Source organism: Sphingobium psychrophilum, assembly GCF_012927105.1.
Classification (GTDB): Bacteria; Pseudomonadota; Alphaproteobacteria; order Sphingomonadales; family Sphingomonadaceae; genus Sphingobium; species Sphingobium psychrophilum.
In genome coordinates this window covers 57,040-112,259 of sequence record NZ_JABBFV010000014.1, presented here as the reverse complement: position 1 = coordinate 112,259, position 55,220 = coordinate 57,040, and the positions used below count along the sequence as shown (strand labels likewise).

Here is a 55,220-nt window from a genome sequence, read left to right as displayed (position 1 = left end):
GCGGCTCGATCGGCTGATCTGGCGGCGGCGGTGGCGGCTCCTCGTCCGGTGGTGGCGGTTCCTCCTTCACGTCGATCACGTTCAGCTGTTCTGCCGCCTTTTTGACATATTTCATGCCAAGACCGGTGACGAAGGCATAGCCAAGAACAGCGTGAATCAGGGCGACGATGACGATCGAGACAGTCCGACTCGATCCTTGCGAGTGGTCAGCATAGGCCATTCGGCAACGACACTCCTTAACTCATCTTACCAGTGGTTTATACAAAATCAGCCAAAAACGACCCCAGCCGATCGGGCTGCCCCGGTCGCCTTTGGCCCCTGTCCGTTCATTTGCTACCGCGCAAACTCCTATCGCGACGCATCGTGGCACGCAAACGCTTTATCGATATGTTCATTTGCGGTTACCATTTCATATCGGAATGACTTGCCTGTGACATCCTTGCCACTGGCCCAAAACATAGGACGAAGCTGACGATGAAATCCGCCACCCGCCTGATCCGCCTGGGATTGTCCTGCCTCATTTTCGCCGCACCTTCCGCGGTTTTCCCGGCCTTTGCTCAAAACGGAAAGCTGGTAACGCAACCATCATCCGCTCGCCCCGGCCTGTCTTATGCCGACATTGTGGACCTGGCGGACAAAGCGCCGCTAGTGGCCAATGTGCGTATTCGCAACATCATCGATTTGAAGGCGGAGCAGGCCGGTTCGGTGCCGGCAGGCCATAAAAGGCTGTATGTCGAGGCCGATGTGACGGGGCTGATTCGCGGCGAAGCGGGAATCGCCCCCCTTGTAACTTATCTCTACGACGCCCCCCTCGACGCGCGCGGCAAGATGGCCAAGCTCAAAAAGGCGCAGCTCATTCTCTTTGCGCGTCCGGGCGGGCGGCCTGGCGAAATCCAGTTGATCGCGCCCGACGCGCAAATTCCCGCCACCCCGGCTGAGATTGACCGGGTCAAGGCGGTGCTGTCCGCTCTGGTCGCGCCCAACACGCCGCCGCGGATTCTGGGCCTGGGCGACGCATTCCATGTCGCGGGCACGGTCGCGGGCGAAGGCGAAACGCAGATTTTCCTGCGCACCGAAAATGGCGATCCGGTATCCCTGTCGGTTCTCCGCCGGCCGGGCCAGGCACCCCGTTGGGCGGTCGCGCTTGGCGAGATCATGGACGAGGCCGCGCGCGCGCCGGAGCCGGGCACCCTGCTCTGGTATAGGCTGGCCTGCACATTGCCCGCCACCCTGCCCGCCCGCACTGTGCGCACCCTGTCGGTTCAGGATGCAGAGGCCGCGCGCGCAGACTATGGCGTTGTGATCGCCGCGCTCGGCCCATGCGGACGAACGCGCGCCGTGTCCTGATTCGCAGGAGGCATAAGCGACGCCGCGCTTTTCCTTGGACAGTTTCGCGCGGGCGGCTATCAGCGCCGCGTTCATCAGCTGCACAAGGAAGATACGCCGCCATGACCAATCTGCACCGCCATGCCCCGCTGCGCGTCGCGCTTGTCGGCCTCGGCACGGTGGGCGGCGGGGTGATTCGGCTGCTCAACACCAATGGCGATCTGATTGCGCGCCGCGCCGGCTGCCCGATCCAGATCGTCGCCATCTCCGCGCGCGATCGGAACAAGGATCGTGGCGTCGATCTGTCCCCCTATGAATGGGTGGACGACATGACGACGCTCGCCACGCGCGACGATGTCGATGTCGTGGTCGAACTGATCGGCGGCGCGGATGGCCCCGCCCTCACCCTGGCGCGCCAGTGCCTGACATTGGGCAAGCCCTTTGTCACCGCCAACAAGGCGATGCTGGCGCATCATGGCCTGGACCTCGCCCGGCTCGCAGAAACGGGCGGCACCGCGCTGAAATATGAAGCCGCAGTCGCAGGCGGCATCCCGGTCATAAAGGGGATGCGCGAAGGCGCCGCCGCCAACGAGATCAGCCGTGTCTATGGCATCCTCAACGGCACCTGCAATTACATCCTGACCACGATGGAGAAGGAAGGCCGGGGCTTCGACGAGGTGCTGAAGGAAGCCCAGGATCTGGGCTATGCGGAGGCCGATCCCAGCTTCGACATCGACGGCGTCGACGCCGCGCACAAACTGACCATCCTCGCCAGCCTAGCCTTCGGCACCGAACTGGATTTCGATGCGGTCGCGACCACCGGCATCCGCCACGTCATCGCCGCCGACATCGCCGAAGCCGCCGCACTGGGCTTTCGCATCCGCCTGGTCGGCATGGCGCAAAACGGCGCAGATGGCCTGTTCCAGCGTGTCCACCCGATGCTGGTGCCGCTCGATCATCCGCTGGCCCATGTCGATGGATCGCTGAACGCTGTGGTGGCGGAGGGCAATTTCGTCGGCCGCCTCTTCTTCCAGGGCCGGGGCGCGGGCGACGGCCCGACCGCTTCCGCCGTCGTGGCCGACCTGATCGACGTCGCCCGTGACGAATATGGCGACGCCTTCGCCATGCCAGTCGCCGCCCTGACGCCGCAAAACACCGCCGATGCCGGCGCACGCATCGGCCGCAGCTATCTGCGCTTCAAGGTACAGGATCGCCCCGGCGTGCTGGCCGAAATCGCCGCCGCCACCCGCGACGCGGGCGTATCGATCGAAAGCATGATCCAGCGCGGGGCCAACCAGGCCGACGGCGTGCTGGTCGCCATCGTCACCCATGCCGGCGAAGAACGCTGCGTGCGCGAGACTCTGGAGCGGCTGGCCGGGTCCGACAGCCTGCTCGACACGCCGATCGTCATGCATATTCTCGATTGATGGCCTAATGCTGCCCGGCACCCTGGATGCGTTCGGGCGGCGGTGGCGACAGGTCGGCATCGGGATCGACGATCGCCCGCACGCCCTTCGCCAGCACCCCTATCGCCTGGAACACCGGCAAGCCCCCGGTGCAGCCGGTGCCCTGTCCCCCGACCACGCCACAACTGCCCTGCCGCACGGCGACGGCCGACGCCCGCGGCGCTTCTCCCCGCAACGGGGCGGCCGCTTCATCGCTGGCGCGGGGCAGGGGCAGCCGCTCACGTGCATTACGCTGCGCCTGCGTGCCACACACCACGATCGCGTCGCCGCTGCGGTCGCATGGCCGGACGACCTGCGTCTTGGCGCGGTAGGCGGCCATAAGTGCATCGTCGCCCACCGCCTGCGCGTGGGCGGACGATGCCATCGCCAGCGGGGCGAGAAGAAAGTACCGCGTCATGATGCCAGAAAAGCAGCCAATCATGGCCGCATCATGTCGCGGCTGATCGTTGCGAAATGGGCCATGCCGCCAGCCGTCCTGCCTCGACAAGAACGGGCCAGGCGCCTATCGGATCGATCGATAAAAATAGGCAGGGGAAGATGATGGTGCAGGCAAGTTCGACTCTGGCCAGTTCTACCCTGGATCGCGTCCTGGTGCTCGAAATGGTCCGCGTCACCGAAGCGGCGGCGATCGCCGCATCGAAGCTGATCGGCCGCGGCGACGAGAAAGCGGCCGACGCCGCCGCCGTGGAGGCGATGCGCCTTGCCTTCAACGACCTTTACATGGACGGCACCGTCGTCATCGGCGAAGGCGAGCGGGACGAAGCGCCGATGCTTTATATCGGCGAGAAGGTGGGCAATGCGATCGGCACCGGGCCGCGGATCGACATCGCGCTTGATCCGTTGGAAGGCACCACCATCACCGCCAAGGCTGGCCCCAACGCGCTGGCCGTGCTGGCCATTTCGGAAGAAGGCGGCCTGCTGAACGCGCCCGACGTCTATATGGAAAAGCTGGCGATCGGCCCCGGCTATCCCGACGGCACGATCGACCTGAAGCGTTCCGCACGGGAGAATGTCGAATCGGTCGCCCGCGCCAAGGGCGTCGATCCGCACGAAATCATCGTCTGTGTGCTCGACCGCCCCCGCCACGAAAAACTGATCGGCGAGTTGCGCGCGATCGGTTGCGGCATCATGCTGATCCCCGACGGCGACGTCGCAGGCGTGATCGCCACCACCGACCCGGAAACCACGATCGATATCTATATGGGGTCGGGCGGCGCGCCCGAAGGCGTGCTGGCCTGCGCCGCGCTGCGCTGCGTCGGCGGCCAGTTCAAGGGCAAGCTGCTGTTCCGCAACGAGGATGAGAAGGGGCGCGCCCGCAAATGGGGCATCACCGATCTCGACAAAATCTATGACCTCAATGAACTGGCGAAGGGCGACTGCATCTTCGCCGCGACCGGCGTGACCGACGGATCGCTGTTGGACGGGGTCAAGCGCCTGCCCGGCGGCAAGCTGACCACCGAGAGCGTGGTGATGCGCGCCAGCACCGGCACGGTGCGTTGGGTGAAGGGCGAACATCGGATCGACAATAAAAATCGCTGAACGGACAAGGGAGCCACTCGGCCCCCTAGCGTCGTAAGTTGCAGCCGATTCTAGCGGCCGGCGCGATGGTTGAGGTCATGGCCCAGCGCTAGTATGCCGACGCCGATCAACGTGTAGACGCCTTCCTGCAGGCCATGGTCCATGGTGAGCGCTCCGGCCATCACCCCCAGCCCCAGCGATCCGATCGCCGCGGGCATCATATAGCCATGGACCAGCGCGCCATGGCCCAGCGCCACAGCGCCCAGCAGGATCGCCAGCACCAGCCCGGCTTCATGGAATATGGGGCTGTCGAACATGCCCCCCGCCGATGCCAGCAGGCCCAATATCACCGCCGTCGCAAAGCAATGGGCGACGCACAGTCCCGACAGCGCGATCGCGATACGATCGATCCGGCCGCTCAACAGGGCATGGCGCAAGGTCAACTTCATGGTCGCGATTACATAGGCCAAGCGACCGTAAGTTACAACATAACATCGCGATTTTTCCGCAGCGTCCCGCCGCGCTTCAGGCCGCCAGGCGCAGGCAATTGCGGCCGCTATGCTTGGCGCGGTAAAGCGCCTTGTCCGCCGCCTCCAGCAGCGTCGAACGGTCGGACGCGCCATCGAGCGCGACCAGCCCGGCGCTGAATGTCACGCTGATCGCCAGCGACGCGCCGACGGCGATCGGCTCGTCCAGTATAGCGCGCAGCCGTTCGCACATCATGCTCGACCGGTCGATATCGCTGTCGAGCAACAGGATGGCGAATTCCTCGCCGCCCAACCGGCCGATGCTGTCGCCCGCGCGCAGACCAGGGCGCAACCGTTCGACAAAGGCGCTCAGCACCCGGTCGCCTGCGCCATGGCCATAGCGGTCGTTGACCGACTTGAAATGGTCGATATCGATCAGCAGCAGCGACGATCGGGCACCGATGACGGCACGTTCGATCTCGCGATCCAGCTTGTCCAGAAACGCCCGGCGGCTATCGGCCCCGGTCAGCGAATCGCGCGCGGCGACCTGTTGCAGCGCGCGTTGGCGCGCCTTGTGCCGCGACATGTCGCGGATCATGCTCACCACGCCGCTTGGCAGGCCGCGCTCGTCAATCATGGCGCGGCTCACCATTTCGCACCATTCCAGCCCGTCGGCGGTCACCAGTGGCCGGAATTCGACCTTATGCGCCGTGCCCGGCTGCTCCAGCGCGCGCCGATGGGTCGCGATCACCACGGCCCGATCCTGCGGATCGACCAGATTCGCGGCGGCCTGTCCCAACAGCAATTCGGGCGCGCAGCCGATCTGCTCGGCGGCGGAAAGCGATGCATATTGGATGACGCCATCGATGCTGATGTTGAGCACCACGTCGCCGCTATATTCGGCCATGGCGCGATAGCGGGCCTCGCTCTGCTGCAACATCTGGAACAGCCGCTTGCGCGCCGCCAGCTCCACCGCGACGGGCATGCACAGCAGGAAGCTGAGCGCGAGATAGAATTGGAAAAACTGGATGCGATCGCCGGTCGAACCCTCAACCCAGGTCAGCGGACCGATACCCGCCATGGTGGCGGTGCCGCCGATCGCCGCCAGCAGGATGACCGCCGCCGCCGATCCCATATGGCCGACGCGAAAAGCGATCAGCACCAGCGGCAGGAGCGGCGCGAACAACAAGGGATAGCGCGCCCAGAAGAACACATGGACGGTCGTCAGCGCGAACAGGCCGATCAACAGCACCGCTTCGAGCTTGGCGCGTGTCGATGCCTCATCCATCCACCGCCGGAATTCGCCCTGAAACGCCATGATCAGGATCGGCGCGCAGGTCAGCCCACCCAGGACATGGCCGGTATACCATTGCACGAAAGACGGCCAGAAGAGCACCGGGGTAAGGGTCGATGCCACCAGCGCCGCGGCGAGGCCAGCGACGATATTGGCCACGCCGCACAAGGCGACGACGAACACGATCAGCGGGCGGATGGCGCCGATCAGCAGCCGGTCGATGACGAACCAGCGACACATGACCGCCACGATCAGCGATTCGGCGATATTGATCGCCGCCATGGGCAAGGCGGCCGCAGGGCCCATGCCCACCCATGCGGTCGCGGCCGCGCTGGCGACGCCGCAGGCGATGATCGCGCGGGGCCAACGGGCGGTGGGCGACGTCAGCAGCTGCGCCATCAGGAAAGCGTTGGCGCACCAGATGAACGCCAATCCGCCCTCGAATCGGGACAGCATCAGGGCCAGCGACGACACCACGAAATAGACGCAGCCGGTCACGACCGGTGCGATCCATAAGGAAGGTTGGCGAAGGGCGGTATGCGTCATGTTGGTGGCGATGCTAGGCGTTCATCGTTAATATTTGCTCACGATGGCCGTGCCGCCATGGAGGAAAATAGCCGCTAATCCGTAGCGGCCCCCTGCGCCGCCTGCGCCAGCAGCGCGCGCCACCCCGCAAGCCTTAGCGCCCGTACCGGCGCGGCGAGAGCGGGCGCGAATCGTACCCGCGCCGCCGCCATGCCGACCGCCGCCTCCAGCGAGGGGAACAGGCCGACGCCGACCCCGGCCAGCATGGCCGCGCCGCGCGCCGTCGTCTCCACATCGCACGGCCGTTCGACGGCCAGGTCCAGCATGTCGGCCATGTCCTGCGCGATCCAGTCATTGGCGCTCATCCCGCCATCGATCCGCAGCGACCGCCAAGGCGCGCCATCGGCGGCGAAGGCGGCGGCGAGGTCATGCACCTGATGCGCCATCGATTCGAGCGCGGCCCGGACGATATGCGCCCGGCCGGTGCCATGGGTCAGCCCGACGATCATGCCGGTCGCCTCCGGCCGCCAGTGCGGCGCGCCCAGGCCGGACAGAGCGGGCAGCAGGAAGACGCCGCCATTGTCGGGCACGGAACGGGCGATCGCATCGGTATCGGCGGCGGCCGCGATCAGGCCGATCCGGTCGCGCAGCCACTGGATCAGGCTGCCTGCGACGAAGATCGATCCCTCCAGCGCATAGTGTCGCCGCCCATCCATCTGATACAATATCGTGCCGAGCAGCCGATTGGCGGACGCCGGCACCGCTTCCCCCACCGGGGCCAGCACGAAGGCGCCGGTACCAAGCGTCGCTTTGACAACACCCGGCGCCAGGCATCCCTGCCCGATGGTCGCCGCCTGCTGATCGCCCGCCAGCCCGCAGACCCGGATCGGCGCGCCGAGCCAATCGGGCAATGTCGCGCCGAAATCGCCTGCATTGTCCACGATCTCTGGCAAGGCCGCCTGCGGGACGCCGAACAGGGCGCACAACTCCACGTGCCATCCCGCCCCGTCCAGCGCCATCAACTGCGTCCGGCTGGCATTGCCGGCATCGCTGATGTGCAGCCCGCCGGTCAGCTTCCACACCAGCCAGCTTTCCACCGTGCCGAAAGCCAATGCATCCCCGGCCGCCGCCACGTCGGGGCTATTGTCGATCATCCAACGCATCTTGGTCGCGGAGAAATATGGATCGAGGACGAGGCCGGTGCGCTGCTGGACCAGCGGCTCATGACCGGCTGCGCGCAAGGCCGCGCATTGGTCCGCCGTGCGCCTGTCTTGCCACACGATCGCCCGGCCGATCGGATTGCTCGTCCGCCGGTTCCAGGCGACCACCGTTTCGCGCTGGTTCGCGATGCCGATCGCGGCGATGCGGTCGGCTCCGCCAGCCCGGTCCACCATCTGCCGCGCGCATTGCAGCGTGCGAGTCCAGATTTCCGCCGCGTCATGTTCGACCCAGCCGGGCTGCGGATAATATTGGGTGAGGTCCGCCTGCGCGGTCGCGATCCGCGCGCCGTCAGGGGCATAGAGCATCGCGCGGGTCGATGTCGTGCCCGCGTCCAGCACCAGCAACAGACGCTCGCTCATAGCCTCTCTTCCAGCCAGCGCTCCAGCCGATCGACCTGCCCCTGGTCCAGCCGCAGCCCCAGCTTGCTGCGCCGCCAGAGCATGTCCTGACTGGTCTGCGCCCATTCACGTGTCATCATATGCACCGCCTCCGCTTCGGTCAGGCCATGGCCGAAGTCCAGCCCCAGCGCCGATGCATTGTGGGCCTCCCCCAACCAGACCCGCGCCTGCGTCCCATAGGCGCGTGCGATCCGGTCGACCGCGGTCGGCGCCAGAAAGGGATAGTCACGCCCCAGATCGGCCGTCAGGGCGGCGAGGCCGGTCATCGAAAAGTCGCCACCGGGTAGGGGCGCACCGGCGGTCCAGTCGTCTCCCTGCAAAGCTGGCAGATACGGCTTGAGCAGATCCACCGCCTCGGCCGCCAGATGGCGATAGGTGGTGATCTTGCCGCCAAAGACGCTCAGCAACGCCGGCGCACCATCTTCCCCGTCCAGTTCCAGGCGATAGCCCCGCGTCGCCGCTTCGGGCCTCGCCGATCCGTCGTCGACCAGTGGCCGCACCCCGGCATAGGACCAGACGACATCGGCCGGCGTGATCGATCGCGCGAAATAGCGATTCGCGCCCTCGCACAGATAGGCGATCTCCTCGGCACTCGCGACCACATGGTCCAGCCCGCCGTTATGATCGCGATCCGTCGTACCGATCAGCGTGAAGTCGCGTTCGTAAGGGATGGCGAAGAAGATGCGGCCGTCGGAGAGTTGAAAGAAATAGGCGAAGCCATGGTCGAACAGGCGCGGCACGACGATATGTGATCCACGCACCAGCCGCATATGCCGGTCGGTCGGCCGGTCGGCGCGGTCGAGCAGATCGAGCACGGCCGGCCCGGTGGCGTTCACCACGGCGCGGGCGTAGACAGCCTCTTCGCCGCGCGCCGACTGCGTCATGATCCGCCAATGGCCATCGGCGCGCGTCAGGCGAACGACGGCCGTCCGGGTGCGCACGTCCGCGCCCCGATCGGCGGCATCGCGCGCGTTCAGCACCACCAACCGGGCGTCATCGACCCATGCGTCCGAATAGCAATAGCCCGGCCCGAATCCGGCTTTCAACGCCTCGCCCGCCGGATGGCGACGCAGGTCGATCGCCTGCGTCGCGGGCAACGCGCGACGGCCGCCGATATGATCGTAGAGAAACAGGCCCAGCCGCAGCATCCAGCGCGGTCGCAGCCCTCTGGTCCAAGGCAGGACGAAAAGCATCGGATGAATGATGTGCGGCGCAATGGCCCATAGCCGTTCGCGCTCAGCCAGCGATTCGCGCACCAGGGCGAATTCATAATGCTCCAGATAGCGCAGGCCGCCATGGATCAGCTTGGTGGATGCCGACGACGTGCCGCTGGCAAGGTCGCCCTGTTCCAACAGCAGCACATGCGCGCCGCGCCCAGCGGCGTCGCGGGCGATGCCGCAGCCATTCACCCCGCCGCCAATGACGGCCAGGTCGTATATGTCGGCTCTTGGCGTCGCGCTCACGCCTGCCGGTGTAGGATGGGCAGGCGCGCGAGGGAACCGCGAAAACCATGCCCGGCGACGACGGGCGATGCCGCGCCGCCGCCGGGTCTTCGCCAGTCCCCAGGCGAAGGAGGAGAAGGATGGTTCAGGCCAGGCTGTCGATCAACAGCCCACTGTTCGTGCTGTCGGTGCTGCTCGCCGCGCTGCCGTACAGCGACTGCGACAGGCTGCTGCGCAGATTTTCAAGGAAGGCGATGATCGAATCCCGCTGCTCGGTCGCGCTGGTCGCATCAGTGCTGGTCGTGCTGCTGTCGCTGCTCTCCTCGGTCGATTCCGACGGCGGCGGGCCAGGCGGCGGACCGCGCATCGGGCCGGGGCCGCCGACGCCGCCCATGCCCTCGATGCTCATGCTCTCCTCGCTGCTGGCGTCGGCCGTCGCGGTCGCGCCGCCGGGTCCCTGGGCAAAGAAGCTTTGCAGAGCCGCCGCCTGATCCTCGGTCAGCGTCCCCGCCGACACCTGATCCTCGATCAGCGAGTCGATCCGGTCCTTCATCGCCGACGGATCGAGCCGCGCGCTGCTTTCGGTCGCCGAAGCGGAGAGCGCGGTATCGATCGAATTGAGCGCCGTGTCCAACGCATCGCCATCGACCGCCGACAGCGATCCTGTCTCGATCGCGGCATCGATCTTGCGATCCATCATCGCGCGGGGCGATGGCGGCATAGTCATAGTGTAGCTGTTGATACTGGTCATGATGGAAGTCCCCACTTCGTTTCAGCAGGGACCATCATGCCGGGAAGATCTAAAAAAACCTTGTATTTCAACGACGTAATTTACTGAAATATAAGTGCTACACGGATCAACGACCGGTTAACGCTCGGCCCTGGTCAGGCTTTTTCCAGCGTGCATTGCAACGGATGCTGGTTCTGCCGGGCGAAATCCATCACCTGATTCACCTTCGTCTCGGCGACTTCATAGCTGAAAATGCCGCATACGCCGACGCCGCGCTGGTGGACATGCAGCATCACCCGCGTTGCTTCTTCCATGTCCATGCGGAAGAAGCTTTGCAGCACATGGACGACGAATTCCATCGGGGTATAGTCGTCGTTGAGCATCAGCACCTTGTAGAGCGAAGGCTTTTTGGTGCGGGTGCGCGTCCGGGTGGCGATGCCGACGCTGGGACCGCCCGGACCCTCGCCCTGATCGTCCGGATGCTGGCCGGCCATCGCAACGGGGCCTGCATGGGATGTGGTAAGGCTGTTCATGATGCCCAAGGATATGGCGATTTGCCGCCGCATGGCAAGGGGCCGAAGAGGCCATCCGGCCGGGTGGGACGATATTTCAGCGTTAACGCAAAGGGGCGCCGCTTCCCTGATGGAAGCGACGCCCCTTTGCTATGATAGGAAAAGCGTGGCCGATCAGGCGGCCAGCGACTTCACCTTGTCGGTCACCAGCGTCACGCGAGCGGTCAGCGGCTGGGCGATGTCACCGGCTAGCTTCATCATCGCTTCGCTGCTCTTGGCGGCTTCCTTCGTGAACTCGTCGAAGCTGCTCGAAAACATCTGGCTTTGCAGCTGAAAGAATTCTGTCGGCGTCTTGACGGTCGAGAAGGTCTTGAACGACGCGGTCGCCTTTTCGAAATTCTTGCGGCTGTAATCGACGGCTTCCTGACCCATGGTTTCCATGGCCTTGGCAGCGATCTTGCCGGATTCCACCAGCGCTTCGACATTGCCCTTGGCGATGTCGCTCAGTTCTTCGATCGCCTTGGTCGACTTCTCGACGCCGGCCTTGGCCTTCTCGTTCATGTCGGCATAGGCCGTTTCGAACTTGGCCTTGGTGTCTTCGGCGAACTTCTTACCGGTTTCGATGACGTCGTTCATGGTCTTGGTTCCTTCTGCGGGCAGCGGCTGGGTCGCAATGGTTTCGGCCTTGGTCAGGCTCTCTGTAATTTCGGGTTCGGGCGCGGCGTCCACCGCGGTCGTGGCGGCGGCGACTGCAATCGGATCGACCTTTTCGGTCGGGATCTCGGCAGGCTCGGCCGTTGACGAAGGTGTCGGAGCGGGTGTCGGTGTCGGCGTGGGAGCAGGCGTCGGCACCGGCTCCTTCTGCGGATTGGTATCGATCGGCTTCACCGCCGCCGAAACGGCTTTCCTGGGCGCGGGCTTCTTTGCCGCCGGGCCGCCGATCGCCGCTTCCGCCGCCTTCAGCGCCTCGCTCGCCGACAGGGTCGACGAAGCGGGCTTGGCGCGCGGGCCGCTCTTCGGGGCCTTTGGTGTAACAGCCATGACCATCCTCCGTTTGTTGCAGTGCACAATAAGTGCGTCGGAGACATCTTGCAAGAGTTATTGTGCACTGCAACAAAATTGAAATGGGCGGCTGGACGGCTTTTCGGCACCACTGGCCGAAAAGCCCGGATAAACTCTCTGTTGCGCGCCCTTAGCGCCCCTTTACGTAGCGTCCGGGCGCATCCTCGATCGCCTTAAGGCGGCCCTTGCCCGGTTGCCGGGCGCCCTTTGCGGGCACCATGCGCGAATCGCCCTGCTCGATCCAGGCGCGCCAGTCGGGCCACCAGCTGCCCTTGGTTTCCTTCGCCATCGCCAGGAAATCTGCCAGCGTCGGCTGCGCCTCGTCCGCCACCCAATATTGATATTTGTTCGCGGCGGGCGGATTGATGACCCCAGCGATATGGCCCGACCCGGCCAGCAGGAACCGCACCGGGCCGGACAGATTTTCCGTCAGCTTCCATACGCTTTCCAGCGGGGCGATATGGTCCTCCCGCCCGGCCTGCACATAGGCGGGGGTCTGGATCGCCTTGAGGTCGATCGGCGTCCCGTCCACGCTGATCGCGCCGGGCACGACAAGCAGATTGTCGCGATACAGCCGGGTCAGATAATCCTTGTGCCAGCGCGCCGGCAGGTTGGTCGTGTCGCCATTCCAATAGAGCAGGTCGAAGGGCGGATAATCCTGCCCCAGCAGATAATTGTTGACCACATAGTTCCAGATCAGGTCGCGCCCGCGCAGCAGGTTGAAGGTGACGGCCATATAGCGCCCGTCCATGAAGCCCCCGGCCGACAGCTGGTCCACCAGCTTCATCTGCTCGTCATCGATAAACAGGGTCAGGTCGCCGGCCTGGCTGAAATCCACCTGCGCGGTGAAGAAGGTCGCGCTCGCCACCTTATCCGCCTGCCCCCGCGCCGCGAGCAGCGCCAGCGTCGCGGCCAGCGTCGTGCCCGCAACGCAATAGCCGATGGTGTGGACGCTCTTCACCTTCAGCAGGTCGCGGACCGTATCGATCGCATCGACCTGGCCCTTGAGGATATAATCGTCCCAGACCAGATCCTTCATCGAGGCATCGGCCGACTTCCACGACACGAGGAACACGCTGATCCCCTGGTCCACCGCCCATTTGACGAAGCTCTTTTCCGGCGACAGGTCGAGAATGTAGAAACGGTTGATCCAGGGCGGGAAGATGATGAGCGGGGTTTCCAGCACCTGCGCCGTCGATGGCGCATAATGGATCAATTGATAGAGCGGCGTTTCATGAATGACCTTGCCCGGCGTCGCGGCGATGTTGCGCCCCAGTTCGAACTGCGTGCCGTCGGTGTGGCTCAGCTGCCCCTTCTCCATGTCGGCCAACATGTGCTTGAGGCCCTTGACCAGGTTCTCGCCGCCGCTCTCGATCGTCTTCTGCACGACGGTCGGGTTGGTGAGCGGGAAATTGGCGGGCGAGAGTGCGTCCAGCATCCCGCTGGTGGCGAAACGCAGCTTGGCCTTGGCCTTGGGATCGATGCCATCGACTGCGTCAGCCAAGCGGAGCATATAATCCGAGGTCAACAGATAGCTTTGCCGGATCAGGTCGTAAAAGGGATGCTGCGTCCACGCCGGGTCGGCAAAGCGCCGGTCCTTGCGCGCCGCCGGACTTTCCGCCGGTGCCGGGTCCGGCTGATCGCGCAGCAGTCCGCCCGAATCGAGGAAGCGCTGCCACAGTGCCAGCCCTTCGTCGGCAAAGCCGGTCTGGATGCGCGCCACCATTTCCGGGTCGAACGGCAGCACGCGGCCGGTGGCGCCCGCCGCCTGTTCCAGCATCAACTGCTGGGCGCGGCCGATCACATCGGTCCACTGCTGCATCTGTTGCAATGTCGGCAGGTGTGGCTCCATGACGTCGGCTTTATCCATGGCCACCTTGCTTCTCCTGGTATCGTCGCTTCACGCGGCTTTCGCTGGCGCGTCGCAATCCGGCGAGTTATAGCCAGATTGTGACATGCCAGCGGCACGTCGCGCACTATCCCCTACAGAGAGCTTTCAGGAAAGCCCCAATAATGTCCGAAGAATTCTACCGCATGAAACGCCTGCCGCCCTACGTCATTGCAGAAGTCAATGCGATGCGAGCGGCCGCCCGTGCGGCGGGAGAGGATATTATCGACCTGGGCATGGGCAATCCCGATTTGCCCCCGCCGCCGCACGTCATCGCGAAGCTCATCGAGGTGGCGCAAAAGCCCGACGCCCATGGCTATTCCCAGTCGAAGGGCATTCCCGGCCTTCGCAAGGCGCAGGCCAATTATTATGGCCGCCGCTTCGGCGTCGACGTCGACCCGGAAACCGAAGTCGTTGTGACCATGGGGTCGAAGGAAGGGCTGGCCAGCCTGGCCACCGCGATCACCGCGCCGGGCGATGTCGTGCTGGCCCCCAATCCCAGCTACCCTATCCACATGTTCGGCTTCATCCTGGCGGGCGCCACGATCCGGTCCGTGCCGACGACCGCGGACGAAAATTATTTTCGCGCGCTGGACCGTGCCATGGCCTTCACCGTGCCCCGCCCGTCGATCCTGGTGGTCAACTATCCGTCCAACCCGACGGCCGAAACGGTCGACCTTGCCTTCTACGAACGGCTGGTCGCCTGGGCGAAGGAAAACAAGGTCTGGGTGCTCTCCGATCTCGCCTATTCCGAATTATATTATGACGGCAATCCGACGCCCTCCATCCTGCAAGTGCCAGGTGCCAAGGATATCGCGATCGAATTTACCTCGCTGTCCAAGACCTACAGCATGGCTGGTTGGCGCATGGGCTTTGCGGTCGGCAACAAGAAACTGATCGCGGCGATGACGCGGGTGAAATCCTATCTCGACTACGGCGCGTTCACGCCGATCCAGGCGGCGGCCTGCGCCGCGCTCAACGGGCCGCAGGACATCGTCGAGAAGAACCGCCTGCTCTATCACAAGCGCCGCGACGTGCTGGTCGAAAGCTTTGGCCGCGCCGGCTGGGACATTCCACCGGCGCGCGCGTCGATGTTCTGCTGGGCACCCTTACCCCCCGCGTTGAAGGAGATGGGGTCGCTGGAATTTTCCAAGCAGCTCCTGACCCATGCCAAGGTCGCGGTCGCACCAGGCGTTGGCTATGGCGAGGATGGCGAAGGCTTCGTGCGCATCGCCATGGTCGAGAATGAACAGCGGCTGCGGCAGGCGGCGCGCAACATCAAGCAATATCTCAAGTCGATGGGCGTCAATGCGCCCTCCTCCAAGGGCGTGGCCTGATTGCAGGATGCGGCGTGTTCCCGCGAAGGCGGGAACCCAGTTCAGACGGCAGGACTGGGTTCCCGCCTGCGCGGGAACACACGCTTCGTCTAGACAAGGCACTGATCTTGGCACCATCGCCTTCCGCCATGCTCTTGCCCCGTCTTCTACGATGAAGGATAGCTGCGTCGTGAGAGGTGCCGCCCGATGATCCCCCTGCCCCAGGTCAGCCAGGTCGCGCAGACCATCCAACTGGCGCTCGCGCCGGTCTTCCTGCTGGCGGGCATCGGCGCGTTCCTGAACGTCTGCGTCAGCCGTCTCGCCCGCATCATCGACCGGGCACGCTCGGTGGAGGCGGCGATCCTGTCCTCGCGCGGCAAGGAACATGACCGGATGGTCTCCGAAATCCGCGTGCTCGACCGGCGGATGAGCGTCGTCAACAGCGCCATCTTCCTGTCGGTCGCGTCCGCCTGCGCGGTCTGCCTGGTCGTCATTTTGCTCTTCGCGGGCAATCTGTTCGACGCGCATCTGGGCACGCCGATCGCCGTCCTCTTCAGCCTGGCGATGCTGTTACAAGCCGGCGGGTTCGCCACCTTCATTCAGGAAATCCGGCTGGCGTCGCAGATCATCCACATCCGCAACGAAGTCCTCTATCATAAGGCCGACGCGGAAGAGGCGGATGCGGCGATCGACGCGCTGCCATGACCCGCTTCACCGTCAACGACCGGCCGGTGCAATATCGGATGGACCCGGAAACGCCGCTGCTGTGGGCGCTGCGCGATGCGTCGAACCTGACTGGCACCAAATATGGGTGCGGCACCGGCGATTGCGGCGCGTGCACCGTGGATATCGATGGGGAGGCAGTGCGATCCTGCCAGGTGACGATCGGCAAGACCGAAGGCCGCTTCGTCACGACGATAGAGGCGCTGTCGCCCGATCGCGGCCATCCGCTGCAACAGGCGTTCGCGGCCGACAATGTGTCGCAATGCGGTTACTGCATCCCCGGCATGATCATGGCCGCGTCGGTGCTATTGCGGCGGACCAACGATCCGTCCGACGAGGAGATTGACGGCGCGATCACCAATATCTGCCGCTGCGGCATCTACCCCCGGCTGCGCGGCGCGATCAAGCGGGCCGGCCGGATCATGCGCGGGGAGGATCAGGTGGCGGCCGCGCCCCCGCCGGGCATCACCCCGGAGGATGCGGCGCGCACCGTCCCGGCGCTGGGCCGGCCGACGGCTCAGCCGAAGCGGTAACCCGACACCGACCAGCCCAGGACCGAACTGCGATGGTCACAGGTGGCGGCATCGTCGCCGCCCGCGCCCAGCGCCACCATCAACGGCAAAAGATGCTCCTCGCGCGGATGAGCGAAACGGGCCTGCGGCAAGGCCTCCCAGGCGGCGACGCGGGCCGCGCGGCTCTGCGGATCGGGATCGGTCACCGCGGCGGTCAGGGCATAGTCCCAGGCTGTCGACGGCCCGATCGCCTGCGGCCCGCGCACGCGCAGATTGTGGAAGCTCATGCCCGATCCGACGATCAGCACGCCTTCGTCGCGCAGCGGAGCAAGCGCACGCCCGGCCGCGATATGGGCGGCCGGATCGAGATCATGGCGCAGCGACAGCTGGGCGACGGGAATGTCTGCATCAGGCAGCGCGACCTTCATCGGTACGAAGACGCCATGGTCCCAGCCGCGCGCCGTTTCCTCTGCCGTGGCGAAGCCCGCATCCGCCAGGAGGCTGGCGGCGCGGCGTGCCAGATCGGGCGCACCCGGCGCGTCCCAGCGCAGTGTGTAGGTGTGCGGCGGAAAGCCATAATAGTCGAACAGCAGCGGCGGCCGTTCACCGACATGGACAGTAAAGGCGTCCTCCTCCCAATGGCCCGACACCAGCAGGATCGCGCGCGGCCGTTCGGGCAGCGTGGCAATAACTCCGGCGAGATAATCCTGCATCGGCTGCCACATCGGGTCGCTATGCGCATGGTCGGGATCGGCCGGGTCCATGAAGAAACAGGGACCGCCGCCATGGGGGATGAAAAGGGTGGGCTGTGTAGACATGGCCCATAGATCGGCAAGTGCCGGCCACGCCGCAATCGACGATGCGGAAACTGTCCGTTTCGCTGTCGCCCTTCAACCCGCCGCGTCGACGACCGGCGTCAGCGCCTGCGCCAGCGTCGCGCCGGAATAGGGCTTTTTGAGCAGCGTCACCCCTTTGAACCGCGCCGGCAGTTCCAGCCCGTCGCCATAGCCGGTCGCAAAGATGAAAGGGATGCTACGCTCTGCCAGCATGTCCGCGATAGGCAGGCTGGTTTCATGACCCAGGTTGAAGTCTAGCACCGCCAGATCGACCGGCTGGATCGCGATCGCTTCGCGCGCACGCCCCACGCTGGCGGCGGTCATCACCTCCGCGCCCAGGTCGCGCAGCGCGTCTTCGCCATCCATGGCGATGATCATATTATCCTCGACTAGCAGGACGGTGCGCCCCTTGAGCAGGCCGGGCTCAACCGCCGCGACCAGCTTCGCACGATCACCCCCCACCACATCGGGCAGCACCGACACGACATGGACGGACGGAATGCAGAAATGCGCCTCTATCCCCGCGAGTCGATAGTTGATCTCGGCATGGCCACCCAGATCATAGGGTATCGACCGTTCGATCACCGTCGATCCAAAGCCACGCCGCGTCGGCGCGACCACCGCCGGGCCGCCGCTTTCGGTCCAATCGATCAACAGGCTGCCATCCTCGTCCACCCGCCAATCGATCGTCACCGACCCATTGTCCGACAGCGCGCCATATTTGGCGGCATTGGTCAGCATTTCGTGGATCACCAGCGCCAGCACGGTGAAACAACCGGGCGTCAGCAGCACATTGGGGCCGGACAGCCGGACCCGGTCGCTGCGTTCGCCCAGATAAGCGCCCGATTCGACCTCGATCAGGTCATAGAGGCGCGCCGGGCTCCAGCGATCGGCCGTGATCTGGTCATGCGCGCGGGCGAGGGCATGGACGCGGCTTTCCAACGTGCCGATAAATTCGTCGACCGATCGCGCGCTGCCGCGCGTCTGCGACAACAGGCCCCGGATCAGCGACAATATGTTGCGGACGCGGTGGTTGAGTTCGGCGATCAGCAATTCCTGCTTCTCGTGCGCCCGTTGCCGTTCGGCATCGGCCGAATCGGACAGGCGCAGGATTACCTCCAGCAGCGCGGTGCGCAGCGCTTCGGCAACGCGCAGTTCGGCCGGGGCGAAGGCAACCGCCGTGCCCTTCACCAGTTGCGACCATTGTTCGAAACTCTTGCGCGGCGTCAGGCGCGGTCCGTTGGGGCCATATTCTATGGCCTTTTCAGGATTGCCTGCCCAGCGCACCGATCGCAACTGTTCAGCCCGGAACAACACGACATAGTCGCGCGGACGGCGCGAAAGTGGGATCGCCAGCAGGCCCGACACGCGATCGGCATAGGCGGCGGCCTCCGGCAAGACCGATGACAGATTGTCGGTCGTATAGACCTGGCTGGCGGCAACACGGTTCATCATCGACACGATCGCGACGAAGGCGGATTCATCGGGAGCAAGGCCCGAAAAGGTCATCTGCCCGTCGATATAGACGCCCACGCCATCGGCGGGGATGGTGTCGAACATGATGTCGCCCAGCCAGCGGGCATTTGACAGCAGGTCGTGATCCTGCGCCACCGCCGACATCAGCCGGTCGGCCACCTGCCGCGCCTTGCCTTCATAGGTGGCGGTTTCGCCGCGCTCGCGGCTTTCCAGCATCATCGAAAAGATCTGGCCGAACAATTCGGCCGCGCTGCGCTGCGCAAAGGTCGGCAGGCGCGGCGCATAATGGTGGCAGGCGAACAGCCCCCACAGCCGACCTTCCACGATGATGGAGATGGAAAGCGATGCGCCCACCCCCATATTGCCGAGATATTCGATATGGATCGGCGACACCGCGCGGGTCAGGCATAGCGACATGTCGAGCGCCGCGCCGGTCGGGTCGAGTTGCGGCACGATGGGGACCGGCGGCGCCTTCACGTCGGCAATGACGCGGAAGATATTGCGCATATACAGCGCACGCGCCTGCGCGGGAATATCGGAGGCGGGATAATGCAGGCCAAAAAAACTGTCGATGCCAGGCTTTAATGCCTCGGCGACCACCTCGCCATCACCGCCATCGGCAAAGCGATAGACCATCACCCGGTCGAAACCGGTCAGCGCCCGCACCTGCCGCGCGCCATCGCGCAGGAAGGCGGTCATGCTGTCGGCCTGCGCCAGCCGGGCGACCATCGAACGGACGGTGCTGCTCGCCTCCATCTCGTCATGCGCCGCCGGTTCCGCCTCGACGACCACGAGCGAGCCGGAGAAATGCACCGCCACGTCGAAGGTCGGACCGCCCGCTATCAAGGGAATCGAAAACAGGCGTTCGACCGAATCGGGGCCGCGCAACAAGGTGATGCGATTGCGCAGCGCATGGATCGCTTCGGCATCGAGCAGGGTGTGGATCGGCTTGCCCAACATGTCGTCGGGCGACAGGCCGATAAATTGCGCGCTGTTGGCCGACACACGCGACACCAGCCAGTCAGCGGTCAGCGCGATCAGGAAGCCGAAGGGCTGGACAGTCCCGAGCACATGGATCGGTTCCCGATCGCAATTGTTAAGGTCGACCGCGAAACGGGGTTCGGGGACTTCACGGTCAACCATGGCCAACCGCCTGACCCGTCGGGCAGCCGGCCTGCGCAAACAGGGCGAAGGCGGCCTGCGCGCCCTGCACGGCGTCGTCCAGCCAGCCTTCGCCGCCTTCCATGGCGGCGCTATCAAGCGCCTGCTGGAAGGCCATCCATTCGCCCTTGCCATGCGCGGCCGACAGATAGGCCTTGGGCAGGCCGGGCGCGACCTGGCGCGACAACATAGCGCCGCCCAGCCGCGATCCTTCCAACGCATAGCGCAGCCCCCAATGGAAGCCGTCGCCGGTGCTGGCCGCCAATGGCAAGGGATCGGGTAGGGGCAGGTCGAGCGCGGCAAGATCCTGCGCCAGCAGCGGCAACCGCGGCGCATCGGGCCGCGCCACGGCTTCCAGGCCGCCCAGCGCCTTGGCGTGCGCCGTCAGGAAAGCACGATAATCGAGAGCCGAATCGAGCGAAAAGCCGGCATAGATCGCGTCCACCACATGATGAGCTTCCATTGTCGCGTCGCGCAGGGCCTGGCGGGTTTTGCCAGCGTCGGAGGTTCTCTTCACTCGACAGTCCTATAGGCAGCACCATGACTGCGCACTGATCTGGATCAGCTTTTCAGCGGGTTTCGGGGGTTCGTCGTCTATGCAACACGTATTAACGGACACTGCTCGCCTAAACATCGCCTGTCCATGCTTGATAGCGGATTCTTTCAAATCGCTGTCTGATGGGTTCAGCATCACGACATCGCGCCTGTCCTAGAGAGGATTTATGAGGGAGCGAAGTGCCCCCGGCCAAAGAAAGTCACGACGATGGTGAGGAAGATGATGCTGGCGGGTCTGATGGCCGCAACGCTGCTGAGCGGTGTCGCCCCGGCCTATGCCCAGAGCAACCAGGACCAGCGCGGCAATCGCGGTGGTGAACGCGCCGGTAGCGTCGAAGGCGGCGCTGCCGTGTCGCGCGGTAACCGCATGAACCAGCCGCGAGGCGCCGACCAGGCGCAACGCTCGCAGCAGCGCACGGCCGAACGGCCGGTGCAGCAGATCGCACCGCCGCGACAGGAAGTGCGCCCCGAGCGCCGGGTTGAACAGCGGCCTGAACAGCGCGCCAATCCGCAATGGCGCGGCGACCAGAACCGCCCCGGCATTCCGGCGCAGCGCGAAGCGCGGCAAGATCGTCGCGACGATCGCCAGCAGAATGGGCAGGATCGCCGCAATGACCAGCGCGAAAACCAGCAAAACTGGCGCAATGACCGCCGCGACGCGCGGCAGGATGGACGCAACGATCGTCGGGACGATCGCCAGGACTGGCGCAACGATCGCCGCGATGACAGGCGCGATGATCGCGGGGACGACAGGCGCGACGATCGCCGCTGGACCGACAATCGAGGCCAGAATGGCGCGAACTGGAATAACGGCCGCCGCTATGACGACCGCACCCGTTGGAGCAACCAGCGGCGCTGGGACAATGGCTGGCGTCAGGACCGGCGCTATGACTGGAACAGCTATCGCAACCGTTATGGCGACCGTTACCGCATGGGCCGTTATTACGCCCCGCGCGGTTGGGACTATGGCTATCGCCGCTTTTCCGTCGGCATCGTCCTTAGCAGCTTGCTCTATTCCAACAGCTACTGGTTGGACGATCCCTATAGCTACCGCCTGCCGCCGGCCTACGGCACGCTGCGCTGGGTCCGCTATTATGACGACGCGATGCTGGTCGACATTCGCGACGGCTATGTCGTCGACGTGATCCACAACTTCTTCTGGTGATGCGGCGGCGGCAGCCACGTTGAGATCAGGCGAACTCCCTCCCTGAAGCGGCCTTCAGGACAACTGACCCCGGTGCGGAAACGCGCCGGGGTCTTTTCATCTAGGGCTACCCTGTGGCAGGACGGGGCCATGACCGACGAACATGATGATGGCGGCATCGCGTCGCTGCTACGCGCCGGGATCGGCGAGGATGTGCGCAAGCGGTTGGGTCGCAACCCGATGGTGCATCGCATCGATGCCCCGCATCTCGAAATCTATGGTCGCCAAGATTTCCTGAACGCGGATGAATGTGCGGGCCTGCGCGCGATGATCGACGCCGACGCCAAGCCTTCCACCCTGTTTTCGGGCAGCGCCAACGCCGACTATCGCACCAGCCATAGCTGCAACCTCGATCCCTGGGATCAGCTGGTGCTGGCGGTGAGCGATCGCATCTGCGCGCTGACCGGCCTGCCCGCCCGCCATGGCGAAACGCTCCAGGGGCAACGCTATGCGCCGGGGCAGGAATATAAGGTCCATTGCGACTATTTCCCGGTCACCGCCAGCTATTGGCCGCAGATGCGCACCAGCGGCGGGCAGCGGACATGGACCGCGATGATCTATCTGTCGCCGGTGGAGGCAGGCGGCGAAACCCATTTCCCGCAATGCGAATTCATGGTGCCGCCGGTCGAGGGGATGATCCTGATCTGGAACAATATGGACCGCGACGGGGCACCCAACCGCTTCAGCCTGCACGCCGCCCGGCCGGTGGAACGTGGCACCAAATATGTCGTCACCAAATGGTTTCGCGAACATCCATGGGGCTGACCCCTGTCTTCTTCGGTTACACTTTGCGACATAAATGACTGAAAACTGACAGCTTCATTCTCGCGCCGTTCAGCCGCGCGGCCGCATAACCCTTTCCTAGGCGAGGGAACCCGATCCTGCCGGACAGGTTCAACCGCCACAGCATATGGGAGAATTTCTATGCGTAAACTCATCATCCTGGGCCTGCTGGCCGCCACCGTCGCACCCAGCGTCGCGTCGGCCCAATCTTACGGCGAAGCCCGCCGCAGCGAACGCAACCTGCGCGAGGAAAAGCGCGACCTGCGCCAGGCCCAGCGCTATGGCGACCGCCGCGACGTGCGCGAACAACGTCAGGACGTTCGCCAGGCCCGCCAGGAAACGCGCGAAGACTGGCGCGACTATCGCCGCAACCACCGCGACGTCTATCGCGGCGGCAACTGGCGCGCGCCCTTCCGCTACAGCCAGTGGAATGCCGGCGCGCAACTCCGCCCGGCCTATTACAACTCGCGCTATTATATCGCTGACACCAACCGCTATCGCCTGCCCCGCCCGGGCGTGAACCAGCGCTGGGTCCGCCACTATAACGACGTGCTGCTGGTCAACGTGCGTACCGGCCGCGTCATAACCGCCCATCGCGCCTTCTTCTGGTAAAACAGGCAAGACCTAGAGAAAATGGCCCCGGACGATGAGTCCGGGGCCATTTTACATTCACCGCCCTAATTGGCCGCGCGGCTCGTTTCCGGGCGCACGCGGCCGATGACGCGCGCAAGGCGCATCACCAGTCCGAAAGGGGGGTGGACCGATGCGCAGAACGCCCCATGATACCGCAATGTTCCCGCGCCATTGACAGGATTTGCGATCAGGCGGCGAGCGCCTGCGCGATCAGCTTGCGACTATTCTCGACGCCATATAGCGCGATGAAACTGCCCATCCGCGGCCCCTGGTCGGCGCCCAGCAGCGTCTGGTAGAGCGCCTTGAACCAATCGCGCAGTTCCGCGAAGCCGAACGCCTCATCCTTGCCGATGGCATAGACGATATTCTGGATGTCTTCGGCCGTTGCGCTTGTCGGCAGCGCCGCCAGTTCCGCATCCAGCCGGCGCAGCGCCGCGGCCTCATGGACATCGGGCGCACGGCGCTGGAGCGTTGGCGCGACGAAATCGCGATGATAGGCCAGCGCATGCCCGATCAGGGCGTCCAGTTCCGGATAGGTTTCCGCGCTGGCGCCGGGCACGTAATTTTGCAGATAGGACCACACCTGTTCGCGGCTGGCATCGCCCATCACGCCGACCAAGTTCAGCAGCAGGCCGAAGGTCACCGGCAATTCGCCCTGCGGCAGCTTGCCGTCATGGATATGATGTACCGGGTTGCCCAGCTGCTGTTCGACGGCCTGCTTGGCGTAATTGCCGCGGAACTGCCAATATTCGTCCACCGCACGCGGGATGACGCCCATGTGCAGTTGCTTGGCCTTTTTCGGCTCGCGATAGGCGTAGAAGGCCAGGCTTTCCTGCGGACCATAGGTCAGCCATTGCTCCAGGCTCAGGCCATTGCCCTTGGACTTGGAGATTTTCTCGCCCTTTTCGTCGAGGAACATCTCGTAGTTGAAGCCTTCAGGGGGACGGCCGCCGAGCGCGCGACAAATCTTGGACGACTGGGTCACCGAATCGATCAGATCCTTGCCTGCCATTTCATAATCGACGCCCAGCGCGTACCAGCGCATCGCCCAGTCGACCTTCCACTGCAACTTGGCCGCCCCGCCCAGGATCGATTGTTCGATCGTTTCGCCTTCATCGACGAAACGGACGATCCCGGCTTCGGCGTCGATCACCTCCACCGGCACCTGCAACACGATGCCGCTCTTCATGCTGATCGGGAGGACCGGCGAATAGGTTGCCTGGCGTTCCTTGCGCAGCGTCGGCAGCATGATGTCCATGATCGCCTGATAACGGCGCAGCACCTGCCGCAGCGCGTCGTCGAATGCGCCGGCCTGATATTGCTCGGTCGCGGAGACAAATTCATAGTCGAAGCCGAAACTGTCGAGAAATTCCCGCAACGTCGCATTATTATGATGCGCGAAGCTTTCATATTTCTCGAACGGATCGGGCACCTGCGTCAGCGGCTTGCCCAGATATTCAGCCAACATCGCCTGGTTCGGCACATTGTCGGGCACCTTGCGGAAACCGTCCAGATCGTCGCTGAACGCAACCAGTCGCGTGGGAATATCCGACAGCGAATGGAAGGCATTGCGGACCATGGTGGTGCGCAACACTTCGTTGAAAGTGCCGATATGGGGCAGGCCCGACGGGCCATAGCCGGTTTCGAACAGGATATGCCCCTTGTCCGGCGCGGCGCCCTCTTTCTCATTAAGCTTGTAGCGCTTCAGAAGCTTGCGGGCTTCTTCATAAGGCCAGGCCTTGGATGCGGTCGCGGCGGCACGGATGATGTCGGACATGGTCATGCAATGCCCCCTAAACCCGGACAGGACGAAAGAAAACGGCTATTGGCGGCAAATCCACGTTAAGAATCGTTCTCAATTTAAGATTTCATTAACCTTGCGCGCGGATAATTGCCGTAATTTGGAGGCGATATGCAGATACAGCGCAGCCGCGAACGCATTGCCGTGGACATTCCTATCGTCATCACGACGGTATTGGACAGCCTGGAAGGCGCCATCGTCGATCTGAGCGAAGGCGGCGCGCAGGTGGTGGGCTGCACCCTGCCCGCGCGATCGCAATGTCAGATCGATCTGGACGGCTATATCGTCTTCGGCACGGTCCGCTGGTCCGAAGAGGACCGAATGGGCATCCGTTTCCCCTATGAACTGAGCGACGGCCCGCTGTACGAGCGGCTTGAAATGGCGCGCGCCGCCAGGCGCACGCCGGTCGCTTTCCAGCCGCGTGCCCAGGCCGCATTCGGCACCGCCAGCTTTGGCGGCGGCGGTTTCGGGCGGCGCACGGGCTGAACCGCCCCATATTTCAGGTTTTCCTTTTGTTCCTGCTCGCCTAAGCCTTGGCGGGTGATCGATCCCGCCACCCTGCCCGCGCTCCACGCCAGCCATGGCGGCATCTGGTGGCGCGAAGGCGACCGCACCCAGGCCCTGGCCAAGGGGCAGGCGATCGCGCGCACCGCCGAAACGCCGGTGCTGCTGCTCAATGCCCCGCTCACCGGCCAGCGGCTCGGCTATCCCGAACTCAACGGACTCGACCTACTCGAACTCTGGGCCTTTCTCCATCCATCGCGTTTTCTGGTGCCTACGCCCAAAGGGCTGGCGGAGGCGCTCGGCCTGCCTGCGCCGACCAGCGAATCGGACATACCGGCTTTGTTGCAGCAGGGCGCGGCATTGCTGCTCGGCCGACTCGAATCACCCGACTGGAGCGAGCGGGAGGGCGGCTGGACATCGGCGCAGGCGCTGCACCGGCTGCGCTGGCCCTGGTCGCCGCTCGTCGCGCCGCGCATCGCCCGGCCCAAGGAGGCGGAGCGCTGGCTCTTTTCCAAGCTGCCCGAATGGGAGGAGGCGCAGCCGCGCCCCGCCCCGCGCACCATCAGCCTGAAAGAGGATCAGATATTGGCGCGCCTGGACGCGTTGACCGGCGCGGGCGCTGAACCCCGCCCCGGCCAGCGCGCCTATGCGGCCGCCGCCAGCGCCGCCTTCACACCGCGCAAGCATCGCGACCAGCCCAATATGCTGCTGGCCGAAGCGGGCACCGGAATCGGCAAGACATTGGGCTATCTCGCCCCCGCCTCGCTTTGGGCCAGTGAAGCGCAAGGGACCGTGTGGGTGTCGACCTATACCAAAGCCCTGCAACGCCAGCTCGATCGCGAATCGCTGCGCCTCTTCCCCGATCCGGCGGTCGCGGCGAAGCGGGTGGTGGTGCGCAAGGGGCGGGAAAATTATCTCTGCCTGCTTAATCTGGAAGATGCGTTGCAGGGCGGCTTCACCGGCCGTGCGGCGATCCTTGCGCAGCTGGTCGCGCGCTGGGCCGCCTTCAGCAAGGATGGCGACATGGTCGGTGGCGACCTGCCCGGCTGGCTGCCCACCCTGTTCCGCCGCAACGGCTCCACCGCGCTGACCGATCGGCGCGGCGAGTGCATCTATGCCGGCTGTCCGCACTACCGCAAATGCTTCATCGAGCGGTCGGCGCGGGCGTCAGCGGATGCGGACATCGTCATCGCCAATCATGCGCTGGTGATGATCAATGCAGCGCGCGGGCGCGAAACCGGCCAGCGCCCGCAACGCATCATCTTCGACGAGGGCCATCATCTGTTCGATGCGGCCGATTCCACTTTCTCCGTCGCCCTGTCGGGTCAGGAGGCGATCGAACTGCGCCGCTGGATCATGGGGCCGGAGGGCGGATCGCGCGGTCGGCGGCGCGGGCTGGCCGCGCGCCTGTCCGATCTCGCCAGCTATGACGAGGAAGGCGGCCAGGCGATCCGCGCGGCGGTGGACGCGGCGCAGGCGCTGCCTGCCGACGAATGGCTCAAGCGCGTGGTGGCGGGCGAACCGTTCGGACCGTTGGAAGCGCTGCTCGCCGCCGTGCGCGGCACCGTCTATACCCGCGCGGAAGCGACGGGCGAAGCCGATGCCGGCTATGGGTTGGAAACCGAACTGGCCGAACCCGACGGCGCTTTGGTGGAGGCCGCGCAGGAAGCCGCATTGGCGCTCGACGCCCTCATCAAACCGCTGGTGCGCCTTTCGCGCCGGATGGAGGCGGTGATCGAGGATGCGCCCGACTGGCTGGACGGCGCGGCGCGCGCGCGAGTCGAAGGCGCGATCGCCTCGCTTGGCTGGCGGCGCGACCTGATCGCCGCCTGGCTGGCGCTGCTGGCCCGGATCGGCGGTCCGGCCGACCCCGACTATGTCGACTGGATGACCGTCGATCGGGTCGAGGGACGCGAATATGATATCGGCATCCATCGCCACTGGCTGGACCCGACCCGGCCGCTCGCCGAAACCGTGCTCAAACCCGCGCAGGGCGTGCTGCTGACCTCCGCAACGCTCAAGGGCGGCGGCGACTGGTCCAATGCGGAGGCGCGCAGCGGCGCGATCCACCTGCCCCATGGCGCGGAACGGTTCGAGGCGGCCAGCCCGTTCGACTATCCCGGCCGCGCCGAAGTGCTGATCGTGACCGACATCAAACGCGGCGACATCGCGGCGCTATCGGGGGCTTATGGCCGGTTGATCGAGGCGGCGGGCGGGGGCACTCTGGGGCTGTTCACCGCGATCCGCCGTCTGCGCGCGGTCCATGCCCGCATCGCCGACCGGCTGGCGCGCGCGGGCCTGCCGCTCTACGCCCAGCATGTCGACCCGATGGACACCGGCACGCTGGTCGACATCTTCCGTGACGATCCGCGCGCCTCGCTGCTGGGCACAGATGCGTTGCGGGACGGCGTGGACGTGCCGGGCCATTCGCTGCGGCTGGTGGTGATGGAGGGGGTGCCCTGGTCAAAGCCCACCGTGCTGCACGCAGCGCGGCGGCTGGCTGGCGGGGGCAGCGCCTATGACGACCGGCTGATCCGCGCGCGGCTGGCCCAGGCCTTTGGCCGCCTCATCCGCCGGGCCGAGGACAAGGGCCATTTCGTTATCCTGTCCGCCGCCCTGCCCAGCCGATTGCTTAGCGCCTTCCCGCCCGGAACGCCGATCCGCCGCCTGACGCTGGACGAAGCAATCATCGCCGTCAGCGGCGCGGCGCATCGCGAAACGCTTGGCGAACCCGCCCCATTGGGGCATCAGGGGCGCGAATCCGGCCTGCCCCCGTCAGGGACGCCCGAACAGGAGAGACAATGAAGCGGCTGACCCTGTTGCGCCACGCCAAGTCGGACTGGGACGATCCGGTGGCGCGCGATTTCGACCGCCCCCTCAATCGCCGTGGCGAGAAAGCCGCGATGCTGATGGGCCAGTTCGCCGCCCAGCGGAAGATGCAGTTCGACCTGCTGGTCGCCTCCCCGGCAGCACGGGTCATGCAGACGCTGGAAACCTTTTTCGCGGGCTATGGCCAGACGCTGGACGCGCGCTGGGACCGGCGCATCTACCTCGCCTCCGCGCCGACCCTGTTCGACGTCGTGCGCGACCTGCCCGACAGCGCCGACAGCGCCTTGCTCGCCGGGCATAATCCGGGGCTGGAGGAACTGATTCTCGATCTCGTCCCCGACGACGGCGTCAATCCGCTACGCGAGGATGTGGAGGTCAAATTCCCGACCGCGAGCATTGCCGTGCTCGACCTGCCCATCGAGAGTTGGACCCAGGCGCGCGAGAATATCGCGACCATTGCCAGCTTCACCCGCCCGCGCGACCTCGATCCCGCGCTCGGGCCTGAAACGCGCTGAACATGTTGGTTTTTAGAACCGTTCGTCCTGAGTAGCCATTGAGCGAAGTCGGAGTCGAAGACGACCGAAGGGCAAATGGCGTATCGAAGGATGCAGCGCGGCGTCTGATGCTTCGATACGGGTCTTCGACTTCGCTCAGCCCCTACTCAGCACGAACGGCATGGGTTCAGTCAAAGGTGCTCGCCCTAAACCGCAAACCCATCGGTCGCGCGGATCAGCGCGTCCAATATCCCCGGTTCATTATAGGCGTGCCCCGCGCCCTCGATCATCTCGAAGCGCGCCTGCGGCCAGGCGCGGTGCAGCGCCCAGGCGGTTTCCGCCGGGCAGGCCATGTCGTAGCGGCCCTGCACGATGACGCCGGGAATGTCCGCGAGCTTACCGGCGTCGCGGATCAACTGCCCATCCTCCAGCCAGCCGCCATGAACGAAATAATGATTTTCGATCCGGGCGAAGGCCAGCGCGAAATCGTCCGCATCATGGGTCGCCGATAGCGCCGGATCAGGCAGCAGACGGATAGTCTCCCCCTCCCACACGCTCCACGCCCGCGCCGCCGCGACCTGCGCCGCGCGATCCGTGCCGGTCAGCAGGCGACGATAGGCCGCCACCAGATCGCCGCGCTCAGCCTGTGGGATCGGCGCGACGAACCGCCCCCATTTATCGGGATAGATGCGGCTTGCCCCTTCCTGATAATACCAGTCGATCTCGCTCTGCCGGATCGTGAATATGCCGCGCAGCACCAGTTCGGTGACCCGCTCGACATGCGCCTGCGCATAGGCCAGCGCCAGCGTCGATCCCCAGCTACCGCCGAACACCAGCCATCGCTCCACGCCCATCATCGCGCGCAGCCGCTCGATATCGGCGACCAGATCCCAGGTCGTGTTGGCATTGAGGTCCGCATGGGGCGTAGACTGGCCGCAACCGCGCTGGTCGAACAGCAGCACATCGTATCGCGCCGGGTCGAACAGGCGGCGATGATCGGGCGATATGCCGCCGCCCGGCCCGCCATGCAGGAACACCGCCGGCTTCGCGCCCGGCGTACCTGCCCGTTCCCAATAGACGTGATGGCCCTCGCCGACGTCGAGATGGCCGGAGGCGTAGGGGGCGATCGGGGGATAAAGGGTGCGCATGCCGCCATCCTAGAAAGCGGCGGCGGCGAAGGAAAGCTTTGAACGCAAGGCGCGGGATGACCCCTGAAGGCGATCCGTCCATTCTGCACCCATGGACCTCACCGATCTCGACCGCCATGGCGCAGCGCGCCTGCCCGCCTTGCTTTCCCTCGACCAATGCGCCGCGATCGTCGCGCTGTGGGACGATCCCAGCGCTTTTCGCAAGGAAGTGGTGATGGCGCGCCATGGCTATGGTCGCGGGCGCTATCGCTATTGCGCCTATCCGCTGCCCGATCCGATCGCCGTGCTGCGGGAAAGCCTCTATCCCGCACTGGCGGCTCAGGCCAATCGCTGGGCGACAATGCTGGGGACGGGCGACATCTATCCGGCGCGCCATGCCGATTTCCTGGCCCGCTGCGCGCTGGCCGGGCAGGACAAGCCGACCCCGCTGCTACTGCGCTATGAGGCAGGCGACTGGAACGCGCTGCACCAGGATGTCTATGGTCCGCACATCTTCCCGTTGCAGGTCGCGATCCTGCTGTCGCAACCTGAGCGCGACTTTACCGGCGGCGCCTTTATCTTGACCGAGCAGCGACCGCGGATGCAGTCGCGGCCTGAAGTCGTGCCGCTGGGCCAAGGCGACGCGGTCATCTTCCCGGTGCGCGACCGGCCGGTGACGGGCGCACGCGGCGGCCCGCATCGGGTGCAGATGCGGCACGGCGTCAGCCGCTTGCTGTCGGGGGTGCGCTATACGCTGGGCATCATCTTCCACGACGCTGCCTGAATTTCAGCCTCAGCGCCCGTTCAGGCGACCGGATTACATCTTGCGACAAATATCGCTGGTTGTTGCCAATATCTTGCGACAAGCGGCTGCTAGGCCAGTGATCAGGGCCAGTGATCAGGTTCCGGTTTGTCTGTGGGGGTTTTCGTGCGTTTTTCCGCTTGCCTATTCTGTGTCGCGCTCATGACCGGCGTCGCGCCCGGCGCCCTGATGGCGCAGGAGGAGAAGAAGGCCGCACCCCCCGTCGAAATGGACGAAGGCGAAGAAATCGTCGTCACCGGCCAGCCGCAGCGCGGATCGGTGATCGGCGACGTCCAGCCCGAACAGCAATTGTCCGCCGCCGACGTGCGCGCGCTGGGCGTCACCTCCATATCCGAACTGATCAGCGAATTGTCACCACAGACCAACGGGTCGCCGGTCATCCTGCTGAACGGCAAGCGCATATCCAGCTTTTCCGAAATTCAGGATATTCCGTCCGAAGCGGTGCAGCGGGTCGACATATTGCCCGAACAGGTCGCCCTCTCCTACGGCTATGCGCCGACGCAAAAGGTGGTGAACATCGTCCTGCGCCAGCGCTTCCGCGCCGAAACGGCCGAGGGGCGCGTCGCCACCACGACCCAGGGCGGGCGGGAAAATGGCAAGGTGGAAGCCGGGCTGCTGCGCATCCAGGGCGACAATCGCTTCACCCTGAACCTGCAATATAGCCGCGCCGCCGCCCTGCTGGAAAGCGAGCGAGGCATCACCGCCACCGCACCGGGTCGCCCCTATGCGCTGGCGGGCAATATCGTCGGCACGGGGACCAATGGCGAGATCGATCCGGCGCTGTCCGCGCTGGCGGGGCAGAGCGTCACCGTCGCGAGCGTGCCGGGTAGCGCGGCGGCGGGCGCGCCGACGCTCGGCGATTTTGTCGCAGGCGCGAACGCCACCAGCGTCAGCGACCTGACCCGCTATCGCACACTCAGCCCGGAGACGGAGAATTTTTCCGCCAACGCCACCCTCGCCCGCGCGCTGGGCGGCGTGTCCGCGACGCTCAACGGACGGCTGGAACTGTCCGACAGTGATTCGCTCCAGGGCCTGTCGCAGGGCGCGTTCGATCTGGCGGCAGGCAGCCCCTTTTCGCCCTTCGGTAACGACGTCACCCTCTATCGCTATCTGGCGCAGGGCGGCGCATTGCAGCAGCAGACCAAGGGCACAACCGGCCATGTCGGGCTGACCTTGAGCGGGCGGCTGGGCGGCAGTTGGCAATGGTCGTTCACCGGCAATGGCGACCTGTCGATCACCCGCACCCGTACCGATCGCGGCGTAGATACCGGCGCGATCCAGACGGCGCTGGATGCCGGCGACGCGACCGTCAATCCCTATGGCAGCTTCGCGCCCGACCTGCTGTCCACCCGACTGACCGACCGGGCGCGTGCCGAAAGCCGCGCCGTACAGGGCGACCTTCTGGTCAGCGGCACGCTGTTCGACCTGCCCGCGGGTGACGTGATGACATCAATCCGCCTTGGCGCATCGACCAATGATTTTTCCAGCCGGTCGGTGCGATCGGGCGTCGAAAGCCGCTCGGATTATGACCGGCAGATCGGCAGCGGCCAGATCAGCGTCGACCTGCCGCTGACCAGCCGGTCGCGGGACGTGTTGGGCGCGGTGGGCGACATCGGCGTCAATTTCAACGCCGCGGCGCAACGCTATTCCGACTTCGGCACGCTCTCGACGCTGGGCTATGGCCTGCGCTGGGAGCCGGTCAAGGCGGTGCAGCTGTTGCTCTCCGCCAATCAGGATCGCGCCGCGCCCGCCGGCACGCAGATCACCGATCCGCAGATCGTGACGCCCAACGTGTCGGTGTTCGACTATGCGACCGGGCAGACCGTGTTCGTGTCGCAACTGTCGGGCGGCAACGCGACTCTGCGCGAAAGCGTGCGCGACCAGTTCCGCCTGAGCGCCCGGATCAAGCCGTTCGAAAAGCGCAACCTGACGCTGACCGCGACCTATCTCAACAGCCGCACCAGCAACCCGATCGCCGCCTTCCCCACGCCCACTCCCGCGCTGGAGGCCGCCTATCCGCAGCGCTTCATCCGCGACAGCGACGGCAACCTGCTCCAGATCGACGCGCGGCCGATCAACTTCCTGGCGTCGCAGAGCGAGCAGCTGCGCTGGGGCTTCGACCTGTCGATCCCGATCAAGTCGCATGTGCAAAAGCTGGTGGAGGCGTGGCGCGCATCGGGCGGCAAGCCAGAGGACCGGCCGCCCGAATTGCAGGCGCTGTTCGGCAATCGCGGCCCACGCGCCCCCGGACAGGAAGGCGGAGGCGATCGTCCGCGTGGTGAGGGCAATAATGCCGGTCCCGGCGGCGGCGGCGGCCGGCCGGGCGGTGGCGGCCCCGGCGGCGGTTTTGGCGGGGGTCGTGGCGGCGGTCAGGGCGGCGGGCGTATGACGTTCAGCCTCTATCACACCTGGCATCTGACCGAGAGCATCGCCATCGCGCCGGGCGTGCCGCAACTAGACCTGCTGAACGGCGACGCCACCGGATCGTCGGGCGGCCAGCCCCGGCACGAGATCGAGGCGCGGGTCGGCTATATGAACAATGGCATCGGCGCGCGGCTGGGCGTCGACTGGGAAAGCGGCACCCATGTCGACGGCGCGTTAACCGGAACAGCGGGCGGCAGTTCGCGGCTGAATTTCGGCAGCCTCGCCACCGCGAACCTGCGCCTCTTCGCCAATCTGGGGCAGGTGCAGGGGCTGGAGCGCAAGATCCCCTTCCTGCGTGGCGCGCGGGTTTCGTTCAACATCGACAATATCTTCAACCAGCGCCGGGAGGTCACCGACGCGACCGGGGCGACGCCGCTGCGCTACCAGCCGGGCTATATCGACCCGCTGGGCCGGACCGTGTCGATCAGCTTCCGCAAACTTTTCTTCCCCAATTTCGCGGCGGGCAATCGGCCGCGTAGTTAAATCAGCATTAGGGACATTAAAGTCTTTCGTTCCCCGGCCGTTATGATGGCGTGTAACGGTTCGGGGAGACGATAGTGACAAAGCCCGTCAGGATAGTGGTGGTCGACGATTCGCTCACCATCCGCGCAATGATCGAAACGCTGCTGGAGCGCGACCGGAGGATCGAGGTGGTCGGCATCGCCCGCAATGGCGAGGAGGCGATCGACATGATCCGGCTGGAAAAGCCCGATGTCGTGACGCTGGACATCGCCATGCCGGGCAAGGATGGCCTGGCGATATTGGACGAGATCATGGACATGGAGCCATGCCCGGTCATCATGCTGTCCAGCCTGATGCGCGACGGCGCGCCGATCGTCGCCGAAGCGATGGACCGGGGCGCGGCCGCCTGTTTCAACAAGGCGATGATTGTGCGCGAAGCAACCCGCTTCATCGGCCTGATCCGTAGCCTGGGCCGCGGGATGATCGTGGCGGAGCCGGGCATGGAACCGGTGGCGATCGCCGCCTGATCGCGCACTTCGAGATTGTGAAAACCACAAAGGGGAGGCGCAACATCTGCGCCTACCCTTTGTGGTTTCATCATGCCGGACAGGCCGGCCTGCCAAGGGTGGATTAGCGCGTCGCAGGCTTGGAACTTGCCAATGCCATGGCATTGGCGGACCCGCTCGCCGGCTTGACCGGCGCGTCCTTGCCCGAAATGACATAAGCGCTCAGGGCGGCGACGCCCAGCACCATCGCCATGCCCAGCACCGCGAAATTGCCGACGCCACGACGGCGTGCAGGCTTCTTCTTGTCCTCATCCCAATTGCGCATTGGCCCATCCTTATGCTGACATTGCGTCGAACATAATCGCCGAATAGGTGCGGCGTTCCCGCGCGGCACTGTGACATTTCATTGCCAGAACCGCTATGCGCCTCACCCCGCCATTGACTTGGGCGCATTGCGCAGGGTGCTGATGTCGACCGATCCGGCGAATTCCACGCCCATCCGGTCGTCCTTGGCCCAACGCGCAGTCGCGTTGACGAACTGGTTTTCGGCCAGCTCAATCGCGAACAACGTGCCTTGCGGCACATTCCACAACCCCTCGATCAGCGCGCCGGTGGCGGATATGTTGCGGACGCGGCCGGTGTAGACATGGCCGTCATGATGGATCGCGATGGTGCGCAGCATCGTCTTGCGTTCGGGCCGGCTGGACTGGAAGCCATTGGCGCTGACCGCGGTGCCCATGCTACGCTGGCCCGCCAGCACATCGGCGGCGGGCATGGGTCGGCCGTAGATATAGCCCTGGATATGACTGCACCCAAGCTGGCGGATCAGGGCCAGTTCGTCCTGCGTTTCCGCGCCTTCGGCCGTGGTGTCCATGCCCAGCGCTTCGGCCAGGCTCACGATCGCCTTGATGATCGCGCTGTTGCGGCTGCCCTTGGTCGCGGCACCGCGCACGAAGCTCTGGTCGATCTTGATCTTGTCGAACGGCGCCTTCTTCAGATAGCCGAGCGAGCTGTAGCCTGTACCGAAATCGTCCAGCGCCAACCGGACGCCGATCGCCTTCAACCGCGTGAACATCGCATCGGTGCCATCGTCATCGTTCAGGAAAACGCTTTCGGTGATCTCCAGCTCCAGCCGTTCGGGTGCCAGTTGCGCGCCGGCGAGCGCGTTCATCACCGTGGACGGGAAACCCGGATTGGCGAACTGGCTGGGCGAGACGTTGACGGCGACGCGGATGCCGTCCTGCCATTCGGCCGCATCGCGGCAAGCGGTGTGCATCACCCATTCGCCGATCTGGCCGATCAGCCCGCTATCTTCCGCGATCGGGATGAACAGCGCCGGGGAAATCGGCCCGCGCACCGGATGGTTCCAGCGCAGCAGCGCTTCGTAACCGGTAATCTGCTCGGTTTTGGACGACACTACCGGCTGATAGACCAGATGCAGGCCGTCGGCGGCGAGCGCCCGGCGCAGATCCTCCTCCAGCGCGCGGCGATCCTCCGCATCGGCATGCATGTCCGACGAATAGAAGCGATGGACGCCGCGGCCATTGCCCTTCGCGGCGTAGAGGGCAAGGTCGGCATTGCGGATCAGCGCATCGGCGGTGACGCCGTCCTGCGGGCAGCAGCTGATGCCGATCGACACGCCAATGACGACCGCCGTCCCCTCGATCATATAGGGTTGCGAGATCGACGCGATGATCGCCTGCGCCAACTGAGCCAGCGCGGCCTGATCGTGGCGACCGGGCAGCAATATCTTGAACTCGTCGCCGCCCTGGCGCCCGACCAGCCCCTTGTCGCCGACCACGCGCTGCAACCGCTGGCTGACCTGCCGCAACAGTGTGTCGCCGGCCGGATGGCCCAGCGTGTCGTTGACGATCTTGAACCGGTCGAGGTCCAGCATCATCAGCGCACATTCGCCCTGTTTGCCCCGGCGGTCGGCAACCGCCTGCTCCAGCGAACTGAGCATCTGGATGCGGTTGGCGAGGCCCGTCAGCGAATCGAACTGGGCCAGGCGCGTCACTTCCGCCTGGCTGCGGCGCATTTCGGTCAGGTCGGTGCCTGACCCTCGGAAACCGTGAAACTGGCCATATTCATTGAATACCGGCTGGCCGGAAATCGACCACCACCGTTCTTCCTTGGCCAGCGCGGCGCATACGGCGATGTCGGAAAAGCCGGTGCGGGCGGACAAATGAAAGCCCAGCGTGCGCTCGCCATCGCCCTGCTTCTTGTCGCCGGGGCGGACGATTTCCGTGATCGGCCGTCCGATCAATCCGTCGCCGGGCGCATCCAGCGTCTTGGCCAGCGTATCGGAAATATAGGTCAGGCAGCCCAGCCGATCGGTTTCCCAGAACCAGCCGCGCCCGCTGCGTTCATGTTCCTGCAGCAACCGGTCGGATCGCTGCGCGCGCAGATCCTGGCTATGCCGGTCGATCGCCTGGTCGCGGTCGGCTGTCGCTTGGCGCAGCGTCGCGATGAGCATGACGATAACGCAACTGCACAGCAGGCCGATCTGGACGACACCGGCCTTTTCCGCGACCGACACCAGCAATGCACCCAGGAAATAGCTGATCCCTAACAGTCGCCGGTCGCCGAAAATGCACACCGCCAGCAGCGCCACCGCCAATTCAGGCACCGCCGCCAGGAACAGCGCATCGGTCGCCGCCTTGGCGTCCTGCCCCAGCCACAGGCTGAACGTCAGACCCGACAGGAACACCAGCGGCAGCATCATCCAGTTCTGGATATGCGGCATCCGGCTCTGGAACCAGGACTGGCGCGGCGCAAGCATCAGCGCGCCATCGATGAGCAACATCGCGACCATGAGGCCGATCTGCACGATGTCGTGGGAATAGAAGGGCAATTGCAGCAGCGCGACGACGCAGATCTTGGCGAGCAAGATCAGCGGCCACAGCCGCGCAATGTGGATGAACGCGCCCGAAATCCACGAGGCCGACACTTCGGTCCCACTTTCGGACAGGCCGAGCGCAACCATCAGCGTCATCGGGCGGGACGGATTTTCGGCAAGGGATGCGCGCAACAAGGACATGCGCCCGTTGGTAACGCAAACTCCTTGCCAGAGAATTACTTCCGGCCTGCCATGACGATCCATAATGGTGCAGGCCTAAACCTGCACCAGGAGGAAGGTCAGACCCGCATCGGCATCAGCACATAAAGTGCCGGACTGGCGTCATTTTCACGGATCAGCGTGGGCGCGGCCGCATCGGCCAAATGCAGTTCGACCAGATCGCTGTCGATCTGTCCCAATATGTCGAGCAGATAGCGCGCGTTGAAGCCGATATCGAAGCCCTCGCCCTGGAAAGCGCCGGGTACTTCTTCGGCCGCCGTGCCGTTTTCGGGGCTGGTGACGGAAAGGGTGATCTTGTCCTTCTCCAGGCTCATCTTGACCGCACGGGTCTTTTCGGTGGCGATGGTGGCGACGCGATCGACGCCCTGTTCGAAGCCGCGCGGATCGATCTTGAGCAGTTTGTCGTTCGCGGTGGGAATGACGCGGCTATAATCGGGGAAGGTGCCGTCGATCAGCTTGCTGGTCAGGATCGCGCTGCCCAGGCCGAAGCGGATCTTGCTGGCCGATAGGTTGATCTGCACCGACCCGTCCACCTCGTCGAGCAGCTTGCGCAGTTCGCCGATGCACTTACGCGGGATGATGATGCCGGGCATCCCCTCTGCGCCGTCAGGGCGGGTCACGGTGACGCGGGCCAGGCGATGGCCGTCGGTCGCCGCGGCCTTCAACACCGGCTGGTCGTCGTCAGTGACGTGGAAATAGATGCCGTTCAGATAATAGCGCGTCTCTTCGGTCGAAATGGCAAAGCGCGTCTTGTCGATGATCTGCTTCAATGTTTCGGCCGGCAGTTCGAAGCGGGTCGGCAGGTCGCCTTCCGCGATCACCGGGAAATCGTCGCGCGGCAGGGTGGACAGGTTGAAGCGAGCGCGGCCAGCCTGGATCAGCATCTTGCCCTCGGCCGCCTGGAGCGACACCTGGCTGCCTTCGGGCAGTTTGCGCGCGATGTCGAACAGGGTGTGGGCCGAAATGGTGGTCGCCCCAGCCTGCTCCACCTGCGCCGACACGCTTTCGACGATCTGGAGGTCGAGATCGGTCGCCATCAGCTTGATCGCGCCGTCGGCCGACGCTTCGATCAGCACGTTCGAGAGAATGGGAATGGTATTGCGCCGCTCGACCACCGACTGGACGTGGCTCAGGCTCTTGAGGAGCGTCGCGCGTTCGATAGTGGCCTTCATGTCCCTGTTCTGTCCGTTTCTTTTTAAGCCGATAGCCGGGGATTCGGTCGAATCCCGGCGACAATGATGGATGCTTCTTCATAACCGCTGTGACGGCTTGGGCAAGCGTCGCGTCGCGCTTTCGTAACGGGGCGGGGTTGCAAAAGGGGACGGCATGGGCTTTGCCCGTATCATGCGCCGCTTCCCCGCCCTGCTGATCCTGTCGCTGCTCGCAGGCTCGCCCGCCATGGCCCGCGATTCGCTCGGCATTTTCGAAGGTTGGGGCGCTTTCCGCGATCCCGGCGTGGGGCGAAATGGACCGCGCTGCTACGCCATTGCCCAGCCTGTCGCGCGACGGGGCCAGACGTTCAGGGGCTTTGCGTCGGTCGGCACCTGGCCGCGCCAGCGGGTGCGCGGGCAGCTCCATCTGCGCCTCAGCCGCGCCCGCGCACCGCGCGCGCCGGTCACGCTCACCGTGGGCGAGCGCCGCTTCACGCTGGTCGCGGGGCAAATCGACGCCTGGGCGCCCGACCAGCGCGGCGACGCGCAGATCGTCGCGGCTATGCGATCGGCGAGCAGCATGAGCGTGGCGGGCGTGGGCGCGGACGGGCGTGGCTTTGCCGACAGCTATGCGCTGCGCGGCGCCGCGACGGCGATCGACGCGGCGGCGCTGGGATGCGCGAAACTGCGTTAGGCGGCTGCGCTTCCAAAATCGGCAAAAATCGTCTAAGGGCGCGCCATGCAATCAGCCGCCAGCCCCCTCATGCCGATTCCCGGCCTTATCGACCCTGTGCCCGTGCCGCGCGCGGTGACCCCGCGGGAGGATGGCCGCACCGACCTGATGGGCCTGTCGCGCCCACAGATAAAAGCCGTGCTGGAAGAAGCCGGGCTGGACGTGAAGGCCGCCAAGCTGCGCTCCAAGCAGCTGTTCCACTGGCTCTATCATCGCGGCACCACCGATTTCGATGTCATGACCGACCTCGCCAAGCCGATGCGCGGCTGGATGGCCGACCGCTTCGTCGTCGGCCGGCCGCAGGTGGTCGAAGCGCAGGTATCGACCGATGGCACGCGCAAATGGCTGCTTCGGTCGGACGACGGCCAGGATTATGAGATGGTCTTCATCCCCGATGCGGACCGCGGCACGCTGTGCGTATCCAGCCAGGTCGGCTGCACCCTCAATTGCAGCTTTTGCCACACCGGCACGATGCGGCTCGTGCGCAACCTGACGCCAGGCGAGATCGTGGGGCAGGTCATGCTTGCGCGCGATGCGCTGGGTGAGTGGCCCAAGGGCAATATGGCTGCCTCAAACGACGGCGCGAACGACGTCGATGAGGATGACGACGCCCCGCAATATACGCCCGACGGGCGGATGCTGACCAACATCGTGATGATGGGCATGGGCGAACCGCTCTATAATTTCGACCATGTCCGCGATGCGCTCAAGCTCGTCATGGACGGCGATGGCCTGGCCCTGTCGAAGCGGCGCATCACCCTATCGACATCGGGCGTGGTGCCGATGATGGCGCGCGCGGCCGAAGAGATCGGCGTGAACCTCGCCGTCTCGCTCCATGGCGTGACCAAGGAAGTACGCGACGAACTGGTGCCGCTCAACCGCAAATATGGCATCGAGGAACTGCTCCAGGCCTGCGCCGACTATCCAAAGGCGAACAATGCCCGGCGCATCACCTTCGAATATGTGATGATCCGCGACAAGAATGACAGCGATGACGATGCGCGCGAACTGGTCCGCCTTATCCGCAAATATAAGCTGCCGGCCAAGGTCAATCTGATCCCGTTCAACCCCTGGCCCGGCACCGATTATGAATGTTCGACGCCGGAGCGGATTCGCGCGTTCAGCAGCATCGTGTTCGAAGGCGGCATCAGCGCGCCGGTGCGCACCCCGCGCGGTCGCGACATCATGGCGGCGTGCGGCCAGCTCAAGTCGGCAAGCGAGAAGAAGAGCAAGGCGGAGATGAAGCGCCTCTCTGAAGAGAAGCAAGCCGCGCTCGGATGATCGCGGGACAATAGGCTGCGCCACGGTGCAGGACGAGAAGCCCCGCCAGCGATGGTGGGGCTTTTCTTTTTGGGGGAAGACGATGACAGATGACGAGATCGACGCGCTGGCGCAGGGCTTTTGCGCCTGCACGCTGCCCAAGCAGCGCTGGACCCATGGGGCGCATTTCGCGACTGCCCTGTGGCTGATTCGAACGCGCCCGGATGTGCGGCCTGAACGGGACATGCCCGACATGATCCGCCGCTATAACGAGAGTGTCGGCGGGGTGAACAGCGACAGCAGCGGCTATCACGAAACGATCACCCAGGCCTCGCTGCACATGGCGCGCCGCCTGCTGGCCGGGCTGCCGGACGATGTGACGCCGGCGACCGCCTATGCGGCGCTGATGGCGTCGCCGCTGGGGGACAAGGACTGGCTCTTCACTTACTGGTCGCGCAACGTGCTGATGGCGTCGCCCGCGCGACTGGCATGGGTGGAGCCGGATCTGACGCCCTTGCCCGCATAGAAAAAGGGCGGCCCTTTGCAGGACCGCCCTCTTGCTCGTATCTAATCGCGAAGGATCAGAAACGGAAGCCGATGCCGACCACCGCGGCGTCGCGGCCGCCGATGTTCTGCTCATATTCGGTGCGCTGATATTCAGCCGAGATATAGGTGTTCGGGGTCGCCGCGAACTCCAGGCCGCCACCGTAGCGCACGCCTTCCAGGCCAACGCCGTCGCCGTCGATTTCGAAGCGGGTCGAGGTGTAGCCGACCTTGCCGAAGGCGAGGACGCGCGGAGTCACGACGTAACCGGCGCGCAGCGAAGCGGTGATGTCACGGCTGACATCGAGGTCAGCATCGTTCACCGTGGTGTCGCCCAGGCTGACTTCGACGCCGCCGACGATGTTGGGCGCGAGCGCCAGATCGTAGCCGGCGTTGACGCCGTACGAGAAGCCTTCTTCGCCGCCGATCTTGTCATAACCCAGCGTCACGCCCGCGCGCGGCCCGGTGAAGGGCGCTGCGTCCTGAGCGAAAGCAGGAGCGGAAACAACGGTGGCAGCAGCAAGGGCTGCGAAAATCACAGTCTTCATAAAGTCCTCATTTATTATCTAGTCGCCGTGATTGAGACATTCATCCGGCGTTCAGGTTCGATGCAAAGCAATCATGAACTTATTCTCACGACAACTCCTGCGACTCTTCTCTCCATTATCGGGAGATCAAGAACATGATCTGCATCAGGATCACGTAGCCGCCATCTAGGATCGCAAGATTGAGTTGCAAAGGGGGTCGGACTTTATTTCAATTGATTTCAGGGCTTGTGTTGCAAAAGTGTGACAACGCGCGCGCCGGGCCGGTGGGGCGCGCGCCACAGGCCCCATCGCGACAGCCTGTAACCAAAGCGAGCCATGGACCGGATATTGGACTATCGCGCCAGATGAGATAGGATCATCGTTATGGACAGCCCGACCCCCATGGTAGCTGGCGACGTCAAACGCCACCGCCTGTCCACACGGATTTGGCATTGGGCCAATGCGCTGCTGCTCTACACATTGTTCACAAGCGGCCTTGGCATCTTCAACGCCCATCCCCGCCTCTATTGGGGGCAATATGGCGCGAACCTGGACCGTGCCTGGCTAACGCTGGAGCGCTTTCCCGGCTGGATCACCCTGCCCGGCCATTACAGCCTGGCCCTGTCGCGCCACTGGCATCTGGCCGCCGCGCCGCTCTTCGCCTTCGCCCTGCTCGCTTACATGCTCTGGAGCCTCGCCAACCGGCACATCGCCCGCGACCTCGCCTTTCGTCGCGGCGAACTGGCCCCGCGCCATGTCTGGCAGGATATCAGGAACCATGCCCGGCTGCGCTTCCCCACGGGCCAGGCGGCGCTGCGCTATAATGTGCTTCAAAAGGCGAGCTATATCGGCGTCATCTTCGTCGTGCTGCCGGTCATCATCCTGACCGGCCTCACCATGTCGCCGGGCATGAATGCGGCATGGCCCTGGCTGGTCGACCTGTTCGGCGGACGGCAGTCGGCCCGCTCGATCCATTTCATCGCCGCCTTCGCGCTCGTCGCCTTCTTTCTCGTCCATATCCTCATGGTCGTCCTTGCCGGGCCAATGAACGAAATCCGGTCGATGATTACCGGCCGCTACCGGTTGCCGGAGGATCGGCCATGATCCTGACCCGCCGCCATCTGCTGCTGGGTGCGACCGCGACGCTGGCGGGGTGCGACCGGCTGGCCCGCAACGAAAGTTTTCGCGAGACGCTGTTTTCCGCCGAAAATTTCCACAAATGGGCGCAGCGCGGCCTGATGGCGCCCGACGCACTGGCGCGCGAGTTTCGGCCTGACCAGATTTCTCCCATTTTCCGCGCCAATGGCACCGCCAATCCCAATACGCCCGCCTATAAGGCGTTGTGGCGCAATGGCTTTGCCGACTGGCGGCTACGGGTCACCGGCCTGGTATCGCGCGACCTGTCGCTGTCGTTGTCGCAATTGCGGACGCTGCCCCATCGCGAGCAGATCACCCGCCATGATTGCGTCGAAGGCTGGAGCGCGATCGGCAAATGGCGCGGGGTCCGGCTGAAGACCATCCTCGACGGCGCAGGGCTGCGCAGCGGCGCGCGCTACATCGTCTTCCGCTGCGCCGACGATATGGGCGGCGGGCGGCCCTATTATGAAAGCATCGACCTGGCCGACGCCTTCCATCCCCAGACCATATTGGCGTTCGCCCTTAACGACCGGCCGCTGTCGGTGGCCAATGGCGCGCCGCTGCGGCTGCGGGTGGAACGGCAGCTCGGCTATAAGCAGGCCAAATATCTGATGGGGATCGAGGCGGTCGACAGCCTGGCCGCGATCGGCAAGGGCAAGGGTGGTTTTTGGGAGGACCATGCCGATTATGATTGGTATGCCGGCATTTGACGTCTGCGTAACGACATGGCAAGGTAGCGGAATGAAACTGTTTGAATTGGTTCTCAAGCGGTTGGTTACACGCGGTCGGCTGACCGTTCACTACGCCAACGGCAAAAAAGTCACTGTGGGTCTGCCCGACCCTGCCTTCCCCGACCTCGCGCTGCGCTTCAAGGACGGCCGGGTTCCGCTCGACATCGTCAAGGATCCGCGGCTGGGCATGGCCGAAGCCTGGATCGACGGGCGGGTAACGATCGAGGGCGGCGGCATCATGGAATTTCTGTCCATGATCCGCGCCAACAATCGATGGGAACAGGGCAAGTCGATCGAAACCAAGAACCTGCTCAAGCGCAGCGTCGGCACCGTGCGGCAAAAGCTGTGGCGCGCCAATCACAAGGCGCGGTCCAAGGCCAATGTCGCCCATCATTACGACCTGTCAGGCGCGCTCTACGCCCTCTTCCTCGACCGCGACCGCCAATATAGCTGCGCCTATTATCCCGATGCCGACAACGAGGCCGGGATCAGCCTGGAGCAGGCGCAGGAGGACAAGAAGGCCCATATCGCCGCCAAGCTGCATCTGAAACCGGGCATGAAGGTGCTGGACATAGGCTGCGGCTGGGGCGGCATGGCGCTGTACCTGCACCGCACCTGCGGCGTCGACGTCACGGGCATCACCCTGTCGGAAGAACAGCTCAAAGTCGCGCGCCAGCGGGCCGCCGATGCGGGTGTCGCCGACCATGTCCGGTTCGAACTGATCGATTATCGCGACATGACGGGGCCGTTCGACCGGATCGTGTCGGTGGGCATGTTCGAACATGTCGGCACCGCCCATTTCCGCACCTTCTTCGACACCTGCCGCAACCTGCTTACCCCCGATGGCGTGATGCTGGTCCACACCATCGGCCGCATGGGCGGACCGGGCGTCACCGACGCCTTCACCCAGAAATATATCTTCCCCGGCGGCTACATCCCGGCCCTGTCGGAAATGATCGCGGGCAGCGAAGGCACGCGACTGATGGTGACCGACGTAGAAGTGCTGCGCATCCATTACGGCCTGACTCTGCGCGAATGGTACAGGCGGACCATGGCGCATAAGACGGATATCGTCGCCCTCTATGACGAGCGTTTCTTCCGCCTGTGGACCTTCTACCTAGCCGGGGCGGCTACCGTGTTCGAACATGGCGGCATGGTCAATTTCCAGGTGCAATATAGCCGCGACCGCCGTGCGCTGCCGATTACCCGCGACTATATGCACGAGGCGGAGGCGGCGCTGCGGGGGCGTTGACAAGCCTGAACGATCGCTGACATCTCCATTCGCGGACGGTTCAGTCGGCGCGATGCATTCTCTTCCCCACGCTCCCTCCCGTGACGGGCGGGATCTGTGAGGAGAGAAAAGATGAATCTGTTCTGGAAGGGCGCGGCCGCGTTGAGCCTCGCCATCACCGGCCTTGGCGCAGCAGCGGCCCCGGCCCAGGCGCAATATTATGGCGGTTCCGGCTGGCGCGGCGACCGCGATGGCCGCTGGGACAATCGCCGTTATGACAACAGGCGCTGGGACAATCGCCGCCATTGGCGCGACGACCGGCGCGATTGGCGTGGCCATCGCGGCCATTATCGCGCCGCCTATCGCCACCGCGCCCGTTGCGGGACGCAATGGCGCTACGACCATTATCGCGACCGCGACGTGCGCGTGCGTATCTGCCGCTAAGGCAGGCGGCTATATTTTGCCCGCAACCCGCCCTGATTGAACCTTGGGGCGGGTTGCTGCATTGGGGACGGCATGACCGATCCCATGCCCGTAATTCAAAGCCTGTTGTCGGGCCTTCCCATCCTGCTGCTGCATCTGGGCAGCGCCACGCTGGTCTGGCTGGCGGCGCTGGGCCTTTATATGTGGATCACCCCGCATGACGAATTCGCGCTGATCCGCGGCGGCAATGAAGCCGCCGCGATCTCGCTGGGCGGCGCCGCGATCGGCCTGGCGATGCCCTTGGGCTTCTGCCTTGCCGGATCGGTCAATGTCTGGGACATCGTCATCTGGGGCAGCGTGACGTTGGTGCTGCAACTCGTCGCCTTCCGCCTGGTCGATTTCCTGCTCGGCACCCTATCGGCGCGGATCGAGGCGAATGAACGGTCGGCGGCGATTTTCCTGGCGATGATGAAGGCCGCCGTCGCCTGCCTGACCGCCGCCGCGGTCGCGGGCTGAGGCTATGGCTAAAAGCGGCTGCGGCTGCCTGCCTTTCGCGTTGGGCGGCCTGTTGCTGATCGCCTGGTTCGGGCAGGACGTGGCCGTACCGCCGCTGAAGGTCGAGCAATATGATCCCCGATCGCCGCGTCGGCCGATGCCCGACTGGAGCGACGAGCAGTTTGTAATTGAAGACAATCCCAACGGTCCCGCCGATTCGATGGGCACCGCCTTTGCCGTCGACCGCGACGGTGCCTGGCTGACGGCCCAGCACGTCACCCATGGCTGCGCCCGCGTCGGGCTGGAGGATGGCCGCTATGCCCGGCCGGTGTTGCGCGTGATCGAAAGCCGGGAGGCGGACGCGGCGTTGGTGCCCGACAGCCTGCCCAGCGACGCCGCCCTGCCGCTCTCGCGCCGCATACCGCAACCGGGCACGCCAGGCTATCATATGGGCTTTCCCGCTGGCGAACCGACCCTCGTCATGTCCGAACTGATCGGCGAGGCGAGCGCCCGGCGTGGCCGCAGCGACCTGACCCAGCCGATTCTCGCCTGGGCCGAAAAGGGCCGTATTCCTAGCGGAGACGGCACCTTGTCGGGGATCAGCGGCGGGCCAGTCTTTGCCGAGGATGGCCATGTCGTGGGCGTCAACAGCGCCTCGACCGATCGGCGCGGCCGCATCCTGACCACTGCGCCCGACGCGGTCGCCCGGCTGACGGCGGCAAGCCGCGCGGTGGACGATCGCCCGGTCGCCTATCCCTTCGCCGGCCTTGCCGACGCCGAAAGTCGCTTCACCGCCTGGCTGGACGCGGGCGTCATTCGCCGCATCTTCTGCGACGTCGATGAAAAGCGCGGCGGTTGACGGCCATACATGCCAGACGCTAGGCGAGGCGCAACTTTTCCAGGGAATATGACCATGAGCGACACGCCCCCCGATCATCTGTCCACCAACCCCAAAAGCCCCCATTTCGATATGGAGGTGCTCCAGCGCGGCATCGGCATCCGGTTCAAGGGCCGTGAACGCAAGGATGTGGAGGAATATTCGATTTCCGAGGGCTGGATTCGCGTCGCCGCCGGCAAGAGCCGCGACCGCCACGGCAATCCGCTGACGATCAAGCTGACCGGCGAAGTCGAGGCCTGGTTCGAAAACCCGACCCCAGATGCCGAAGACAAGGGTAACGAAGACAAAACGACCGAGGCCGAATAAGCAAAAAGGGGCGCCGATGAGGGCGCCCCTTTTTGTATCAGTTCATCACCGTCTCGCGCCGCACATCGGCGATGATCGCGCTCAGCGTCCGTTGCGATGGCGCGGCATCGACATATTCGACGACGAAGGGATCGGCCTCCAGCCTTGGCACAGCCCTGCGCCCCTTGGGCACGGGCCTGGCTTGTGCCACCTGGATCGCGCGCGGGTTGGCCATCACCGGCGTCACGCGCCGCTCCCGCAACATCCGCGGCAGCCCCCGTTCGTCCCACATGTCCGAATCGACCTTGGCGAAACGGACGCTCGCACCCAGCATCGGGTCGGGGGTGAAATCGTGCAGCTTCGCCTTGGCCGGATAGATGAAGCCATAGGTCGGGTTGGTCCGCGCGCCCATCTGGCCCGTCGGGCTATGCCACACGCGCACCTGGCTCCAGTCGCCATCTGCCGACACGTCGATCGCCAGCACATCCTCCTCGATCGCGCCGGGGACGGACCAGTTGGCGTGACGGATCAGCACGCGCCGGTCGTCCAACACCTTGCTGATGACCGCGACATGGCCCAACAGCATCGGGCCATTGGGCCGAAAAGCCAGCACCGCACCCTTTTTGGGCTTGGTCCCGCGCTTATACTGACCACCCGCCTGATCCCACCAGGTCAGCGCATCGCCCTTGATCGCCACGCCCGATACGATCCGGGCATAGGGCACACATTGCAGCATCGCCGACGCCCACGAAGGCGCAGCGGTTAGACCGGACAACAGCAGCCATGCCGCAGTCCAGCGTATCGCTCGAAACATCTATGCGATCCCGAAAACAAGAATCGCCCCACCAAGGATGACCCTAGGCCGCCATGGTTTGAGAAGAGGTTAAGCCCGCATCAGGGATGTAGAGGTCTGAAAAAAAGATCGATCCGCGACAGGAGCGGGATCGATCGGGCACCGCGATCAGAAGGCGGCGCGCACCGCAGCGCCACCGGTCGTGTCGGCCGAGGCGATCTGGACGGGCTGGTCGACGCCCTTGGACGGCTGGGCATAGATGAAGCCGCGCGCCGGGTTGGAACGCAGGCCCAGGTCGCGGATCGGGCCGTACCACACCTTGACGTCGGTCCAGTCGTTATTGGCCGACACGTCGATAGCGCGCACATCGCGCTCGATGCCGCCGCGATAGGACCAGTTGGCATGGGTCAGCAGCACTTCTCGACCGCTCACCACCTTGCTGACCATGGCGACATGGCCGACCGGCATAGACCGGCTGGCGGCGAAAGCCAGAACCGCACCGACGCGGGGTTCATGACCGCGGTCGTAACGACCCTCGGCCTGGCCCCACCAGGTATTTGCGTTGCCGTGAATGTCGATGCCGGAAGCCTGCCGGGCGAAGGGTGCGCACTGGAGCGTGCCGGCGATTGCGGGAACAGCGAACAGGGTCGAGAGCGCAAGAATAGAGGCCGCGAAAAACGCGCGAAAACCAACGACCATGTGATTGCGACCCCGACTTATTTTGTAGGCTTGAACCCCGATGTCGGTGTTAGGGCAGACGCCGGACGGATGGACAAGCGCGGGGCGACGAATCGTTTCGTCGGTGCGTTATGTTGCGGAACGAAACACCTGGCCGGCCGTTACGGTCAGTCGGGTTGCATCCTCCAGATCGTTGAAAAGACTGGATTCCGTGCCCGTCATCCACACCTGCCCCCCAGTTTCCCGCAATCGTTGGAATAATGCGCTGCGGCGGGACGGGTCGAGATGCGCCGCAACCTCATCCAGCAGCAGCACGGGTGGCTGGCCGCGTGTCGTGGCTACCAGCGCGGCATGGGCGAGCAGCATCGAGAGCAGCAGCGCTTTTTGCTCGCCAGTCGAACAGAGCGCGGCAGGCTGGCCCTTCGCGATATGGATGACGGACAGGTCGTGGCGATGCGGCCCGGACAGCGTCCGCCCCGCCGCCGCATCGCGCCGCCGCTCGCGCGCCAGCCGATCCGCCAGCGCGTCGTCGCCAGCCTCTCCGCCCTCGATTGCGATCCGCGGCCGGGCGAAGGGCTCGTCGGGCTGATCCGCCAGCATGGCGTTCAGTCGCGCCACCAGATCGGCCCGCGCGCCAGCCAGCGCCGCGCCATGCTCCCCCATCTGCGCCTCCAGCGCCGACAGCCAGGCCGGATCGGCCCGGCGCAGGTCGGCCAGCAGCCGGTTGCGCGCGCGCATCGCCGCGTCATAGCGCGCGCTGTGCATCGCATGGGCCGGATGCAGCGCCAGCGTCAGCCGGTCGAGGAAGCGCCGCCGCCCGCCGGGACTGTCGAGGAACAACCGATCCATCGCCGGGGTAAGCCAGACGATCGCCAGATGATCGGCCAGCGCATTGGCGGAAGAGGCCACGCCGCCGATCCGCACCTGCCGCCGCTCGGGACTGCCCGCCGTGACGCCCGTGCCCAGCACCACGCCGTCCACCTCCGCCGCGACACCGAAACCGCCGCCCCCCTCCTGCCGCGCCATCGCGGACAGCGGCGCGCCACGCAGCCCGCGGCCGGGTGCCAGCATCGACACCGCTTCCAATATATTGGTCTTCCCCGCGCCATTGTCGCCGGTCAGCAGGATGAAATTATGATGGGGCAGGATCAGCGCATCCGCGTGATTGCGGAAATCGCTCAAGGTAAGGCGGCCGATCATCGCGTGGCTGTAGCGGGGAGAAGGCGGAGGGGAAAGGGGCGCGTTGGGGTGACCTATCGCAGCGTCGCCCGACAACTCAACACCGCTTGCGCGTCACCGCCGTCCCGTCATTGACGATGGTCAGCGCCTTGCCGTCCGGCGACGTGCGCAGCGCCAGGGTGCGGGTCCAACTCTGCCCTTCGCCGGTAAAGGCCGCGTCGACCGCGGCGCGGCCGTCCTCGCTTTGCGTTACGCTCTGCACCGTCCCGACGCTTTCGTGGAACAGCAGCCGGTCGGGGGTGACGGTCAATTCCAGATCGGCGCTGCGGTCGCCGCACCGATCCTGCACGCCGGTCCAGTTGCCTTGCATGGCGACGGGGATCAGGCCGGCGGGGGCCGCTTTGGGCGGGGGCGTATCGATCGTCGGCGTGGGTTCGACCGGCGTAATCGCGTTGGCGGCGGGCGGCGCTTCCTGCACATTGGGCAGCGTCTGGTCCAATATGTTGGCGACGACACCGGGCTGGTCGGCGCTGTTGTCCGACGACTGGTTGCAGCCGGCGATCAGCAGCAGGAGGGCAAGGGATGATCTATGCATATTTCAGGAACCGGCCAGCGCGCCGCCGGTTCCCGCACATGACTCGACCCCGTCGCCCATGATAGCGTCGGATCACCACAAAAGAGGGAGTCGATGCCATGCCGGTGCTGGGAATGGGAGGCCTGTTCTTTCGCGCGCGCGATCCCGATGCGCTGGGCGCCTGGTATCGCACGCATTTGAATGTCGGCGGCGGCTGCGTGGTCGATCCGGCCGACACGCCCAATGAATGGATCTGGCAACCGCAGGGCGGGCCGATGGTGTTCGCCCCGTTCAAGGCGGACAGCGACTATTTCGCTGCCGACAAGGCGTTCATGCTGAATTTCCGCGTGTCCGATCTCGATTCCCTTCTGGGCCGCTTGCGCGCATCGGGCGTTGCGATCATCACCAAGCCCGAATGGGACGATCCCGTCCTCGGCCGTTTCGCCCGCATTCATGATCCAGAGGGCAATGCGATCGAATTATGGGAACAGCCCGATCAACGTCCGACCCAAGGAACCGACTCATGAAGCGCCTGTCTCTCCTCCTCGCCGCTGCCGCCGCCCTTAGTTCCAGCGGCGCGATGGCCGCCCTAGCCGTCGGGGCCAAGGCACCCGATTTCACCACGCGCGGCGCGCAGGCGGGCAAGACCTTCACCCTCACCTTGTCGCATCAGTTGAAGCGCGGGCCGGTGGTGCTCTATTTCTTCCCCAAGGCGTTCACGCCGGGCTGTTCGGCCGAAGCCCGCGAGTTCGCGGAGAATATCGACAAGTTCAAGGCGGCGGGCGCGACGGTCATCGGCATGTCGGCAGACCCGGTCGATGATCTCGTCGCCTTCTCGACCAAGGAATGTGCGGGCAAGTTCGCTGTCGCTTCGGCCGGGCCGGCGATCGTGACGGGCTATGACGTGGCGCTCAAGATGCGGCCGGGCATGACCGACCGCACCTCCTATGTCATCGCGCCGTCGGGCCGGGTGGCGTTCGTCCATAGCGAAATGAACTATGCCGAGCATGTGAAGACCACGCTGGCCGCTGTCGAAGCTATGAAGCAGAAATAACATGGCCGGGCTCCTGCGAACACAGGAGCCCGGTTCTTCTCACCGCTTCACATATGTCCCGAACCAGTCGATCGTCGCATCCCACGCGGCCTTGGCGGCTACTTCGTTATAGCTCGGCCGATAATCGGCCATGAAGCCATGGTCGGCGCCTGTATGGACGGTGATGGCGTCAGGCGGGGATTTGCCAGCCTTCACCAACGCGGCGCGCATCGCCTCTACGTCCGCCAGCGGGATACCCTTGTCCAATTCGCCATATTGGCCCAGCACCGGCGCCTTGAGCTTGCCGACCTCCTCGATCGCACTCAGCGTCTGCAACGGCGTCTTGTCCGTCACCAGTCGGCCATAATAAGCGACCCCGGCGTCCAGATCGGCGCTGTGCGCGGCATAGAGCCATACGACCCGCCCGCCCCAGCAGAAGCCGGTGATGCCGCGCCGCTTCGCATCGCCGCCATGCTTGCCCGCCCAGCCATAGGTCGTGTCGATATCGCTCAGCACCTGCGCGTCTGGCGCCTTGGAGACGATGGTGCCGATCAGCTGCTTGAAATCGGAAACCTTGGTCGCGTCGCCATGGCGCGCGAACAGGTCGGGCGCGATGGCATAATAGCCCGCCTTGGCAAAGCGGCGACAGATATCGCGTATCCATTCATGCACGCCGAAAATCTCATGCACCACGACGATGACAGGCGCGGCCTTGCCGCTCGCCGGGCGCGCGACGAAGGCGGGCATGGCGAAGCCGTCGCTGGCGGGAATCGATACAGCCTCTTCCGTCAGCCCTTCGGCGGATGTCTGCACCGCGCTGCTGGCTATGGGGCGGCAGGCGGCGGCGAAACCGGCTGCGAACGCCCCGCCCGCCAATATGTGCCGCCGCTGAAAACCGGTGGTGCCGATCCAGTTGCGATCCTCGGCCAGCCGCTCCACGGATGGGGTGTCATCGTCCTTACGATCGGTGGTCATCGGTGCCTGTCTCCTGTCGATCTTGTTGATGCGGAAGACTAGCTGCCCCGCTCCTGCGCGCAAGACAGGAAGTCGCCATCGGCAACCAGCGGCAGGCCTGTGGTGTCGCGGGCATAGAGATAGACCCAGGCCGTCACCGGCCCATCCGCCGCCTGCACCGTCATGGCGACGCGGCGATATTCATGGGGCTGCGGATGATGGGCGGCGCATTCCTCATAATCGTCCAGCACCGCCAGGATCGCCGCGGGGTCGGCCAGGCCGAAAAGGTCGCCCTGCACCCGGCCCGTCTGCCCCGCCACCAGCCCCGGATAGTCGGCGACCCGGTATAGCACGCCCTCGATCGTGGCCGGACCGACCAGCCGCGCCGACTGCCGCAACCAGCGCGCCATCGGCCCGTCATAGGCGGTGCGCAGCGTGCCGTAGACAAATAAATATGTAGGCTCCACCGCAGTGTCAGGCATATTCCACCAATCTGCGGGAAAATATCCCAACAGCGCGACTATTTGCCAGCCGCGCCACACGCCTCGTCAGCGAACAGCCGCTGATTTCCGCCAAAAATCGAAACTGGCACGGCATCTGCAAATCCTGTTGGCATCAAGGTCGGAATGATCCGGCCACCACATCAGGGAGTATCCACCATGTCCATCGCCAAGATCCAGAACGCCGCTATCGCCCTTGTCGGCGCTTTCATCGTCGCCAGCCTGTTCGTCAGCGCGGCGATCCCGGTGTCGCCGATCGCCTGATCGCGCCCCTTACTCAACACCCATTTCAGCAAAAGGCCAGACAGATGAACAACAGCTTCACCCTCGACCGCAACAATGGCAAGATCATGGGCGTGTGCGCCGGCGTCGCCAACCGCACCGGCCTGGACGTCACGCTGCTCCGCGTCGGACTGGTCCTGCTGACGCTCTGCGCGCTGGGGCCGATCGGCGTCGTGGCCTATCTGCTCGCAGGCTGGCTCGCGGAAGGCTGATGATCGTCCGCCATGAAGGCAGGACATCGCCAAGTCATCATCAAATAAAAAGGCCGCTCCGGTTAAACCAGGAGCGGCCTTTTCGCATCCCGATCCGTCGGGATGTAATGCGCGCGTGACGCGCGATCAGGCATATAGCACCGAATAGAAAGTCAACATCTGAACACCGACCGCAACGGCCAGCACAGCACCCTGAAAGGCCTGCCGCATATTTTGCTCCATCTTTACAAGAATTGCCACCCATCTGGGTGTGAGGTGGCCACTACGCCCGTCATATTCTTGTAACAATCGCAAAGCGCGGCATACCGATTGCACTAAATGCAACAGGCCTGTTACTACAAAGCCACGATCATCGCCTGCGCCGCCGGCGGGTTGCGTTCTTTGGCACCGCTGATGAAGAAGGTGAAGACGTCGCCCTGCCCCGCCGCAGCCTTGGCCCGCTCAGCCCAATCTGCGATCATCGCGGGCGCATAGCCGGTCGGCTCATTCGCCTGCGCCCGCATCAGCCGCATATAGGCAAAGCCGACATCATGGCCGGTGATCGCGGGATAATCGTCATGATCGGCCAGCACCACCGCGGCCCCGGCGTCGCGGGCCATCGCCAGGAAGGCCGGATTGTCGAAGCTCTCGTTCCGCACTTCCAACGCATGGCGCAGCCGCACCCCATCGACGCTCGATGGCAGCAATTGCAGGAAAGCGCCGAAATCGTCGGGATCGAATTTTTTGGTCGGCGTGAACTGCCACAGGATCGGCCCCAGCCGGTCGCCCAGTTCGGCGATACCCTGATTGGTGAACTTCGCGATCGACTCGCCCGCTTCCGCCAGCAACTTCCGATTGGTGCAATAGCGCGACGCCTTGACCGCGAACTGGAATCCGTCCGGCACCGCCTTCGCCCAGCCTGCAAAGGTCGCGGGCTTCTGGCTGCTATAATAGGTCGCGTTGATCTCGGTCGCGGTCAGATGCGCGCCGACATAGGCCAGCTCATCCTTCTGCCGCAGCCCCGCCGGATAGAAGCTGCCACGCCACGGTTCATAAACCCAGCCGCCAATGCCCACCCTGATCCGTCCAGCCATGCGCCCTCCCCTTCACACGCCATCCTGATCGGAGTGGGCGATCAGAGCCAGTGGAAAACGCCATTGGCCACTATTGCGAACCACTCTTAATTAGGCCGAAACCAAGGAGACGCCCCATGTCGCTCGACCTCATCAAGACCGGCACTTATCTGACATCCACCTGACCGTCGGCTTCACCGTCGCCTATGTCATGACCGGATCACTTGCGCTGGCCGGCGGCATCGCGCTAGTGGAACCGGTGATCAACGCCGTCGCCTTCTTCTTCCACGAACAGGCGTGGAAGAAGGTGCAGGCCCGGCCGCCGCGCGAGGGCGGCAAGCGGTGGGTGCGCGATCAGGCGGTCTTTGCGTAGAGCTGTCTACCTCGTTGTTCGTTTGATGCCGATCAGCCAAGGCTTCACCCCGCGCGTGGGCTTGGCCGTGCCGTCCAGCCGCCGGGCGCGCAAGATGCGGATCGGCTTGACGATCATCTGCCCGCGCATCGGCCCCGAGCCGCAGCAGGTCGGCACCGACAGGATTTTGCGCACCACATCCATGCCTCCGACGACATGGCCGAAGGCGGCATAGCCGATATAGTCGCCGCGCGCGTCCATATTGGGCGTGGCGCCGATGGTGATGAAAAAATTGCCCATCGCCGAATTGGGCCGGTTGGGCCGCGCCATGGAGAGCGTGGCGTCGAGGTGCAGGATGCCGGTCCGGCTCGTCGGCTCATGCACGACAGGCGGCAGCGATCGCCGCGCATCGGTGTCGATCCCACCCTGGATCAGGCCATAATGGGGATCGCTCTTGCGCCGCGCCGCCCGATAGAAGGTGACGCCATCGAAGCGGCCATCATCGACATAGGTCAGGAAATTGGCCGCAGTACGCGGTGCCCGTTTCTGGTCCACCGCGACGATAATCGTGCCGACCGAGGTTTCGATCGCGACGCGGGTAAAACCGAAGGCAGGCCGATTGGCCGGAAGAGCGACAGAGAGGGCGGACCACAGGCCAAGGATTAGGCCAAGGGCGCACAGGACAAAAGGACGCATCGGGCAACATATACTCGGCAAGGACGGCAAGCGCCCAAGGCTAAAGCGGACGCATGCAGGCCGTAACCGCCAGGTCGCGCATTTGTCGATGAGGAGAGGTGAAAAGCGCCTCCGCCAGAGCGGAGGTGGTGATCCCAACGGGATTCGAACCCGTATCGCTGCCGTGAAAGGGCAGTGTCCTAACCGTTAGACGATGGGACCTCATGCAGCGACTGACCAGGCAGCGCTGCGAAGCGAGGGCGCAATTAGGCGGGCACGGCAAAAGGGTCAACCCCCAAAAGGGAAGAAAATGACAATCCTGCTCATTCGGCCCAGGCCGCATCCTCCAGATGCAGTTCGGCGGCCGGACGGCTGCCCCAATCGTCGATCTTGACCTTGCCCGCAACCCACAGCTTGCGGTCGCG

Annotated in this window: 55 protein-coding genes, 1 tRNA gene and 2 pseudogenes (2 of these 58 only partly in view); 29 read left to right on the top strand and 29 right to left on the bottom strand. The window is 64.8% G+C overall.

Annotated features, from left to right (window positions below):
• Positions 1–220, bottom strand: partial view of an energy transducer TonB gene (locus HHL08_RS17600; RefSeq protein WP_169574360.1) — the beginning only. 443 nt of this gene lie to the left of the window's left edge; the window shows 220 of its 663 coding nt (coding positions 1–220); its start codon is at positions 218–220; its stop codon lies beyond the left edge, outside the window.
• Positions 221–474: 254 nt separating this feature from the next.
• On the opposite strand from HHL08_RS17600, the gene HHL08_RS17595 reads away from it, so the two are divergent.
• The gene (locus tag HHL08_RS17595) at positions 475–1,347 is read left to right on the top strand and encodes a hypothetical protein (RefSeq protein ID WP_206377948.1); all 873 of its coding nucleotides are present in this window, start codon (positions 475–477) and stop codon (positions 1,345–1,347) included.
• 101 nt (positions 1,348–1,448) lie between these two features.
• Entirely contained in the window at positions 1,449–2,753 is a 1,305-nt protein-coding gene (locus HHL08_RS17590) for a homoserine dehydrogenase (RefSeq protein ID WP_169574359.1), read from the top strand.
• Between the two features lie 4 nt (positions 2,754–2,757).
• On the opposite strand, the gene HHL08_RS17585 is transcribed toward HHL08_RS17590, so the two are convergent.
• Complete coding sequence (locus HHL08_RS17585; protein WP_169574358.1) at positions 2,758–3,189, bottom strand: hypothetical protein; 432 nt, start codon at positions 3,187–3,189, stop codon at positions 2,758–2,760.
• Positions 3,190–3,332: 143 nt separating this feature from the next.
• Between HHL08_RS17585 and glpX the strand changes: the two genes are divergently transcribed.
• Positions 3,333–4,331 carry a class II fructose-bisphosphatase gene (gene glpX, locus HHL08_RS17580; protein WP_169574378.1) on the top strand — a complete coding sequence of 333 codons (999 nt, stop codon included), beginning with the start codon at positions 3,333–3,335 and terminating at the stop codon, positions 4,329–4,331.
• 50 nt (positions 4,332–4,381) lie between these two features.
• Here glpX and HHL08_RS17575 read toward each other — a convergent pair whose 3' ends face one another.
• The 8 genes from HHL08_RS17575 to HHL08_RS17540 form a co-directional block, all read right to left on the bottom strand.
• A complete protein-coding gene (locus HHL08_RS17575; protein WP_129925704.1) occupies positions 4,382–4,759 on the bottom strand; it encodes a MerC domain-containing protein in 378 nt (125 codons plus the stop codon).
• Positions 4,760–4,835: 76 nt separating this feature from the next.
• Positions 4,836–6,617, bottom strand: coding sequence for a sensor domain-containing diguanylate cyclase (locus HHL08_RS17570; RefSeq protein ID WP_169574357.1), 1,782 nt, complete (start codon positions 6,615–6,617; stop codon positions 4,836–4,838).
• 74 nt (positions 6,618–6,691) lie between these two features.
• Entirely contained in the window at positions 6,692–8,176 is a 1,485-nt protein-coding gene (locus HHL08_RS17565) for a glycerol kinase (protein WP_169574356.1), read from the bottom strand.
• Entirely contained in the window at positions 8,173–9,678 is a 1,506-nt protein-coding gene (locus HHL08_RS17560; RefSeq protein ID WP_328804674.1) for a glycerol-3-phosphate dehydrogenase, read from the bottom strand. Before HHL08_RS17560 ends, HHL08_RS17565 begins: the two co-directional genes overlap by 4 nt.
• A 124-nt stretch (positions 9,679–9,802) precedes the next feature.
• Positions 9,803–10,408, bottom strand: a complete 606-nt coding sequence (locus tag HHL08_RS17555) for a hypothetical protein (protein ID WP_169574355.1) — start codon at positions 10,406–10,408, stop codon at positions 9,803–9,805.
• Positions 10,409–10,542: 134 nt separating this feature from the next.
• Positions 10,543–10,920, bottom strand: a complete 378-nt coding sequence (gene clpS, locus HHL08_RS17550; RefSeq protein ID WP_408021787.1) for an ATP-dependent Clp protease adapter ClpS — start codon at positions 10,918–10,920, stop codon at positions 10,543–10,545.
• 153 nt (positions 10,921–11,073) lie between these two features.
• Entirely contained in the window at positions 11,074–11,940 is an 867-nt protein-coding gene (locus HHL08_RS17545) for a phasin family protein (RefSeq protein ID WP_169574353.1), read from the bottom strand.
• A gap of 151 nt (positions 11,941–12,091) precedes the next feature.
• Positions 12,092–13,831 (bottom strand): PHA/PHB synthase family protein, encoded by a 1,740-nt coding sequence (locus HHL08_RS17540; protein ID WP_169574376.1) that lies wholly within the window; start codon positions 13,829–13,831, stop codon positions 12,092–12,094.
• Between the two features lie 143 nt (positions 13,832–13,974).
• Between HHL08_RS17540 and HHL08_RS17535 the strand changes: the two genes are divergently transcribed.
• From HHL08_RS17535 to HHL08_RS17525, 3 genes are all read left to right on the top strand, one after another.
• The gene (locus tag HHL08_RS17535) at positions 13,975–15,186 is read left to right on the top strand and encodes an LL-diaminopimelate aminotransferase (protein WP_169574352.1); all 1,212 of its coding nucleotides are present in this window, start codon (positions 13,975–13,977) and stop codon (positions 15,184–15,186) included.
• A 186-nt stretch (positions 15,187–15,372) separates the two neighbouring features.
• Positions 15,373–15,870, top strand: coding sequence for a DUF2721 domain-containing protein (locus HHL08_RS17530; RefSeq protein WP_169574351.1), 498 nt, complete (start codon positions 15,373–15,375; stop codon positions 15,868–15,870).
• Positions 15,867–16,421 (top strand): (2Fe-2S)-binding protein, encoded by a 555-nt coding sequence (locus tag HHL08_RS17525; protein ID WP_169574350.1) that lies wholly within the window; start codon positions 15,867–15,869, stop codon positions 16,419–16,421. The genes HHL08_RS17530 and HHL08_RS17525 overlap by 4 nt, the downstream gene beginning before the upstream one ends.
• Here the strand turns inward: HHL08_RS17525 and HHL08_RS17520 are convergent.
• The 3 genes from HHL08_RS17520 to HHL08_RS17510 all read right to left on the bottom strand — a co-directional run bounded on the left by HHL08_RS17520 (position 16,406) and on the right by HHL08_RS17510 (position 20,390).
• Positions 16,406–17,218, bottom strand: coding sequence for a DODA-type extradiol aromatic ring-opening family dioxygenase (locus HHL08_RS17520; RefSeq protein ID WP_169574349.1), 813 nt, complete (start codon positions 17,216–17,218; stop codon positions 16,406–16,408). The genes HHL08_RS17525 and HHL08_RS17520 overlap by 16 nt on opposite strands.
• A 72-nt stretch (positions 17,219–17,290) precedes the next feature.
• Entirely contained in the window at positions 17,291–19,855 is a 2,565-nt protein-coding gene (locus tag HHL08_RS17515; RefSeq protein WP_169574348.1) for an HWE histidine kinase domain-containing protein, read from the bottom strand.
• Positions 19,848–20,390 (bottom strand): heme oxygenase-like domain-containing protein, encoded by a 543-nt coding sequence (locus HHL08_RS17510; RefSeq protein ID WP_408021786.1) that lies wholly within the window; start codon positions 20,388–20,390, stop codon positions 19,848–19,850. Before HHL08_RS17510 ends, HHL08_RS17515 begins: the two co-directional genes overlap by 8 nt.
• Before the next feature lie 261 nt (positions 20,391–20,651).
• On the opposite strand from HHL08_RS17510, the gene HHL08_RS17505 reads away from it, so the two are divergent.
• The 3 genes from HHL08_RS17505 to HHL08_RS17495 all read left to right on the top strand — a co-directional run bounded on the left by HHL08_RS17505 (position 20,652) and on the right by HHL08_RS17495 (position 23,027).
• Positions 20,652–21,593: an RcnB family protein gene (locus HHL08_RS17505; protein ID WP_169574374.1), complete on the top strand. Its 942-nt coding sequence runs from the start codon at positions 20,652–20,654 to the stop codon at positions 21,591–21,593.
• A gap of 129 nt (positions 21,594–21,722) precedes the next feature.
• On the top strand, positions 21,723–22,397 hold the full coding sequence (locus HHL08_RS17500) for a prolyl hydroxylase family protein (RefSeq protein ID WP_169574347.1): 675 nt from the start codon (positions 21,723–21,725) through the stop codon (positions 22,395–22,397).
• A gap of 159 nt (positions 22,398–22,556) precedes the next feature.
• The gene (locus tag HHL08_RS17495; RefSeq protein ID WP_169574346.1) at positions 22,557–23,027 is read left to right on the top strand and encodes an RcnB family protein; all 471 of its coding nucleotides are present in this window, start codon (positions 22,557–22,559) and stop codon (positions 23,025–23,027) included.
• Between the two features lie 208 nt (positions 23,028–23,235).
• Here the strand turns inward: HHL08_RS17495 and HHL08_RS17490 are convergent, their stop codons facing one another.
• On the bottom strand, positions 23,236–24,831 hold the full coding sequence (locus HHL08_RS17490; protein ID WP_169574345.1) for a lysine--tRNA ligase: 1,596 nt from the start codon (positions 24,829–24,831) through the stop codon (positions 23,236–23,238).
• Positions 24,832–24,960: 129 nt separating this feature from the next.
• Between HHL08_RS17490 and HHL08_RS17485 the strand changes: the two genes are divergently transcribed.
• Genes HHL08_RS17485 through HHL08_RS17475 form a run of 3 tightly spaced genes read left to right on the top strand, consistent with a single transcriptional unit; the run spans position 24,961 to position 28,697 of the window.
• Entirely contained in the window at positions 24,961–25,335 is a 375-nt protein-coding gene (locus HHL08_RS17485; RefSeq protein ID WP_169574344.1) for a PilZ domain-containing protein, read from the top strand.
• Between the two features lie 54 nt (positions 25,336–25,389).
• The gene (locus HHL08_RS17480) at positions 25,390–28,158 is read left to right on the top strand and encodes an ATP-dependent DNA helicase (protein ID WP_169574343.1); all 2,769 of its coding nucleotides are present in this window, start codon (positions 25,390–25,392) and stop codon (positions 28,156–28,158) included.
• A complete protein-coding gene (locus HHL08_RS17475) occupies positions 28,155–28,697 on the top strand; it encodes a SixA phosphatase family protein (RefSeq protein ID WP_169574342.1) in 543 nt (180 codons plus the stop codon). The genes HHL08_RS17480 and HHL08_RS17475 overlap by 4 nt, the downstream gene beginning before the upstream one ends.
• Positions 28,698–28,882: 185 nt before the next feature.
• Here the strand turns inward: HHL08_RS17475 and pip are convergent, their stop codons facing one another.
• Positions 28,883–29,824 carry a prolyl aminopeptidase gene (gene pip, locus HHL08_RS17470; RefSeq protein WP_169574341.1) on the bottom strand — a complete coding sequence of 314 codons (942 nt, stop codon included), beginning with the start codon at positions 29,822–29,824 and terminating at the stop codon, positions 28,883–28,885.
• 56 nt (positions 29,825–29,880) lie between these two features.
• Here pip and HHL08_RS17465 point away from each other — a divergent pair.
• From HHL08_RS17465 to HHL08_RS17455, 3 genes and pseudogenes are all read left to right on the top strand, one after another.
• Positions 29,881–30,587, top strand: a pseudogene (locus HHL08_RS17465) (2OG-Fe(II) oxygenase).
• Positions 30,588–30,767: 180 nt separating this feature from the next.
• A complete protein-coding gene (locus tag HHL08_RS25360) occupies positions 30,768–33,533 on the top strand; it encodes a TonB-dependent receptor (protein ID WP_206377947.1) in 2,766 nt (921 codons plus the stop codon).
• 74 nt (positions 33,534–33,607) lie between these two features.
• Positions 33,608–34,039 carry a response regulator gene (locus HHL08_RS17455; protein WP_328804673.1) on the top strand — a complete coding sequence of 144 codons (432 nt, stop codon included), beginning with the start codon at positions 33,608–33,610 and terminating at the stop codon, positions 34,037–34,039.
• A 103-nt stretch (positions 34,040–34,142) separates the two neighbouring features.
• Here the strand turns inward: HHL08_RS17455 and HHL08_RS17450 are convergent, their stop codons facing one another.
• From HHL08_RS17450 to dnaN, 3 genes are all read right to left on the bottom strand, one after another.
• Positions 34,143–34,343: a hypothetical protein gene (locus tag HHL08_RS17450; protein ID WP_169574339.1), complete on the bottom strand. Its 201-nt coding sequence runs from the start codon at positions 34,341–34,343 to the stop codon at positions 34,143–34,145.
• Between the two features lie 102 nt (positions 34,344–34,445).
• Positions 34,446–37,013, bottom strand: coding sequence for an EAL domain-containing protein (locus HHL08_RS17445; RefSeq protein WP_408021785.1), 2,568 nt, complete (start codon positions 37,011–37,013; stop codon positions 34,446–34,448).
• Positions 37,014–37,156: 143 nt separating this feature from the next.
• Entirely contained in the window at positions 37,157–38,269 is a 1,113-nt protein-coding gene (gene dnaN / locus HHL08_RS17440) for a DNA polymerase III subunit beta (RefSeq protein WP_169574337.1), read from the bottom strand.
• 172 nt (positions 38,270–38,441) lie between these two features.
• Here dnaN and HHL08_RS17435 point away from each other — a divergent pair, with 172 nt between their 5' ends.
• The 3 genes from HHL08_RS17435 (at position 38,442) to HHL08_RS17425 (ending at position 40,767) form a co-directional block, all read left to right on the top strand.
• Positions 38,442–38,942: a hypothetical protein gene (locus HHL08_RS17435; protein ID WP_169574372.1), complete on the top strand. Its 501-nt coding sequence runs from the start codon at positions 38,442–38,444 to the stop codon at positions 38,940–38,942.
• Between the two features lie 45 nt (positions 38,943–38,987).
• Complete coding sequence (gene rlmN, locus HHL08_RS17430; protein WP_169574336.1) at positions 38,988–40,262, top strand: 23S rRNA (adenine(2503)-C(2))-methyltransferase RlmN; 1,275 nt, start codon at positions 38,988–38,990, stop codon at positions 40,260–40,262.
• 82 nt (positions 40,263–40,344) lie between these two features.
• The gene (locus tag HHL08_RS17425) at positions 40,345–40,767 is read left to right on the top strand and encodes a hypothetical protein (protein WP_169574335.1); all 423 of its coding nucleotides are present in this window, start codon (positions 40,345–40,347) and stop codon (positions 40,765–40,767) included.
• A gap of 55 nt (positions 40,768–40,822) precedes the next feature.
• Here HHL08_RS17425 and HHL08_RS17420 read toward each other — a convergent pair whose 3' ends face one another.
• A complete protein-coding gene (locus tag HHL08_RS17420; RefSeq protein WP_169574334.1) occupies positions 40,823–41,332 on the bottom strand; it encodes a porin family protein in 510 nt (169 codons plus the stop codon).
• Between the two features lie 363 nt (positions 41,333–41,695).
• Here HHL08_RS17420 and HHL08_RS17415 point away from each other — a divergent pair, with 363 nt between their 5' ends.
• From HHL08_RS17415 to HHL08_RS17385, 7 genes are all read left to right on the top strand, one after another.
• Entirely contained in the window at positions 41,696–42,415 is a 720-nt protein-coding gene (locus tag HHL08_RS17415) for a cytochrome b/b6 domain-containing protein (RefSeq protein ID WP_169574333.1), read from the top strand.
• Positions 42,412–43,158, top strand: coding sequence for a molybdopterin-binding protein (locus tag HHL08_RS17410; protein WP_169574332.1), 747 nt, complete (start codon positions 42,412–42,414; stop codon positions 43,156–43,158). Before HHL08_RS17415 ends, HHL08_RS17410 begins: the two co-directional genes overlap by 4 nt.
• Positions 43,159–43,189: 31 nt before the next feature.
• Complete coding sequence (locus HHL08_RS17405) at positions 43,190–44,431, top strand: SAM-dependent methyltransferase (protein WP_169574331.1); 1,242 nt, start codon at positions 43,190–43,192, stop codon at positions 44,429–44,431.
• Positions 44,432–44,542: 111 nt separating this feature from the next.
• Entirely contained in the window at positions 44,543–44,854 is a 312-nt protein-coding gene (locus HHL08_RS17400) for a hypothetical protein (protein WP_169574330.1), read from the top strand.
• 72 nt (positions 44,855–44,926) lie between these two features.
• On the top strand, positions 44,927–45,349 hold the full coding sequence (locus HHL08_RS17395; RefSeq protein WP_169574329.1) for a DUF350 domain-containing protein: 423 nt from the start codon (positions 44,927–44,929) through the stop codon (positions 45,347–45,349).
• Positions 45,350–45,353: 4 nt separating this feature from the next.
• Positions 45,354–46,187: a S1 family peptidase gene (locus HHL08_RS17390; protein ID WP_169574328.1), complete on the top strand. Its 834-nt coding sequence runs from the start codon at positions 45,354–45,356 to the stop codon at positions 46,185–46,187.
• Between the two features lie 54 nt (positions 46,188–46,241).
• Positions 46,242–46,532: a DUF3297 family protein gene (locus HHL08_RS17385; RefSeq protein WP_169574327.1), complete on the top strand. Its 291-nt coding sequence runs from the start codon at positions 46,242–46,244 to the stop codon at positions 46,530–46,532.
• A 37-nt stretch (positions 46,533–46,569) separates the two neighbouring features.
• Here the strand turns inward: HHL08_RS17385 and HHL08_RS17380 are convergent, their stop codons facing one another.
• From HHL08_RS17380 to HHL08_RS17365, 4 genes are all read right to left on the bottom strand, one after another.
• Positions 46,570–47,325: a CHAP domain-containing protein gene (locus HHL08_RS17380; RefSeq protein ID WP_169574326.1), complete on the bottom strand. Its 756-nt coding sequence runs from the start codon at positions 47,323–47,325 to the stop codon at positions 46,570–46,572.
• 147 nt (positions 47,326–47,472) lie between these two features.
• Complete coding sequence (locus tag HHL08_RS17375; RefSeq protein ID WP_169574325.1) at positions 47,473–48,003, bottom strand: CHAP domain-containing protein; 531 nt, start codon at positions 48,001–48,003, stop codon at positions 47,473–47,475.
• A 108-nt stretch (positions 48,004–48,111) separates the two neighbouring features.
• Positions 48,112–49,182, bottom strand: a complete 1,071-nt coding sequence (recF, locus tag HHL08_RS17370; RefSeq protein ID WP_169574324.1) for a DNA replication/repair protein RecF — start codon at positions 49,180–49,182, stop codon at positions 48,112–48,114.
• Positions 49,183–49,258: 76 nt separating this feature from the next.
• The gene (locus HHL08_RS17365) at positions 49,259–49,756 is read right to left on the bottom strand and encodes a hypothetical protein (RefSeq protein ID WP_169574323.1); all 498 of its coding nucleotides are present in this window, start codon (positions 49,754–49,756) and stop codon (positions 49,259–49,261) included.
• Positions 49,757–49,854: 98 nt separating this feature from the next.
• Here HHL08_RS17365 and HHL08_RS17360 point away from each other — a divergent pair, with 98 nt between their 5' ends.
• On the top strand, positions 49,855–50,262 hold the full coding sequence (locus tag HHL08_RS17360) for a VOC family protein (RefSeq protein ID WP_169574322.1): 408 nt from the start codon (positions 49,855–49,857) through the stop codon (positions 50,260–50,262).
• The gene (locus HHL08_RS17355) at positions 50,259–50,789 is read left to right on the top strand and encodes a peroxiredoxin (RefSeq protein WP_066599550.1); all 531 of its coding nucleotides are present in this window, start codon (positions 50,259–50,261) and stop codon (positions 50,787–50,789) included. The genes HHL08_RS17360 and HHL08_RS17355 overlap by 4 nt, the downstream gene beginning before the upstream one ends.
• Positions 50,790–50,828: 39 nt before the next feature.
• Here HHL08_RS17355 and HHL08_RS17350 read toward each other — a convergent pair whose 3' ends face one another.
• Both HHL08_RS17350 and HHL08_RS17345 read right to left on the bottom strand, forming a co-directional pair.
• Positions 50,829–51,743 (bottom strand): dienelactone hydrolase family protein, encoded by a 915-nt coding sequence (locus HHL08_RS17350; RefSeq protein WP_169574321.1) that lies wholly within the window; start codon positions 51,741–51,743, stop codon positions 50,829–50,831.
• A gap of 38 nt (positions 51,744–51,781) precedes the next feature.
• Entirely contained in the window at positions 51,782–52,204 is a 423-nt protein-coding gene (locus tag HHL08_RS17345) for a gamma-glutamylcyclotransferase family protein (RefSeq protein ID WP_169574320.1), read from the bottom strand.
• Between the two features lie 326 nt (positions 52,205–52,530).
• Between HHL08_RS17345 and HHL08_RS17340 the strand changes: the two genes are divergently transcribed.
• Positions 52,531–52,716: a PspC domain-containing protein gene (locus HHL08_RS17340; protein ID WP_169574319.1), complete on the top strand. Its 186-nt coding sequence runs from the start codon at positions 52,531–52,533 to the stop codon at positions 52,714–52,716.
• Between the two features lie 335 nt (positions 52,717–53,051).
• Here HHL08_RS17340 and HHL08_RS17335 read toward each other — a convergent pair whose 3' ends face one another.
• A complete protein-coding gene (locus HHL08_RS17335) occupies positions 53,052–53,789 on the bottom strand; it encodes a DUF72 domain-containing protein (protein WP_169574318.1) in 738 nt (245 codons plus the stop codon).
• Positions 53,790–53,905: 116 nt separating this feature from the next.
• Here HHL08_RS17335 and HHL08_RS17330 point away from each other — a divergent pair.
• Positions 53,906–54,141: pseudogene (locus tag HHL08_RS17330) on the top strand (DUF2061 domain-containing protein).
• 6 nt (positions 54,142–54,147) lie between these two features.
• Here HHL08_RS17330 and HHL08_RS17325 read toward each other — a convergent pair.
• The 3 genes from HHL08_RS17325 to recJ form a co-directional block, all read right to left on the bottom strand.
• Complete coding sequence (locus tag HHL08_RS17325) at positions 54,148–54,816, bottom strand: peptidylprolyl isomerase (RefSeq protein WP_169574317.1); 669 nt, start codon at positions 54,814–54,816, stop codon at positions 54,148–54,150.
• Between the two features lie 126 nt (positions 54,817–54,942).
• Positions 54,943–55,017 (bottom strand) — tRNA-Glu (locus tag HHL08_RS17320).
• A gap of 101 nt (positions 55,018–55,118) precedes the next feature.
• On the bottom strand, positions 55,119–55,220 hold the 3' portion of the coding sequence (gene recJ, locus HHL08_RS17315) for a single-stranded-DNA-specific exonuclease RecJ (protein WP_169574316.1). It continues 1,665 nt past the right edge of the window; the window shows 102 of its 1,767 coding nt (coding positions 1,666–1,767); its start codon lies beyond the right edge, outside the window; it ends in the stop codon at positions 55,119–55,121.

What these genes read in the sequence shown, in the direction of transcription:
- recF (WP_169574324.1), bottom strand. Translation starts at nt 49,182, where the DNA reads ATGATCGGCCGCCTTACCTTGAGCGATTTCCGCAATCACGCGGATGCG.
- HHL08_RS17375 (WP_169574325.1), bottom strand. Translation starts at nt 48,003, where the DNA reads ATGGTCGTTGGTTTTCGCGCGTTTTTCGCGGCCTCTATTCTTGCGCTC.
- HHL08_RS17505 (WP_169574374.1), top strand. Translation starts at nt 20,652, where the DNA reads ATGCTGGCGGGTCTGATGGCCGCAACGCTGCTGAGCGGTGTCGCCCCG.
- HHL08_RS17525 (WP_169574350.1), top strand. Translation starts at nt 15,867, where the DNA reads ATGACCCGCTTCACCGTCAACGACCGGCCGGTGCAATATCGGATGGAC.
- HHL08_RS17565 (WP_169574356.1), bottom strand. Translation starts at nt 8,176, where the DNA reads ATGAGCGAGCGTCTGTTGCTGGTGCTGGACGCGGGCACGACATCGACC.
- HHL08_RS17385 (WP_169574327.1), top strand. Translation starts at nt 46,242, where the DNA reads ATGAGCGACACGCCCCCCGATCATCTGTCCACCAACCCCAAAAGCCCC.
- HHL08_RS17590 (WP_169574359.1), top strand. Translation starts at nt 1,449, where the DNA reads ATGACCAATCTGCACCGCCATGCCCCGCTGCGCGTCGCGCTTGTCGGC.
- HHL08_RS17420 (WP_169574334.1), bottom strand. Translation starts at nt 41,332, where the DNA reads ATGAAGACTGTGATTTTCGCAGCCCTTGCTGCTGCCACCGTTGTTTCC.
- HHL08_RS17500 (WP_169574347.1), top strand. Translation starts at nt 21,723, where the DNA reads ATGACCGACGAACATGATGATGGCGGCATCGCGTCGCTGCTACGCGCC.
- clpS (WP_408021787.1), bottom strand. Translation starts at nt 10,920, where the DNA reads ATGAACAGCCTTACCACATCCCATGCAGGCCCCGTTGCGATGGCCGGC.
- HHL08_RS17390 (WP_169574328.1), top strand. Translation starts at nt 45,354, where the DNA reads ATGGCTAAAAGCGGCTGCGGCTGCCTGCCTTTCGCGTTGGGCGGCCTG.
- HHL08_RS17410 (WP_169574332.1), top strand. Translation starts at nt 42,412, where the DNA reads ATGATCCTGACCCGCCGCCATCTGCTGCTGGGTGCGACCGCGACGCTG.
- HHL08_RS17595 (WP_206377948.1), top strand. Translation starts at nt 475, where the DNA reads ATGAAATCCGCCACCCGCCTGATCCGCCTGGGATTGTCCTGCCTCATT.
- HHL08_RS17535 (WP_169574352.1), top strand. Translation starts at nt 13,975, where the DNA reads ATGTCCGAAGAATTCTACCGCATGAAACGCCTGCCGCCCTACGTCATT.
- HHL08_RS17570 (WP_169574357.1), bottom strand. Translation starts at nt 6,617, where the DNA reads ATGACGCATACCGCCCTTCGCCAACCTTCCTTATGGATCGCACCGGTC.
- HHL08_RS17405 (WP_169574331.1), top strand. Translation starts at nt 43,190, where the DNA reads ATGAAACTGTTTGAATTGGTTCTCAAGCGGTTGGTTACACGCGGTCGG.
- pip (WP_169574341.1), bottom strand. Translation starts at nt 29,824, where the DNA reads ATGCGCACCCTTTATCCCCCGATCGCCCCCTACGCCTCCGGCCATCTC.
- rlmN (WP_169574336.1), top strand. Translation starts at nt 38,988, where the DNA reads ATGCAATCAGCCGCCAGCCCCCTCATGCCGATTCCCGGCCTTATCGAC.
- glpX (WP_169574378.1), top strand. Translation starts at nt 3,333, where the DNA reads ATGGTGCAGGCAAGTTCGACTCTGGCCAGTTCTACCCTGGATCGCGTC.
- HHL08_RS17540 (WP_169574376.1), bottom strand. Translation starts at nt 13,831, where the DNA reads ATGGATAAAGCCGACGTCATGGAGCCACACCTGCCGACATTGCAACAG.
- HHL08_RS17415 (WP_169574333.1), top strand. Translation starts at nt 41,696, where the DNA reads ATGGACAGCCCGACCCCCATGGTAGCTGGCGACGTCAAACGCCACCGC.
- HHL08_RS17530 (WP_169574351.1), top strand. Translation starts at nt 15,373, where the DNA reads ATGATCCCCCTGCCCCAGGTCAGCCAGGTCGCGCAGACCATCCAACTG.
- HHL08_RS17490 (WP_169574345.1), bottom strand. Translation starts at nt 24,831, where the DNA reads ATGACCATGTCCGACATCATCCGTGCCGCCGCGACCGCATCCAAGGCC.
- HHL08_RS17325 (WP_169574317.1), bottom strand. Translation starts at nt 54,816, where the DNA reads ATGCGTCCTTTTGTCCTGTGCGCCCTTGGCCTAATCCTTGGCCTGTGG.
- HHL08_RS17340 (WP_169574319.1), top strand. Translation starts at nt 52,531, where the DNA reads ATGAACAACAGCTTCACCCTCGACCGCAACAATGGCAAGATCATGGGC.
- HHL08_RS17495 (WP_169574346.1), top strand. Translation starts at nt 22,557, where the DNA reads ATGCGTAAACTCATCATCCTGGGCCTGCTGGCCGCCACCGTCGCACCC.
- HHL08_RS17400 (WP_169574330.1), top strand. Translation starts at nt 44,543, where the DNA reads ATGAATCTGTTCTGGAAGGGCGCGGCCGCGTTGAGCCTCGCCATCACC.
- HHL08_RS17335 (WP_169574318.1), bottom strand. Translation starts at nt 53,789, where the DNA reads ATGGCTGGACGGATCAGGGTGGGCATTGGCGGCTGGGTTTATGAACCG.
- HHL08_RS17355 (WP_066599550.1), top strand. Translation starts at nt 50,259, where the DNA reads ATGAAGCGCCTGTCTCTCCTCCTCGCCGCTGCCGCCGCCCTTAGTTCC.
- HHL08_RS17575 (WP_129925704.1), bottom strand. Translation starts at nt 4,759, where the DNA reads ATGAAGTTGACCTTGCGCCATGCCCTGTTGAGCGGCCGGATCGATCGT.
- HHL08_RS17555 (WP_169574355.1), bottom strand. Translation starts at nt 10,408, where the DNA reads ATGACCAGTATCAACAGCTACACTATGACTATGCCGCCATCGCCCCGC.
- HHL08_RS17445 (WP_408021785.1), bottom strand. Translation starts at nt 37,013, where the DNA reads ATGACGCTGATGGTTGCGCTCGGCCTGTCCGAAAGTGGGACCGAAGTG.
- HHL08_RS17365 (WP_169574323.1), bottom strand. Translation starts at nt 49,756, where the DNA reads ATGCATAGATCATCCCTTGCCCTCCTGCTGCTGATCGCCGGCTGCAAC.
- HHL08_RS17380 (WP_169574326.1), bottom strand. Translation starts at nt 47,325, where the DNA reads ATGTTTCGAGCGATACGCTGGACTGCGGCATGGCTGCTGTTGTCCGGT.
- dnaN (WP_169574337.1), bottom strand. Translation starts at nt 38,269, where the DNA reads ATGAAGGCCACTATCGAACGCGCGACGCTCCTCAAGAGCCTGAGCCAC.
- HHL08_RS17545 (WP_169574353.1), bottom strand. Translation starts at nt 11,940, where the DNA reads ATGGCTGTTACACCAAAGGCCCCGAAGAGCGGCCCGCGCGCCAAGCCC.
- HHL08_RS25360 (WP_206377947.1), top strand. Translation starts at nt 30,768, where the DNA reads ATGACCGGCGTCGCGCCCGGCGCCCTGATGGCGCAGGAGGAGAAGAAG.
- HHL08_RS17515 (WP_169574348.1), bottom strand. Translation starts at nt 19,855, where the DNA reads ATGGTTGACCGTGAAGTCCCCGAACCCCGTTTCGCGGTCGACCTTAAC.
- HHL08_RS17395 (WP_169574329.1), top strand. Translation starts at nt 44,927, where the DNA reads ATGACCGATCCCATGCCCGTAATTCAAAGCCTGTTGTCGGGCCTTCCC.
- HHL08_RS17345 (WP_169574320.1), bottom strand. Translation starts at nt 52,204, where the DNA reads ATGCCTGACACTGCGGTGGAGCCTACATATTTATTTGTCTACGGCACG.
- HHL08_RS17450 (WP_169574339.1), bottom strand. Translation starts at nt 34,343, where the DNA reads ATGCGCAATTGGGATGAGGACAAGAAGAAGCCTGCACGCCGTCGTGGC.
- HHL08_RS17360 (WP_169574322.1), top strand. Translation starts at nt 49,855, where the DNA reads ATGCCGGTGCTGGGAATGGGAGGCCTGTTCTTTCGCGCGCGCGATCCC.
- HHL08_RS17435 (WP_169574372.1), top strand. Translation starts at nt 38,442, where the DNA reads ATGCGCCGCTTCCCCGCCCTGCTGATCCTGTCGCTGCTCGCAGGCTCG.
- HHL08_RS17425 (WP_169574335.1), top strand. Translation starts at nt 40,345, where the DNA reads ATGACAGATGACGAGATCGACGCGCTGGCGCAGGGCTTTTGCGCCTGC.
- HHL08_RS17350 (WP_169574321.1), bottom strand. Translation starts at nt 51,743, where the DNA reads ATGACCACCGATCGTAAGGACGATGACACCCCATCCGTGGAGCGGCTG.
- HHL08_RS17475 (WP_169574342.1), top strand. Translation starts at nt 28,155, where the DNA reads ATGAAGCGGCTGACCCTGTTGCGCCACGCCAAGTCGGACTGGGACGAT.
- HHL08_RS17485 (WP_169574344.1), top strand. Translation starts at nt 24,961, where the DNA reads ATGCAGATACAGCGCAGCCGCGAACGCATTGCCGTGGACATTCCTATC.
- HHL08_RS17520 (WP_169574349.1), bottom strand. Translation starts at nt 17,218, where the DNA reads ATGTCTACACAGCCCACCCTTTTCATCCCCCATGGCGGCGGTCCCTGT.
- HHL08_RS17585 (WP_169574358.1), bottom strand. Translation starts at nt 3,189, where the DNA reads ATGACGCGGTACTTTCTTCTCGCCCCGCTGGCGATGGCATCGTCCGCC.